This is a genomic window from Streptomyces sp. NPDC001933, from assembly GCF_042890955.1.
Classification (GTDB): domain Bacteria; phylum Actinomycetota; class Actinomycetes; order Streptomycetales; family Streptomycetaceae; genus Streptomyces.
This window is the reverse complement of the sequence record NZ_JBIASS010000001.1, coordinates 419,123-474,676: the sequence shown is the minus strand read 5'-3', so window position 1 is coordinate 474,676 and position 55,554 is coordinate 419,123. Positions and strand designations below refer to the sequence as shown.

Below are 55,554 nucleotides of genomic sequence, written 5' to 3'. Positions count from 1 at the left end.
GCGAGGCGTTCAGGTCCTGCTGGATGGCGGGGTTGGCGATCGCGACGATCGTGCCGTCGAGCGCGACCATCATCACGCCGATGGCCACGGAGAAGAGCGTCAGCCAGGGGTGGCCGCGCAGCCCCTTGGCGGGTGCGGGAGCGGCGGATTCCTGCGGCTCCCGCGACGCCTTGTCGACGGTGGTCTGACTAGTCATGCCGGGGACATTAGTGTCAGTCTCTGACAGTTGACAAACCATTTCACAAGTCGGTAACTGTCACGTAGCTCACAGGTACGCTGAGCTGGACAAAGCAGGAGAAAGAAGGCCAGTTAAGTGACCGATGGGCAGCGGGCCACGCATCCGACCGGGCTGCGCGAACGGAAGAAGCGACGCACCCGGGACGCCCTGCTGCACGCCGCCCTCGACCTCTTCACCACGCAGGGGTACGACGAGACCACCGTCGACGAGATCGTCGAGGCCGTGGAGGTCTCCCAGCGCACCTTCTTCCGCTACTTCGCCAGCAAGGAGGAGGCCGCCTTCGCCATCCAGGAGATGGTGGAGTCGCGCTTCCTGGCGGAGCTGCGCCGGCGCCCAGCCGCCGAGGCCCCGTTCGAGGCGCTGCGCAGCGCGGTCCTGTGCGCCTGGAACAGCATCGGCGAGACGATCGAGGAGATCGTCACGGTAGAGCTCCACATGCGCACGTACCGGATGATCGAGTCGACGCCCTCGCTGCTCGCCGCCCATCTGCGCCGGTGCGCGGTGATGGAGAACCAGATCGCGCTGCTGATCGCCGGGCGCGAGGGGCTCGATGTGGACAAGGACCCGCGGCCGAGGGTCGCCGTGGCCGCGTTCTGCGGGGTGATGCGGGTGACCGGTCAGCTCTGGGGGCGGGGCCGGGACGCCGGCGTGGATTCGCTGCGCGCGCTGACCGAGGCCTACCTGGACCAGCTCGGACCGGCCCTGGCCGGCGACTGGCGGGCGGACACCCGACCGGCGTGACGGCGGGACTCCCGCACGAGTTCTCGGCCCCATGTGCCGCACGACTCACTTCCGTGGCATGACCGACTTCACAACAACCGTGCCCCGACGGCCAGATGTGATCTCCGGAGGCGCTCCGCGCGCCTGAGCGTGCGCGTGACAACCACACAGCGTGAAAAGCGGGCCGCCGAATTCCCCGCAGCGGAGTGATGTGTGTCACCCTCTTCACGGCTGTGGTCGCGCGTCTCCTAATGTGGGCCGAAGTGACTTCCTTCGACTCCTCCCCCACGCTCACCGCATGGCGCGCGCTGCTCGCCGTCGCGGTCGTGTTCGTGATGCTGGCGACCACTGGCTGGACCGCCGTACGTCACCAACGCTCCGACGAGCCACGCACCGTCGCACTCGCCGCCTGGGCGCGGGGTCGGGTAGCGGGTCATGTGCTGCCGGACGCCGACGCGCCGCCGTACCGGCTGGCCCATTTCTTCGCCACGCTCACGGCCGCGCAGCGCACCGCGCTGGCCGACAAGTACCCCTTGGTCGTGGGAAATCTGAACGGCGCCCCGGTGACTCTGCGCTACCGCGCCAATCGGCTGGCCGTGGCGCAGGCGCGGAAGGTCGAGCGGCAGCGCATGCACGATGTGCGGCTCTCCCCCGACGGCCGCGCCGAGGCGGTCCGCCGGATGCACCGCTTCGATTCGATGCTCGCCCGCGGCCGCCACTTCCTCGCCTTCGACCCGTCCGGCAAGGGCCGTGCCGCGGAGGTGTTCGGCAGTCTCGACCGGGCCGAACGGATCTCCGTGGTCGTCCCCGGCGTCGACACCAACCTGCTGACGCTGGAGCGGACCGGGACCAAGGTGAACGCCGCCCCGGTCGGCATGGCGAAGTCGCTGTACGCGGCTGAGCGCGCCGCGCGCCCCAGTATCCGTACCGCCGTCATCGCCTGGGCCGACTACACCACGCCCGCCGGGATCGGCATGGACGCGGCCCTGGGCAACCTCGCCGAGCGCGGGGCGCTGCGGCTGAACGCACTGCTGGGCGCGCTGCCCGGCAACGCCCCGGTCTCGTTGTTCTGCCACAGCTACGGCTCGGTGCTGTGCGGGGTCGCGGCACATGAACTGCCCGCCAGGGTCGGCGACATCGCGGTGGCCGGCAGCCCCGGCATGCGGGTGGAGAACACCGCGCAGCTGCGCACCGGAGCCAGGGTGTGGGCGATGCGCGACCGGGACGACTGGATCGCGGACGTACCGAACCTGGAGCTCGGCGGCCTGGGCCACGGGGCCGACCCGGTCGAACCCGGCTTCGGCGCGCGGATCGTCTCGGCGGGCGACGCGGTCGGGCACAGCGGCTATTTCGAGCCGGGGACCGAGAGCCTCGGCAACTTCGCCGCCATCGGCGTGGGCGCCTACGACTCGGTGAGCTGCGCGGCCGCCGACAACACCTGCCACGAAACAATCACCGGAAGCCGGGCCGTCTGACAGCCGCAAGGCCTGAAGACCCTGGGTGCGCCATCGATCGCGGCCTGCGCCGAGGGGGGACGTGTGGGGCAAGTGCCGCATACGATGAGGCACATGGGTGATGTGCTGGCTGGAATTCATGCCACCTGGGAGTTCGACACCGACTCCGTGCTCATCCGCTTCGAACGGGGGATCCGCACGCCGAAGCTCTTCCAGAGCCTGCGTGAACGCCGCGTCCCGCACGCGGCGCTGTCGTCGGTGACGCTCACCCCGGGCAAGCGGGGCACGGTGGTCCTGCGTGCCGTGCCGAGACACGGTGCCGACCCGCTGGTCGAGGCCGCGGCCGGGCAGCTGAAGGACGGCTGCGATCCGTACCGGCTGGTGCTGCCCGCCGAGCGCGAGACGCTGGCCGAGTACTACGCGGACGAACTGCGCGCCCGGCTGGGCCCCGACGCGGCGGAGCCCGCCGACCGGTTCCTGGTCGCGGCGCCCGAGGCGCCGATGCAGTTCAAGGCGTACGACGGCCGGGCCGGCTTCGACGGGCACCGGGTCTCCTTCCGCTGGTTCTGGACGGGCGCCTCCACGGCGAAGTGGAAGGCCGGCGACCAGACGTTCCCGGTGACGGAGCTGAGCGGGGTCGAGTGGCGCTCCCCGGAGGCGTTCGAGGGTTATCTGCGGCTGGTGCCCAGGGGCCTGGAGAACGCGGTCCCAGGACCGGGCGCGGGCCCCGACCGGAGCGGTGGTCCGGGCCTGGTCGCGGATCCGGGTCCGGGCGCGGCGCACGGCCCGCAGCCGATGGCGCCCCGCCCCACCAGCGCCGATCAGGACCCGGCCGCGGTGGTCTTCGGCCTCGGCTACGGCCCGGTGCACGAGTCGCTGCCGTTCGCCGCGGCCGTGCTGGAATCGGTGCGCAGGAACCATTCAGCTGCCGTCACGCCCGCCTCCGTCCTCGCGGGCGCCGGACGGCGCGACCCCGCGGACATCGCGGAGCGGATACGGCACCTCGGGGAGCTGCACCGGTCCGGCCTGGTGACGGACGACGAGTTCAGCGCCAAGAAGGCCCAACTGCTCGCCGAGCTGTAGAGCGTCGCGGCGTCGCTGCTTTACGGCGTCGCGGCTCTGCGGCGTCGCGGGCTTCCGGCCCGATCGGCCGGTAGTACCCCCGTACGAGAGGCCCGGCGGCGAACCGGAACCCCGGTATGACGCCACCGGGCCGGTCCGCTCCCTACGCTGATGCGGCCATGACCACTCCCCCGCCGTACGTCCCGCCCGAGGCGCCGCCGCGCCCGCCGCCCGCCGCGGACGGCCTGGTGAGCGCCGCCCGCCGCAATCTGCGCGAGATCGCCCACGGGCTCGCCCACCCGTCCCATCCCCCGGTCCCGCCCCTGGCGGGCGCGCGCAAGCGGTGGCGGAGGCTGCTGCCGTACGCGGTCGTCCTCATCCTCGCGGCGATCTTCGTCCCGACCACGCTCACAACGCTCACCAACGAATACGGTGTGGCCGACGGACTGGCGGGTCTGCTGACCGTCGGCCAGACGGCGCCGCTGCTGATGCTGGCGCACCGCCCGTTGCAGGCGTGGTGGATCATCTTCCCCGCCGACATCCTGGGGGCACTGGTCCTGCTCGGGTACCCGGACCCGTCGCAGGGCATCTGGCCGTGGCCCCCGCCCACGCTGATCTGCTACTTCTTCGTGATGCTGGCGGTCGCCCTGCGCGAAACCCGGCAGACCGTGATCTCCGTCTGGGCACTGACCGCCGCGGCGAGCCTGGTCCTGCACGTGAGCGCCACCGACCGCAGCAACGGCACCTCGGCGCTGCTCCCGGCGTTCGGCGCCGTGTTCATGGTGATCGGTGCGGTGATACGGGAACGGGGCGACGTACAGCGCCGGCTCGCCGAGCAGGAGACCATCAGCGAGGCCGAGCGGGCGCAGCGCACGCTGCTGGAGGAGCGCGCCAGGATCGCCCGTGAGCTGCACGACGTGGTCGCGCACCACATGTCCGTGATCACGGTCCAGGCCGACTCCGCGCCCTACCGGATCAGCGGACTGCCCGAGGATGCGCACGAGGAGTTCGCCGCGATCGCGGCGAGCGCCCGGGAGTCGCTGACGGAGATGCGGCGGCTGCTGGCGGTGCTGCGCAGCGACGGCACCCAGGGCGAACGGGCACCGCAGCCGGGGCTCGACCGGGTGCAGCAGCTGGTGGAGGCGACGGTGCGGGCGGGGCTTCCGGCCGAGCTCTCGCTGTCCGCCGGGCTGCCCGACGTACCGCAGGCGGTGGACCTGTCGGCGTACCGGATCGTGCAGGAGGCCCTGGCCAATGTGATCCGCCACGCCCCCGGGGCGCGGACCCGGGTGTCGATCACGTCGGACGGCGCGCATCTGACCGTCCTGGTGGTCAACGACCGTGCGGAGCAGCCCGATTCGCCGCTGGAGACGGCCGGGACCGGGCACGGCCTGGTCGGTATGCGCGAACGCGTACGGTTGACCGGCGGCACGCTGGACACCGGACCGCTGCCCGACGGCGGCTTCCGGGTGGCCGCGCGGCTGCCCCTGGCCCCTGCCACGCCCCCGCCCCCGTCCTCGGAGGACTCTTGACCATTCGCGTGATCATCGTCGACGACCAGGCCATGGTGCGGGCGGGGTTCGCGGCACTGCTCGCGGCGCAGAGCGACATCGACGTGGTCGGTGAGGCGCCGGACGGGCGCCGGGCCATCGAGGTCAGCCGCAGCGTCCACCCGGACGTGGTCCTGATGGATGTCCGGATGCCCGAGATGGACGGCCTGGCGGCGGCCCGCGAGCTGCTGAACCCGCCGGTGGGGGTGGTGCACCGGCCGAAGGTGCTGATGCTCACCACGTTCGACGTGGACGACTACGTGTACGAGGCGCTGCGCGCCGGGGCGTCCGGCTTCCTGCTGAAGGACGCGCCGCCCGCCGATCTGATCTCGGCGGTACGGGTGGTCGCGGCGGGCGAGGCGCTGCTCGCGCCGTCCGTGACGCGCCGCCTGATCGCGGACTTCGCCCGGCAGGGCCCGACCGGGGCCACCCGGAGCGGCCAGTCGCTGCGGCTGAACGGTCTGACTCCGCGCGAGACGGAGGTACTTGAGCTGATCGCACGGGGCCTGTCGAACCAGGAGATCGCGGGGAAGCTGGTGCTGGCCGAGCAGACGGTGAAGACCCACATAGGCCGGGTGCTGGCCAAGCTGGACCTGCGGGACCGGGCGCAGGCGGTGATCTTCGCGTACGAGGCGGGGGTCGTGGTGCCGGGCGAGGGGTGACGGTCCGGCCCCCCACGCCCTACCCCGGTATGACCCCGCACTTGGCTCCCTGGTGTGACGCCCCCGGCCCCGTCCTCTCCCTAACTTCCTCCCCGTCGCGCCGAACGGCGCACGGAAACCGGATCGGCCGGATCAACCGGCTCGACCGGCCCGACCGGAGAGGGAGGACGACGGGATGCGCCGTTACGCGAGGACTCTGGTCGCGGTCGCGCTGGCCACCACCGTGGTGGCGGGAACGGCCGGCTGGGCGTCCGGGAACGCACAGCAGGCCCTCACCGGGCCGCCCCCGGGCACGGCGGCCTGGCGCGCCGATCACGTACTGGGGTGGGAGCTGCCCGATCCCGGACGGAGCACGCCCGCCGAAGTGGCGCGCTTCTTCCGGGTGTTGACCGCCGCGCAGCAACAGGCCCTGGCCGTACGCCATCCGCTCGTCGTCGGCAACCTGGACGGCGCTCCGGTCGAGCTGCGCTACCGGGCCAACACCCTTTCCCTGCAGGCGATTCACGACCCCCGGTACGCACACCTCGGACAGGACCGGGGGCGGCAGATCCTCGCGTTCGACCCGCGCGGACGCGGTCAGGTCGCCGAGGTCTTCGGGGACCTGCGCACCGCACGCCATGTCGCGGTCGTGGTGCCGGGCTCGGACATCGACGCCGGGACCTTCGACCGTACGAACGATGTGTACGGCACTCCGGCAGGCATGGCAAAAGCGCTGTACGCCCGGACCGGGCCCGGCAGCGCCGTCGTCGCCTGGGCCGGGTACACCACCCCCGTGGGCCTCGGAGTCGACGCGGCGACGGGGTCGCTCGCCGAGGCGGGGGCCGGCCGGCTGACCCGGTTCACGGACGGACTCGCGGCCGACGGCGTGCCCGCGCCCGCCGTGTTCTGCCACAGCTACGGCTCCGTCGTGTGCGGACTCGCCGCGTCCCGGCTGCGCGCCAGGGACCTGGTGGTCCTCGGCTCGCCCGGGATGCGCGCGGACGACGTCGCCGACCTGCGCACCGGGGCCCGGGTCTGGGCCGCGAAGGACGCCACGGACTGGATCGACGACGTACCGAACGTCGAGGTGGCGGGGCTCGGCCACGGCCCCGACCCGGCCGCCCCGGAGTTCGGCGCGCGCCGGGTCCCGGCCGACGACGCCCGGGGCCACACCGGCTACTTCGCCCCGGGCACGGACTCGCTCCGCGCCTTCGCCGCGATCACCGAGGAGAAGGCGCGGTGAGCGGAGCGGGCAGCGGCTACTCGCGCGCGGTGGCCGTCGAGCTCATGTCCGGGTAACGGTCCCCCGCCACCTGCCCGGCGATCGGCTCAAGCTGCGCCAGCTCCCCCTCGGTCAGCGTGAGCCGGGTGGCGGCCAGGTTCTCCAGCAGCCGGCTGCTCTTGCGGGTGCCCGGGATCGGCACCACGGTCAGCCCGTGCACCTGGGCCCGCTGCTGAACCCAGGCGAGCGCCACCTGCGCGGCCGAGGCCCCGTGTGCCGTCGCGATCTTGTGGACGGGTTCCAGCAGGGCGGCGTTCTTCTTCGCGTTGTCGCCGGTGAAGCGGGGCTGGTGCTTGCGGAAGTCGCCCTCCGACAGCTCCTTGGCCGCGTCCGTGAACGCCCCGGTCAGGAAGCCCCGCCCGAGCGGCGAGTACGGCACGAGAGTCACCCCGAGTTCGACGGCGGCCGGTACGGCGCTGAGCTCGACGTCCCGGCTGAAGAGCGACCACTCCGACTGGAGGGCGGCGATCGGGTGCACCGCGTGCGCCTCGCGCAGCTCGGCGCCGGTCACCTCGCTCAGCCCGAGCTGCTTGACCTTGCCCTGCTGGACCAGCTCGGCCATCGCGCCGACGGACTCGGCCAGCGGGACGGCCGGGTCGCGGCGGTGCATGTAGTAGAGGTCGATGACCTCGGTGTCCAGCCGTCGCAGGCTGTCCTCGACGGCCTTGCGGATGTAGGCGGGGTCGTTGCGCACGCCCCGGTAGTGCGGGTCGTCGTCCCTGCGCTCTATGGCGAACTTCGTGGCGAGCGTGATCTCGTCCCGGTGCGCCCCGACGAACGGGGCGAGGAAGGTCTCGTTGGCGCCGCTGCCGTAGATGTCCGCAGTGTCGAAGAGGGTGACGCCGGCTGCCAGCGCCGTCTCCAGCGTCTCGCGGGCCGAAGGTTCATCGGTGTCGCCGTAGAACTCGCTCATGCCCATGCAGCCGAGTCCCTGCACGCCGACCTGCGGTCCGCCGTTGCCGAGCTCCACGGTGGTGATCTTGTCGTCAGTCATCAGGCACTGGGCCTCTCCGGCGCCCGCCGGGCGCCCGCATAGAAGTCGATCTTGTAGTCGAGCACGGCGAGGGTGTCCTGGAGCTCCGCGATCCGCGTGATCACGTCGCGGCGGGTCGCCTCCAGCAGCTCCTGCCGTTCCTCGAAGGTGTGCTCGCCCTCGCGCAGCAGCTCCGCGTACCGCACCATGTCGGCGACCGGCATCCCGGTCAGCCGCAGCTTGCCGACGAACGCCAGCCAGTCCAGGTCGCGGTTGCTGAAGCGGCGCTGGCCGGTGTGGGACCGGTCGACGTGCGGCATCAGCCCGATCCGCTCGTACCAGCGCAGGGTGTGCGCGGTGAGCCCGGTGAAGGCGACGACCTCGCTGATGGTGTACCGGTCCTGCCCCTCGGGACGCGGGTGCGGCTGCGGGGCCGTGGCGCAGACGTCCACCTTCACTGAAGTGCTCTCCATCACCGTCATGTCCTCCAAGCTAGAACCTTGGAGTGCACTCGAAGCAAGCGCAATCGGAGACGGAATCGGTGCGCGTCCCGTGTCGGGGCCACGCCAGGAGGGAGGGGTACCGGTATGAACCGTGCCGTCAGCCGCGAACGGCGGTGATCAGTCCGCCGAACTGGAGGGTCGGGGCAGCCCTGCCGTGTTGGCCGACGCTACTGGAAGGCCGGAAGATTGCGCGCGACCCACGCACCGAAGGGTCTGGCCGGACGACGGAGGACGTTCTCCACGTCGGGGCTGATCTCCCGCTCGGCCGGCAGCGGGACGCCGAGGACGTCCAGAGTGCCGCCGATGACCCCCTCGGGCATGAACTGCGCCATGCGGGCATGAGCCTCCGCGCGCGAGAGTTCCACAAAGGCCACCTCCTCACCCAGCGCCTCGGAGGTCGCTGCGACCTGCCCGCTCGGGCTGATGACCTCGGGGCCGGTCAGCTCGTACGTACGGCCCACGTGGCCGTCCTCGCGCAGCGCGACGGAGGCGACCTCGGCAATGTCCGCCGGGTCGATGACGGGCAGTGCCACATCCGCGAACGGGGCGAAGACGGTGCGCCGGGTACGAACCGACTCGGCCCAGGCGAAAGCGTTGGAGGCGAATCCACCCGGGCGCAGGATGGTGAAGTCCACGCCGGACTCGTGCACGACGGACTCGAACTCGCGCAGGCGGGCGTGCGAAAGGGCCTCGGGGCGGGTGGAGTTGATCTGGGAGGACAGCAGAACGACCCGCTTGACCCCGGCGGCCCCAGCCGCGTCCAACAGGGCCTTCGGGCTCTCGCCGTGGCCGTTGAGCTCGCCGCCCAGCAGGATGAAGAACGCTTCGGCGCCGGCGAGGACCGGCCGCATGCTCGCGGCGTTCCCGATGTCGGCCCGGGCGCGCCGGACGCCGGCCGGGAGCCCGGAGGGCTGCGACTGCCGCGAGACGGCCACGACCTCCTCGCCCGCCTCGGCCAGCAGTGGCACCAGCGTCCGTCCGATATTGCCGGTCGCACCTGTCACAACGATCATCACGATCTCCTGAGTCAGCCGATAGCGAGTTAGTTAGTTGACTAACTAAGAAGGACCCTAGCACGAGCCCCCGACGCTGCCCATATAGTTAGTCGGGTGACTGACTCAGTGAAGCCCCGGGCGACACGGGCCAACGACAAGCGCCGACGGCTCACCGCCGCGGCGGCCCAGGTCCTGCACGAGCAGGGTGTCGAGCGCACCACCCTCGCCGACATCGCCCGCGTGGCCGACGTCCCGGTCGGAAACGTCTACTACTACTTCAAGACCAAGGACGAGCTGGTCCACGCCGCCCTGTCCGAGCACAGTGCGCACCTGGACCAGCTCACCAGCCGGCTGGACCGGCTGCCCGACCCCCGTGACCGCCTGAAGGCCCTCATCGAAGCCTGGGTCGGCCAGCGCGACATCGCCGCCCGCTACGGCTGCCCCACCGGCACTCTGGCCGTCGAGGTCGACAAGCGCACGGACGGGACCCTGGACACGGAAGCCGGCGCGGTCATCCGGCAGCTGCTCGACTGGGCCGGGCACCAGTTCCGCGCCCTGGGCCTGCCCGACCCGGACGACCTCGCCGTCACCCTCGTCTCCGGCTACCAGGGCATGTCGCTCCTTGCCAACGCGCTGCGCGACCCGGACATCATGACCCGCCAGGGTGCCCGCCTCCTCCATTGGCTCGATTCCCTGCGGACTCCCGACCAGACCCCCTGACCCGGCGAGCGGCCATGGGCCGGGCTCACGCGTCCGCGCAGGCCGCGCGGCCTGGACGGAAGGGAGTGACCGAGGCAGGGAACGAGGCGTTCGACCCCGCCCGTTACGCTCGTACGCATGCAGAGCCTGGCGATGATCGACAACTGGCCCGTCCCCACCGCGGCGACTGCCGTCGTACGAGCGGACGGCACCGTTCTCGGTACGCACGGCCCGACCGCGCACCGTTTCCCGCTCGCCTCCGTCACCAAGCCGATCGCGGCCTACGCGGCGCTGGTGGCGTACGAGGAGGGTGCGGTCGAGCTGGACGAGCCGGCGGGGCCGGAGGGGTCCACCGTGCGGCACCTGCTCGCGCACACCAGCGGGCTCGCCTTCGACGAGCACCGCACGACGGCCGCGCCCGGCACCCGCCGCCTCTACTCCAACGCGGGCTTCGAGGTGCTCGGCGACCACATCGCCAAGGCCACCGACATCCCGTTCCCGGAGTACGTGCGCCAGGCCGTGCTGGAACCCCTCGGGATGACGGCGACCACGATCGACGGCTCGCCCGCCAAGGACGGTGTCTCGACCGTCGACGACCTCGTGCGGTTCGCGGCGGAGGTGCAGGCACCCCGCCTGCTCGACCCCCGTACGGTGCTGGCCGCGCAGACCGTCGTACACCCCGGCCTGAAGGGCGTGTTGCCGGGCTACGGCCACCAGAACCCCAACGACTGGGGCCTCGGATTCGAGATCCGGGATTCCAAGTCGCCGCACTGGACGGGCAGTTCGTCGTCGCCCGCGACCTTCGGCCACTTCGGGCAGTCGGGCACCTTCCTGTGGATCGACCCGGTCGCGGGCGCGGCGTGCGTCGCGCTCACCGACCGGGCCTTCGGCCCGTGGGCGGCCGAGGTGTGGCCGCCGTTCACGGACGCGGTGCTCGCGGAGCTGCGTTCCGCCCGCTGACGCGGAGCGCCGTCGCCGCCCGGCGTCCCGGCTCGCCCCACCCCCACGACTCGGTCAAGACGATCAGCACGCCCGTCGCCACCCGCGCGGGTGACCCGCGATGCGCAACGGAGCGCACTGAACAACGTCATGGTGCTGGAGATGCTCGCGGGGATCACCAAGGCACCCGTTCCGCAGTTCATCGGAGGCGGCGACCTCTCCGCCTACCTGGAGACGCAGCTGATCGCGCGGCTGGAAGAGCTGCTGGACAAGATGCGGAGCCTGCACGGGGACGACGCGATCACCGGTGACGCCCGGCCTTCGCCGACCAAGGGGGACACCCGGGCAGACCTCCCGCCCCAGGCAGATCTCCCGGCCCAGGCCGATGTCCGGGACGTCCCGGGGGACGCCGGGTAGGGCGTGCAGTGCCGCTCGCGGGCGGCCCCTGCTTGTCCGTGGCGCAGAAGAACTCGCTCATCCCCATGCAGCCGAGCCCCTGAGCACCGGCCGGGGCCGCCACGAGCGTCCTCGGCGGCACCGTCACCCAGCTTGATGCCGGACCGAACCGCCTGGGACCCGAGTTCGGATTGTGCGTGCTCGTGCGCGCTCGGCCGCGTACCCTCTCCGCTCGACGTGACACTCACCCCCTCACCTGTCACGTCGTAAAAGGCACACCCACCCTGGCGGTCATGCGCGACCCGCCGACGGAGCGTGCTCATGCCCCGTGACCCGGCGGCGGATCATCGGTCGGCCGCCTTCGCGGCCAGGCACTCAAACCACACCGTCTTGCCGCGCCCGTCCGGGCGCGGCTCCACGCCCCACTTGTCGGTGACGGCGCCGACCAGCACCAACCCGCGCCCGCCCTCGTCGAGTTCGTCCCCCACGACCACCCTCGGCACGTCCGGGCAGCTGTCCGCGACCTCCACGCGCACGCCGCCGGCCGCGAGCAGGAAGATGAACGTCTGGCAGCGACGGCCGGGTACGTACCGCACGACGTTCGCGATCAGCTCGGTCAACGCCAGCTCGGCCGCGTCGGCAACTTCGAGCAGGCCCCAGCCGGTGAGGTACAGGCGCAGGATGCGGCGCAGATGCCGGGCCGAGTGCTCGCCCATCGCGAAGTCGGCCTGGTAGGTCGGCTCCGCCACATCCTCGGCCCGTGGATCAATTACGTGATTCATGTCACCAGCGTGCAGCGGACTGATTACGCTCGGCTACGTACGGAAACGAACGCCGCGAGGCGTTGAACGCCGGAGGTGCCCCGCCGTGGCCAACATCCAGACGCTCGATCCCAACGCCTCCCCACTGGACTACTACGGCTGGGAGTTACGCCGTCAGCGCGAGGCCAACAACCTCAAGCAGGGCCAGCTCGGCGACATCATCTTCTGCACCGGCTCGCTGATCGGCCAGATCGAGACGACGAAGAAGATCCCCACCCGCGACTTCTCCGAGCGGGTAGACGCGGCGCTCGGCACGGACGGTGTGTTCTCGCGGCTGGTCGGCCTGGTCCTGCGCAGCCAGCTGCCCACCTGGTTCCAGCCGTACGCGGACATGGAGGCCAAGGCCGCGTACATCTCCACGTACCAGGCGCAGTTGGTGTACGGGCTGTTGCAGACGGAGAGCTACGCGCGGGCGCTGCTCGGCGTCGATCACCCGGAGAAGGTCGACGAAATGGCGGCGGCCCGCCTGGATCGCCAGAGGATTCTGCGGGGCGAGAATCCGCCTGCGCTATGGGTCGTCCTGAGCGAGGCGGCGCTGCTCCAGGAGGTCGGCGGACGCGACGTCATGCGCGCCCAACTGGCACGGCTGTTGGGCTTCCGCGACGACCCCTGGGTCCAGATCCAGGTGCTTCCGTTCTCCGTCGGCCAGCACACGGGAATGATGGGCTCGTTCACCCTGCTCAGGTTCGAGGACGACCCCGACCTGTTCTACGTGGAGAGCTACGACCAAGGGCACATGACCGCCAATCCCCAGGTGATCAAGGAACGTTCGGTCGGCTACGCTCGATTGCAAGCCACAGCCCTCTCCCCCGAGGACTCGGCGACATTGATCGCTCGTGTGATGGAGGAACGCTATGGGGACCAGTCAGAATCTGACCGGAGCACAGTGGCGTAAGTCGTCGTACAGCGGCACCAGCGGTGGCGAATGTGTCGAGTGCACTGTCACCGGCGGCGCGGCCTGGCGCAAGTCCAGTTACAGCGGCAGCACCGGAGGCGAGTGCGTCGAGGTGGTCGACGGCCTCCCCTGCGCCGTCCCCGTGCGCGACAGCAAGAACCCTGACGGCCCCGTCCTGATCGTCGGGGCCGACGCCTGGCGGGCGTTCGTGGGCGGGCTCGTCTGACGGCACCGCCAAGACCCGTACGGCAAAGGGGGCCGGGACGACCCGAGGTCGTCCCGGCCCCTTCGTCTTCGTCAGACGAGCGGCTCGATCATGTGGGTCCGGTGCTGGGACCGCGTGGCGGCGTCGCCCGACCAGGCCGTCCGGTTCGGGTCGAGACCCACACCGTTGGCGAGGCCGAGACGGGCGATCTCCGCGTTGTGCTCGATGCAGGCCTGCCGCAACGGATCGATGAAATCGCTCTGCAGATCCGCCTGCGCGACCGCCGCTCCGGCGCTGACCTTCGCCTCGATGAAGTCGTAGACCCGCTCCAGCTGTTCGGAGCGGGGCGTGATGGCGCCGTCCTCGGTGAAGTTGAGGTCCGGTCCGCTGCTGCCCGGGTCGTCGTTCCTGACCGCCGGTTCGGGGCCGAGCGCGAAGTTGGCCGGAACGTTCTTCAACGCCTTGGACACCGCGTTGAGTTGGGCGCTGTTGCTCGTGAAAGCTGTCGGGGCGACCGGAGCCAGGGCCGTCACGACGTCGGTGAGCTGGGTCGCGGTGAGGAGCCCGGCGAATTTTTCGAGCAGCGACTTGGGCACGATGTGGTGCAGGGTGTGCACGAGCGCGTTGCCCCGGTTGGCCGCCTTCTCCGTGGCCAGGGCGTTCTTCGTCGGGTTGTTCTTCCAGTCACCGGCGCGCTGGACCGGCGTCGGGCCCGCGCCGTTGCCGGTGCCGGAGGCGGCGCCCTGCCGGAGCAGCTGGACGACGGCGGCGTTGCCGAGGCTGCTCTGAAGGGCCAGCGGCAGGTGCTCGGGGAGTTCCTCCGTCTCCGGCCGCCTCACCGGCGTACGCGCGCGAGCGGAGCCATGCGTGCGGTCGAAGTCGCGTGCGCGCATCAGAAACCTTCCGGAGGGGTGCACGGTGTACCACTCCATGCCTACGTCGAAGGCCCCGATGCGGGCCAGGTACACGGGGGCAGAATCGGTCGGCCCGCCGGACAGAGAGGCATGGCCGACCCGGCACCCGCTACTCTCCTCGGCCATGGCCGACACAGTCCGCGCTACCGCAGCCGACGTCCCCGCCCTCGCCGCCGTGCTCGCCAGCGCCTACGCCGAGGACCCCCTCTGGAGCTGGCTCATGCCGAGCGACCGTGACCGGCGGCTGCGGCTGCTGTTCACCGCGCATCTGGCCCAGCAGGTCCCGGCCGGCCGGGTATGGACCGATCCGGAACGCACCGTCGTGGCAGTGTGGGCGGAGCCCGGGAAGTGGAAGCTGCCGGTGACGTACCTGCTGCGCAACGCGGGGCCACTCGTACGCGCGACGAGGACCCAACTCCCGCGCACCACCGGGCGGTTGTTCACCATGGAGCACCGCCATCCGGCCGGTCCCGAGCACTGGTACGTCGAGCACATCGGCACCCACGCCGACGCGCGCGGCACGGGGCGTGGGGCGCGGGTGCTCGGCGGGCTGCTGGAGCGGGCGGACGCGGACGGGCGGCCGGTCTTCCTGGAGTCCAGCAACCGCCGCAACCTCACCTTCTACCAGCGGCACGGCTTCACCGTGCACGAGGAGATGACGTTCCGGGCCGGGCCGCCGATGTGGTCGATGTGGCGCCGGGACACCGGCCGCTAGGCACCTTCGCCGCAGTGTCCGTCGCCGCCGCCCCCTCGCCGTTCAGTGGCCGCTACGTCTGTGGAGCGTTCAGGAGGGCGATGCCCACGCTCGTCGGACTGTGCGGTGCCCTGTTCCGGTTGCGCATCGTGTGGATGAGACCCGCCTCCCGCAGGCTCGTGGCGTGTTCGCTCGCGCCGGCGGGGGCGATGCCCAGGAGGGCGGCGAGTTGTCTGGTGGTGCAGAACCGAACCAGGGGGAATTCGCTCGGTACGCATACGAGTTGGGATGAATCTCGCTCGGGCACCACCTGCGCGGGTGCGGGACGCCCCCGCAGTCGGGGCGGGGAAACCCCCCGATTCCGGTACCCGGGGGCGGGCATGGCGGCACTCACATGGAGTTCGATGGCCCAGGAACCACTGCTGCCGACGGCCGGTGGGACGGGCGCTGCTAGGTTCGTCCGCCATGCGATCACGTGAGTACGACCTCGACTTCCGCGACCGGGCCACCCGGATACGGGCCTGGGGCATCGGTCTGCTGTCCCTCGCCGGGCTGCTGTGGGTCTGGTGCGCCGTGCTGCTGCTGACGCCGTACGAGGTGGACCAGGAGCCCGACGACAAGTACCCGGCGGAGTGCCAGTCGCGGCTGTTCACCGAGTACGGCACGGCCAACCAGGGCTTGCAGCGCGGGGACTACTGCGCGGACGAGCGCGACTGGCCCGAGGCGGTGGCCGCGCTCGGGCTGTCCCTGCCGGTGTCCGTCGTCGGCGTGGCGCTCTTCACCAGCGGCAGCGTGAGCCGCCGGATGAGCGCCCACTCCGAGGCGATGCGCGAGCTGGACAGGCTCACCGGCACCCCGAAGGCGTAGCCCGTACCCCTGCCCGCCCTCAGCCGCCGAGCTCCCAGAGCAGCACCTCGGCCGCCCCCTCCGCCACCAGCTCCAGCCCTTCCTCGCCGGTGATCCGCACCGAGTCGCCCGGCTCCAGCTCCTCGTCGCCGAGCCGTACGCCCCCGGCCACCACATGGACGTACACCCGCGCCGCGTCCGGTACCACCACCCGCTCCCCCGCGCCCGGCCGGCGCACATGGAGCAGCGCACCGGCCGCCGGGAGGGCGTACGGGGTGGAGTCGGCGATGCCGGGGACGATCGTGTACGAGGGTTCGCCGCCCGGTTCCAGCGGGGCCAGCCACATCTGGATGAACGTCAGCGGGGCGTCGCCGTCGTTGCGTTCGACGTGACGCACGCCGGACGCGGCGCTGAGGTGCTGGAGGTCACCGGGCCGTACGACCGTGGCGTGGCCGGTGGAGTCGCGGTGGGTCAGCTCGCCCTCGACGACCCAGGTGACGATCTCCGTGTGGCTGTGGGGGTGTTCCTCGAAACCCGCACCGCTCTCCAGCCGCTCCGAGTTGCACGCCAGGATCGCGCCGAAGCGCAGATTGTCCGGGTCGTAGAAGCTGCCGAAGGAGAAGGCATGCCGGGACAGGATGCCGGCGTCCTGGTCCCCGCCCTGGAAGCGGTCCTCGGCGCGGTGTACGGAAATCACCCGCCCACGGTAGCCGGGCCGGCGCGCGGCCCGGTCCCCCGACCGCTACCCGCCGGTACGACACCGCGGTCGCCCCGGCCCTCCGTGCACGTCGCCCGATAAGGCAATCTTGTCTCCGTGCCCCGACCCGATCCTGAGCAGCCCGCTGCGAACGACGCCCACCTGCATGCCGCGACCCTGAAACGGCTGGAGCAGTCCTCCGGCCGGCTCGCCGCGAACGCGATCGCCCGCATGGACGAGTCGCTGCCGTGGTACCGGGCGATGCCACCGGAGAACCGGTCCTGGATCGGACTGGTGGCCCAGGCCGGTATCGCGGCGTTCACCGAGTGGTTCCGGCACCCGGACACCCCGCAGGCCATCTCCACCGATGTGTTCGGCACCGCTCCGCGCGAGCTGACCCGGGCGATCACCCTGCGGCAGACCGTCGAGATGGTGCGGACGACGATCGAGGTGATGGAGGCCGCGATCGAGGAGGTCGCCGCGCCCGGCGACGAGTCGGTGCTGCGCGAGGCGCTGCTCGTCTACGCCCGGGAGATCGCCTTCGCGACCGCCCAGGTGTACGCGCAGGCCGCCGAGGCGCGCGGCGCCTGGGACGCCCGGCTGGAATCGCTCGTCGTCAACGCGGTGCTGTCCGGCGAGGCCGACGAGGGCGCCGTGTCGCGCGCGGCGGCGCTCGGCTGGAACTCCCCCGAGCACGTCTGCGTGGTGCTCGGCACCGCCCCGGACGGCGACAGCGAACTGACGGTGGAGGCGATCAGGCGGGCCGCCCGGCACGCCAAGCTCCAGGTCCTGACCGGGGTGCTCGGCAACCGCCTGGTGGTCATCGCGGGCGGCAGCGACAGCCCGATCCATGTCGCGAAGGCGCTGATCGGACCGTACGCGGCCGGTCCCGTCGTCGCCGGCCCGGTGGTGCCGGACCTGCTGGCGGCCACCCGGTCCGCGCAGGCCGCGGCCGCCGGGCTCAAGGCGTGCGGCGCCTGGCAGGACGCGCCCAGGCCGGTTCTCGCCGACGATCTGCTGCCGGAACGCGCGATGGCGGGCGACCCCGCCGCACGGGACCAATTGGTGGAGGAGATCTACAGACCGCTGGAAGAAGCGGGCTCCGCGCTGCTGGAGACGCTGAGTGTCTATCTGGAACAGGCGAGCAGCCTGGAAGGCGCGGCCAGAATGCTCTTCGTCCACCCGAACACCGTGCGCTACCGGCTCCGACGTGTGACAGACGTCACCGGATGGTCACCGTCCGATGTCCGCTCGGCATTCACTCTGCGGATCGCCCTGATTCTGGGGCGCTTGGCCGCGAGAGATCCTCAGTCCTAGACTTTTGTCGGACATCAACAATTCCCCATACGGTTCTTCGTCCCTGTCCCCACGGGTCTTCGGGACCGTTCACAAGAGAGAGTGTGAGGGTGCTCGTACTCGTCGCTCCCGGCCAAGGCGCTCAGACGCCCGGCTTCCTGACTCCCTGGCTCGACCTCCCCGGTGCCACCGACCGCATCGCGAAGTGGTCGGACGCCATCGGGCTCGACCTCGTCCACTACGGCACCAAGGCCGACGCGGACGACATCCGTGACACCTCGGTGGCGCAGCCGCTGCTGGTGGCCGCCGGTCTGCTCTCCGCTGCCGCGCTCAATGTGTCGCCGGACGTCGTTGCAGGTCACAGCGTTGGCGAGGTCACCGCTGCGGCCTACGCCGGAGTCATCGACGACGAGGCCGCGCTGCGTCTCGTACGTACCCGCGGGCTCGCCATGGCCGAGGCCGCCGCGGTCACCGAGACCGGCATGGCGGCGCTGCTGGGCGGCGACCCCGACGTGTCGGTCGCGCACCTGGAGAAGCTCGGGCTGACCCCGGCGAACGTCAACGGCGCCGGCCAGATCGTCGCCGCGGGCACCGCCGCGCAGATCGCCGCGCTGACCGAGGACATGCCCGAGGGCGTGCGCCGCGTGGTGACCCTCAAGGTCGCAGGAGCTTTCCACACGCACCACATGGCCCCCGCCGTCGACCGGCTGCGCGAGGCCGCCGCGGAGCTGAGGCCCGCCGACCCGGCCGTGACATATGTCTCGAACGCCGACGGGAAGGCCGTCGCCACCGGCGACGAGGTCATTTCCCGGCTGGTCGGCCAGGTGGCCAACCCGGTCCGCTGGGACCTGTGCATGGAGACCTTCAAGGAGCTGGGCGTCACGGCTCTCATCGAGGCATGCCCCGGCGGAACCCTCACGGGCCTTGCCAAGCGCGCACTGCCCGGTGTGAAGACGCTCGCGCTCAAGACCCCCGACGACCTCGACGCGGCACGCGAGCTCATCTCCGAGCACGCGGGCGTCTAAGGAGCCCGAGCATGTCGAAGATCAAGCCCAGCAAGGGCGCCCCGTACGCACGGATCATGGGGGTCGGCGGCTACCGCCCGACCCGCGTGGTGCCCAACGAGGTGATCCTCGAGACGATCGACTCGTCCGACGAGTGGATCCGTTCGCGCTCCGGCATCGCCACCCGCCACTGGGCCTCCGAGGAGGAGACCGTGGCCGCGATGTCCGTGGAGGCGTCCGGCAAGGCCATCGCCGACGCCGGGATCACGCCCGAGCAGATCGGCGCCGTGATCGTCTCCACCGTCTCGCACTTCAAGCAGACCCCGGCCATCGCGACCGAGATCGCCCACCTGGTCGGCGCGGGCAGGCCCGCCGCCTTCGACATCTCGGCCGGCTGCGCGGGCTTCGGCTACGGACTGACCCTCGCCAAGGGCATGGTCGTCGAGGGCTCCGCGGAGTACGTGCTGGTCATCGGCGTGGAACGGCTCAGCGACCTCACCGACAAGGAGGACCGCGCGACGGCCTTCCTGTTCGGTGACGGCGCCGGCGCGGTCATCGTCGGCCCGTCCAAGGTGCCGGCCATAGGACCGACCGTCTGGGGCTCCGAGGGCGACAAGTCCGAGACCATCAAGCAGACGGTGGCGTGGGACGAGTTCCACGCCGAGCGCCCGGAGAAGTTCCCGGCCATCACCCAGGAGGGCCAGGCGGTGTTCCGCTGGGCCGTCTTCGAGATGGCGAAGGTCGCCCAGCAGGCGCTGGACGCGGCCGGGATCTCCCCGGAAGACCTGGACGTCTTCATTCCGCACCAGGCCAACATGCGGATCATCGACTCGATGGTGAAGACCCTGAAGCTGCCGGAGAACGTCACCGTCGCCCGCGACGTGGAGACCACCGGCAATACCTCCGCCGCCTCGATTCCGCTCGCTATGGAGCGGCTCCTGGCGACCGGAAAGGCGAAGAGCGGCGACACCGCGCTCGTCATCGGCTTCGGGGCGGGTCTCGTCTACGCCGCGACGGTCGTTACCCTCCCCTAGGCACACCAGGCCTTTTCGGCCCGCAAGCCCCAACCTGCAGATAAACATCGAAGGAGCGCCAACATGGCCGCCACTCAGGAAGAGATCGTCAAGGGTCTCGCCGAGATCGTCAACGAGATCGCCGGTATCCCGGTCGAGGACGTCCAGCTGGACAAGTCCTTCACCGACGACCTGGACGTCGACTCGCTGTCCATGGTCGAGGTCGTCGTCGCCGCCGAGGAGCGCTTCGACGTCAAGATCCCCGACGAGGACGTCAAGAACCTCAAGACCGTCGGCGACGCTGCCGAGTACATCCTCAAGCACCAGGGCTGATCCGGCCCGGCTCTGTGTCGCCACCCGGCGGTGGCGCCGCTGATTCACGACCCTCTACACGTGGAGAAGATTTTCCAGTGAACTCGACCAATCGCACCGTGGTCGTCACCGGTATCGGCGCAACCACTCCGCTGGGTGGCGACTCGGCGTCGACCTGGGAAGGTCTGATGGCCGGTCGTTCCGGCGTCAAGCCTCTCGAGGGCGAACGTTTCGCCGAACTGCCCGTCCGGATCGCCGCCCTCGCGGCCGTCGATCCGGGCGACGTCCTGCCCCGCCCGCTCGCCCGCAAGCTGGACCGCTCGGCGCAGTTCGCGCTGATCGCGGCCCGTGAGGCCTGGGCGGACGCCGGTTTCACCGGCAAGGCCGGCGAGGACGAGAAGATCCAGCCCGAGCGGCTCGGCTCGGTCATCGCCTCCGGCATCGGTGGCGTGATCACCCTGCTCGACCAGTACGACGTGCTGAAGGAGAAGGGCGTACGCCGCGTCTCCCCGCACACCGTGCCCATGCTCATGCCCAACGGCCCGGCGGCCAACGTCGGTCTCGAGGTCAACGCCCAGGCCGGTGTCCACACCCCGGTCTCCGCCTGTGCCTCGGGCGCCGAGGCGATCGGGTACGCCGTCGAGATGATCCGCGCCGGCCGTGCCGATGTGGTCCTCGCCGGTGGCACCGAGGCGGCGATCCACCCGCTGCCGATCGCCGCGTTCGCCAACATGATGGCGATGTCCAAGAACAACGACGAGCCCCAGAAGGCATCGCGTCCGTACGACACCGGCCGTGACGGCTTCGTGCTCGGCGAGGGCGCCGGGGTCGTCGTCCTGGAGTCCGCGGAGCACGCCGCGAAGCGTGGCGCCAAGGTCTACTGTGAGGTGCTGGGTCAGGGTCTGTCCGCGGACGCCCACCACATCGCGCAGCCCGAGCCCACCGGGCGCGGCATCGCCGCCGCGATGCAGAACCTGCTGGACCAGACGGACCTCAAGCCGTCCGAGGTCGTGCACCTCAACGCGCACGCCACGTCGACGCCGCAGGGCGACGTCGCGGAGCTGAAGGCGCTGCGCAAGGTCCTGGGCGACGACCTCGACCATGTCGCGATCTCCGCGACGAAGTCGATGACCGGTCACCTCCTCGGCGGCGCCGGCGGCATCGAGACCGTCGCGACGGTCCTGGCGCTGCACCACCGGATGGCTCCGCCGACGATCAACGTGGAGCACCTCGACGAGGCGGTGGAGGCGGACATCGTGCGCGACGAGCCGCGTCCGCTGCCGGAGGGTTCGATCGCCGCGATCAACAACTCGTTCGGGTTCGGCGGGCACAACGTGGTCCTGGCGTTCCGCAGCGTCTGACCTGCGGTCCGCAGCCCCGGTACGACGATGCCGCCTTCCCCGTGGGGGAGGCGGCATCGTGCGTCGCGCGGGGCGCTCCCGGGGCTCCGCCCCGGACCCCGCTCCTCGATCGCCGGAGGGGCTGATTCCTGCTCCCGCTCGCGGGAAGGGCCACGGGCAGGAGGGCAGGCGCGCCGCAGGCGGCGTCACACCACCTGGTGGAGCCACCGCACCGGCGCGCCCTCGCCCGCGTGGCGGAAGGACTCCAGTTCGTCGTCCCAGGGCTTGCCGAGCAGTTTGGCGATCTCGGCCTCCAGCTCGCTCTCGCCCCGCGCGGACCGTGCCAGCGCGGCCCTCAGCCGGTCCTCGGGGACCAGGATGTCGCCGTGCATGCCGGTGACGGCGTGGAAGATGCCGAGGCCGGGCGTGGAGCTGTAGCGCTCGCCCTCGGACGTGGGGCTCGGCTCCGCCGTCACCTCGAAGCGCAGCAGGTCCCAGCCCCGCAGCGAGGAGGCGAGCTTGGACGCCGTACCGGCGCGGGCCTGCCAGGAGAACTCGGAGCGCCAGGTGCCGGGCGCGGCGGGCTGCCGGATCCAGTCGAGCTGGACCCGCACACCGAGGACGCCGCCCACCGCCCATTCGACATGGGGACAGAGCGCGCGCGGTGCGGAGTGAACGTACAGAACTCCACGTGTCGTCACCGGGACCTCCAGTGTGGGACGAGGTTCGCCTTCCCCAGCTGCATCGCGACCGTACCGTCTCTTCTCGGCCGGATCCCGAGGTTGTCATCAGTAAACAGCATCGGGGTGAAACTCCTGAAAAGGGACAGTATGTGACGTGATGTGATTTCCTGAAAGCCACCCGAGTGGAGCCAGGTGGGGGAAAGCGCCGCTGGTTCGACGAGGAAAAGCTACCGCGCTGCGGGGGCCCAGGTGTGACGTACGGTCGGTCCCGGGCCCATCATCCGTTCAGCTTTCACTCGCTGGAGCGGCCGGGCCTTCCGACCGTTGCCACCAGGGGTTGCCGGGGGCATAACCGAGGGGACCAAGGGATGCAGGATCGTTCCGCCCGCCGCCGTTCGCGTACCTCGGCCGCCGTCCTTGCGGCGGTCTCGGTCCTCGGCACGGCCGTTCTGACGGGCTGTGACTCCGGCCCGCCGGGGACGACGAAGGGGGCGGCCGCGCAGCCTTCTCCCAGGCCGGGTCCGGTCTGGGACCGCGAGCCGGGTTCGGTGGCCGCGGTCGGCGACTCCATCACCCGCGGTTTCGACGCCTGTTCGGTGCTGGCGGACTGCCCGGAGGTCTCCTGGGCGACCGGCACCGACAGCGGGGTGCGCAGCCTCGCCGTGCGGCTGCTGGGCGCGTCGGGGGCCGCCTCGCGCAGCTGGAACCACGCCGAGACGGGGGCCCGGATCGCACAGCTGCCGGAGCAGATGGCGTCGGCCGCGAAGGAGAAGCCGGATCTGGTGACGGTGATGATCGGCGCCAACGACGCCTGCCGGGACTCGGCCCGGTACATGACGCCGGTGGCTGATTTCCGTGCCTCGTTCGAGGCGTCGATGCGTCAACTGCGTGCCGGGGCACCCAAGGCGCAGGTGTACGTGTCGAGCGTGCCGGATCTCAAGCGGCTCTGGGAGACGGGGCGCGGCAACCCGCTGGGCAAGCAGATCTGGAAGCTGGGGATCTGCCAGTCGATGCTGGGCGACGCGGACGACATGCGCGCGCCCGCGATGGCCCGGCGCGCCTCGGTGCAGGAGCGGGTCGTGGCGTACAACAAGGTGCTCCATGAGGTCTGTGCGAAGGACCTGCGCTGCCGGTACGACGGCGGGGCGGTCTTCGACTACCCGTTCACCGGCAAGCAGCTCAGCCAGTGGGACTGGTTCCATCCGGGGCGCGACGGGCAGGCGCGGCTGGCGGAGATCGCCTACCGCAATGTCACCGCGGACCGGCCCCCCGCGTAGGCTTCGTGATCATGGTCACTGGTCCGGGCACGGCGATGCGTACGGAAGAGTTCGGCACCCTCGCGGACGGCACCCGGGTGCACCGCTGGACGCTGGAGCGGGACGGCACGCGGGTGCGGGTGCTGACGTACGGCGGCGTCGTGCAGTCGGTCGAGGTGCCGGACCGGGACGGGGCGCGGGCGGGGATCGCGCTCGGGCTGCCGGATCTCGCCGGGTACCAGGAGTTCACCGGCCCGTACTTCGGCGCGCTGGTCGGGCGGTACGCGAACCGGATCGGCGGGGCCCGTTTCGAGCTGGACGGGCACACGCACCGGCTGACGGCCAACGAGGGCCGCAACCAGGTGCACGGCGGGGCGGTGGGCTTCGACAAGCGCGTGTGGCGGGCGCGGGAGGTGGCGGACGGTGTCGAGCTGTCGCTGGTCTCCGAGGACGACGAGGAGGGCTTCCCGGGCCGTCTGTCGGTGTCGGCCGCCTACACCCTGGACGAGGGCGGGACGCTGCGGATCACGTACCGGGCGACGACCGACGCCCCGACGGTGCTGAACCCGACGAACCACACGTACTGGAACCTCGCGGGCGCCGGCAGCGGCAGCGCGCTCGGGCAGACGCTGCGGATCGCGGCCGGGCGAATCACCCCGGCGGACGAAGAATCGCTGCCCACGGGCGAGTTCCTGCCGGTGGACGGGACCCGGTTCGACTTCCGTGAGCCGCGCCCGGTCGGCGCGGGCTACGACCACAACTTCGTGCTGGACGCGGCGGGAACGGGTCCGGCGGCCGAGCTGTACGACGCGGCCTCGGGCCGCGTGCTGAGCGTGACAACGACGGAGCCGGGGCTCCAGCTGTACACGGCGGACCACTTCGACGGGCGGCCGTTCGGGCCGTGCGCCGGGATCGCGCTGGAGACCCAGCACTTCCCCGACTCCCCGAACCGGCCCGAGTTCCCGAGCACGGTGCTGCGGCCGGGCGAGGAGTTCGTCTCGACGACCGTGTACGGGTTCTCGGTGCGCTGACGGGGCGTGGCAGGGGCGGGGCGCCGCCGCTGGAATTCGCCGGCAGGGGGCGGGACCGGCGCCCCGCTCCCCTGCCGGCCGGCCGTTATTCCTTGATGTCCAGGGTGGCCGTCCGGCGTACGTCGCCGAGCGAATGGGCCGCCTGCACCTCGTACGTGCCGGGGACGAGGACCCAGCCGTACGCTTGCTCGTCCCAGATCTCGTAGGCGCGCCGGTCCAGCGCGATCACCGCCTCGGCGCTCTCGCCGGGCGCCGCCTCGACCCTTGCGAAGCCGGCCAGCCGGCGGGCCGGGCGGTCGGCGGTGTCGTCCTGGGGCGCGAGGTAGATCTGGACCGTCTCGGCGCCGGGCCGGGTGCCGGTGTTGCGGACGCGGACGGTGGCACGGTCCGGTCCGGTCTCCAGGCTCTCGTACTCCCAGGTGGTGTAGCCGAGTCCGTGGCCGAAGGGGTAGGCGGGCGCGGTGCCGGCCTTCTCCCAGGCCCGGTAGCCGACGAAGACGCCCTCGTCGTAGTGGAGTTCGCCGTCGGTGGGGGCGGTGTTCGAGACCGGGACGTCGGCGAGCGCGGCCGGCCAGGTGGTGGGGAGGCGCCCGCCCGGTTCGTCCGCGCCGAGCAGGACGTCGGCGAGCGCGTGGCCGGCCTCCTGGCCGGGGAACCAGCCGAGCAGCACCGCGGCGACCTCGTCGCGCCACGGAAGCTCCACCGGGGAGCCGGAGTTGACGATCACGACGGTGTCCGGGTTGGCGGCGGCGACGGCCCTGACCAGGTCGTCCTGGTTGCCGGGGAGCTTCAGGTCGGTGCGGTCGAAGCCCTCGGACTCGACGCGTTCGGTGGTGCCGACGACCACGATCGCGGTGTCGGCGGCGCGGGCCGCCTCGACGGCCTCCGCGATCAGCTCCTGCGGGTCGCGGCGCGGGCCGAGGTGGCAGAGCGAGAACGAGACGCCGAGGACCGGCTGGTCGTCGCCCAGGGTCTCGGGGACCTGCCGCAGCGAGACCTCGACGGGTTCGCCCGCGGTGAGGGCGATCCGGCCGCGCTCCAGCGGGTTGCCGAAGAACGCCTCGCCGGGGTCGGCGGACCCGGTGACCCGGTGGATCTCGTCGTACAGGGTCTCGCCCGCGACGGTGAGGGTCAGCGCGCCGGTGCCCCGGGTGCCGAAGACGTGCTCACCGCTGTCGCGCGGGACGAAGGTGCCGGTGATCTCGACGGTGTGCAGCGTGGCGCGGGTGACGCCCTCGGGGAGGTCGTCACCGATCCACTGGACGGTGCCGCCGCGCAGCGGTGCGGTGCCGATGACGGTGCCGGCCTCGTCGTAGCAGACGGCCCTGAACTCGAAGCCCTTCTCGGCGGGGGTGAGTTCGGTGTTCGGGTCGGCGCCGACGCGGTAGTCGACGACGCCCTCGGGGAGGGCGGCGATCAGGCCGTCGAGCGGGGAGACGATGTGCTGCGGGAAGACCTGGGCGGAGCCGCCGCCGAGGACCCGGGCGTCCCGGGCGAGGGCGCCGCTGACCGCGACCTTGCGGACGGCCGCCGGGTCGATCGGGAGGGCGGCGCGTTCGTTGCGTACGAGGACGAAGGAGCGGCGGGCGATCTCGCGGGCCAGCGCCTCGCCGTCGACGGCCTCGGGGCGGGCGGCCTCGGCGACGACGGGCGGGGCGCCGTCCAGGATGCCGACGCGGGCGGCCAGCCGCAGCACATTGCGTACGGCGCCGTCGACGACGGACTCCTCGACCTCACCGGCCCGCACGGCGTCGGCGAGCGCCTTGCCGTACACCGTCTTCGGGCCGGGCATCGCGACGTCGAGGCCGCCGCCCACGGCGGCGACGGTGGAGCGGGCGGCCAGCCAGTCGGAGACGATGTAGCCGTCGAAGCCCCATTCGCCGCGCAGCACCGCGTTCTGCAGGTAGCGGTGTTCGGTCATGGTGGAGCCGTTGACCCGGTTGTAGGCGGCCATGATGCCCCAGGGGTGGGCGTTCTTGACGATCCGCTCGAACGGGGCGAGATAGATCTCGCGCAGGGTGCGCGGGGCGACGATGTTGTCGACGGTGAAGCGGTCCGTCTCGGCGTCGTTGGCGACGAAGTGCTTGACCGTCGTGCCGACCCCGCCGTCCTGCACCCCGAGCACATAGCCGGTGCCGATCTCGCCGGTGAGGTACGGGTCCTCGCTGTACGTCTCGAAGTGGCGCCCGCCGAGCGGGGACCGGTGGAGGTTCACGGTCGGGGCGAGGAGGACCTGCACCCCCTTGCGGTGGGCCTCCTGGGCCAGCAGCCGGCCGGCCCGGCGGGCCAGCGCCGGGTCCCAGGTCGCGGCCAGCGCGGTGGGCGAGGGCAGCGCGACGGACGGGTCGTCGGCGCTCCAGGCCACGCCCCGGACCCCGATCGGCCCGTCGGACATCACCAGGGAGCCCAGCCCGACGGCCGGGAGCGCGGGCAGCGACCACATGTCCTGGCCGGCCAGCAGCCGCGCCTTGTCGTCGAGCCCCAGCGCGGCGAGCGCCGCGTCGACCACGGCCTCGCGGGCCGCATCGGGGTTGGTGGGTGTGGACGCGTCTGCCACGGCCGTTCCTCCTCGTCGGATTCTGGACTGAATGCCTCCATACTGACCCCATCACAGGTAGAGCAGTAGGTTTCGTTATCTTTCTGTGATTTTCGGGGATGACGTACGGTCCCCAGTGCGGGACCGATGAAGCGCCGAAAGGGGCCGGGGAGATGGTGCGGGCCAGAAGTACCGAGCGCCGGGCGGAGATCGTCCGGGCCACGCTCGAAGTGATCGCCGAGCGCGGCTACCGCGGCGCCTCGCTGAGCGCCGTCGCCGAGCGGGTCGGCCTCAGCCAGCAGGGGCTGCTGCACTACTTCCCGACCAAGGAGGCGCTGCTCGTCGCCGTGCTGGAGGAGCGCGACCAGTGGGACACCGGGGGCGGCACCAGGAGCGACGGCGTCTGGCGGATCGAGCTGCTGGCCTCGCTGGTGGAGTACAACGCGATGCGGCCCGGCATCGTCCAGACGTTCTCGGCGCTGCTCGGCGAGAGCGTGACGGAGGGGCATCCCGCGCGGGAGTTCTTCACCCGCCGCTACACCCAGGTCCGGTCGAGCATGGCGGCGATACTGCGCGCGGAGTACGGCGACCGGCTGCCGGGCGGGCTGACCCCGGAGCGCGCGGCGCCGCTGCTCGTGGCGGTCCTGGACGGGCTCCAGTACCAGTGGCTGCTGGACCCGGATTCGGTGGACATGCCCGCGGCGTTCGGGGACTTCCTGGCGCTGTTGCGGCCGGCCGGGTCCGGTGCGCCGGAGACCCCCCGGCCGTGAGCCGGCCCGAGGGCTCCGGGACCTCTCGCCCATGAGCCGGACCGGAGGCTCCGGGAACCCTCAACCATGAGCCGGACCAAGGGATTTGAAGAACCGGCAATCATGACATGACCTGCGGCGACGCAGGGCGGAACTTGATCAATGAGCGCCCCCTGCGGGTGATTTCGGGACGGTCTACGCGCGTCCGGGCGCAGGGCACCCCCCGGCGCGCCCCAGGGTTGCCGCATGACTTCCAAGCCCGCCGGATCGTCCTCCGGCCTGCCCTCCCGACGCACCCTGATCACGAGCGCCACCGCCGGTGCCGCCGCGTTGGCCGTCACCGCCGCTTCCGGCACCGCGAGCGCCACCGCGCCCGGCGCCGCCGAAACCGCCGCCGCTTCCGGCACCGCGCTCGCCCCCGCGGCCACCGGCTCGGACTGGGACGCCTGCCTGAACATCGCCCGCGCCATCCTCGTACGCGACGAACACGACCGGCCGCTGGTCCCCCTCTACCGCGACATCCTGCTCTCCAAGGGCCTGCCGCGCAGCCGCAAGACCCCGAAGAAGGTGCTGATCGTCGGCGCCGGGCCGGCCGGGCTCACCGCCGCCCATCTGCTCCGCAGCGCCGGGCACACCGTCACCGTCATCGAGGCCAACGGCAACCGCGTCGGCGGCCGGATCAAGACCTTCCGCAAGGGCGGTCACGAGAACGCGAAGGCGCCGTTCGCGGACCCGAAGCAGTACGCCGAGGCCGGCGCGATGCGGATCCCCGACAGCCATCCGCTGGTCACCGGCCTCATGGACAGCTTCGGTCTGAAGCGCCGCCGCTTCTACCTGGTGGACGTCGACGCCGAGGGCCGGCCCGTCAACCACACCTGGATCCACGTCAACGGCGTCCGGATGCGCAAGGCCGACTACGCGGCGAAGCCCCGGGCGATCAACCGCTCGTTCGGGGTGCCCGCCCAGTTCGAGAACAAGACCGCCGCGTCGATCGTGCGGGACGCCTTCAAGCCCGTGCGGGAGGAGTTCGAGGGCAAGGAGGGCCGGGAGCTCGTCGAGGGCTGGGCCCGGGTGATCCAGAAGTACGGGCACTGGTCGATGTTCCGCTTCCTGACCGAGGCGGCCAAGCTCGACGAGCGCACCATCGACCTCATCGGCACGGTCGAGAACCTCACGTCCCGGCTCCATCTCGCCTTTGTGCACAGCTTCATCGGGGCCTCCCTGATCAGCCCGGACACCGCGTTCTACGAGCTGCCGGACGGCACGGCCACCCTGGCCGACGCGATGTACAAGCGGGTCAAGGACCTGGTGCGGCTGGACCGCCGGGCCACCAGGATCAGTTACGGCCCCGACGGCGTCGAGGTGGAGACCATCTCCGAGGGCCGCGACGGCAAGCCGCTGGTGCGCCAGAAGTTCACCGGCGACCGGGCGATCATCACCGTGCCGTTCTCCGGGCTGCGCCACATCCCCGTCACGCCCCTGCTCTCGTACGGCAAGCGGCGCGCGATCACCGAGATCCACTACGACGCGGCGACCAAGGTGCTGCTCGAATTCAGCCGCCGCTGGTGGGAGTTCGAGGAGAAGGAGTGGAAGACCGAGCTGGAGAAGATCAAGCCCGGCCTGTACGACGCCTACCGGCTGGGCAAGGCACCGGCCGACGGTTCACTGCTGGGCGCCCACCCCTCCGTACCGCCCGGCCATCTCCCGCCCAACCAGCGGGTGCACTACGCCGCGTACCGGGCCACCGCCCGCAACCAGCCCGAGGCGGCGCACGTCATCGGCGGTGGATCGGTCACCGACAACCCCAACCGCTTCATGTTCCAGCCCTCCCACCCGGTCGAGGGCAGCGCGGGCGGGGTCGTCCTCGCCTCGTACAGCTGGGCCGACGACGCACTGAAGTGGGACTCGCTGGACGACGACGAGCGCTATCCGCACGCCCTGGGCGGGGTGCAGGACGTGTACGGGCAGCGCGTCGAGGTGTTCTACACGGGCGTCGGCGCCACCCAGTCGTGGATGCGTGACCCGTACGCGTACGGCGAGGCGTCGGTGCTGCTGCCCGGCCAGCACACCGAACTCTTCGCCGATGTGCGGTCGGTCGAGGGGCCGCTGCACTTCGCCGGCTGCCACACCTCGATCAAGCCGGCCTGGATCGAGGGGGCGCTGGAGTCCGCGGTCAGGTCGGCGCTGGAGGTGCACACCGGCTGACCCGGGTCCGGGGGGCGTCGCTCAGCGGGCCAGGCCCAGGGTGACGCCCAGTCCGACGAGCACCGACCCGATGCCCCGGTTGAGGGCCTTCTGCCACTTCAGCATCGAGGTGCGCAGGCGCGAGTTCGAGAAGAACAGCGCGACCAGGGCGAACCAGCCGAAGTGGGCGGCGGACATGAACAACCCGTAGCCGGCCTGCTGCCACACGCTGGTTCCGGGCCCGACGACCTGGGTGAAGGTCGACACGACGAAGAGCGTGGTCTTGGGGTTCAGCGCGTTGGTGAGGAAGCCGGTGCGCAGGGCCCCGAACCGCGTCAGCTGCGGCTTGGACTCCAGGTCGACGTCGAGATCGCCGCGGGCGAAGAAGGTGCGCAGCCCGATGTAGACGAGATAGGCGGCGCCGACCAGCTTGATCGCGGTGAACAGGGCGGTGGACGAGGCGATCAGCAGCCCGACGCCGAGCATCGTGTACGTGACGTGGACGAGTACGCCCGCGGCGACCCCGGCGGCGGCCATGAGCCCCGTCGTGCGGCCGTAGAGATAGCTGTTGCGGATGACCATCGCGAAGTCCGCGCCCGGACTGATGACGGCCAGGACGGTGATGACTGCGACGGCGATGAGCTCGGTCATGGGCGGATGATCTCCTCGGTCCTCAGTCCTTGTCGAGGGTGTACGGGGCGGGGGCGTCGTCCCGGACCCCGTCCTCGTCCCCGTCCCCGTCGTCGTACTCGTCCGTCGGCACCAGGTCGCGCGCCAGCAGAGTCGCTCCGGCGACGGCACCCGGCATCAGGAGCACGGCGACGAACGGGACCAGGAAGGCGAGCCCCAGCGGCACGCCGAAGCCGAGGGTCAGCATGCGGCGGCCGCGCAGCAGGGCGAGCCGGTCCTTCAGCGCCATGCCGCGGCGCTGGAGCGCGACGGCGGTGAGTTCCTCGGCGAGGAAGTAGCCGGTGACGCAGAAGCCGATCACGGGGACGACGGTCTGGCCGATCACCGGGATGAACCCGAGGCCGAAGAGCAGCAGCGAGTAGAGCCCCACCCGCGCCAGGATGCGGACGCTGTCGCGGGCGGAGATCCACAGCTCCCGCCAGAGCGGCAGCCCGGACTCGGGGACCGCGCCGCCCTCGGTGCGGTCGACCTGCTCGGAGAGCGATTCGTAGAAGGGCTGGCCGACCAGCAGGGTCACGGCGGTGAAGGTGATCACGGCGAGGAAGAGTCCGAGGCCGAAGACCAGCACGGTCAGGGTGTTGCGGAGCAGGCCGAGCCAGGGCGAGGACCAGTCGTCGGCGAACGGGGTCGCCCAGTCCACCAGGTCGTCAGCGCCGTAGCCGAGGCCGACCAGGGCGCCCGCGTACAGGACGAGCGTGACGAGTCCGGGCAGCAGTCCGAAGCCGAACCAGCGTCCGTGCCGGCCGACCCAGCGCTGTCCCTTTACCAAGTAGCCGAAGCCCGCCCCTAGATCACGCATGGCGTCAGCGTACTGGTGGCGAAGGGGCGCCGTCGGGCGGGTGGTTGTCGCGGACACGCCCGAGGGCCGCACTCCCCCCGGGAGTGCGGCCCTCGGCTGTTGCGGGTGGGCGGGCGGTCAGGCGACCGACAGCTCGACCTTGATGTTTCCGCGAGTGGCGTTCGAGTACGGGCACACCTGGTGGGCCTTCTCGACGAGCGACTGCGCGGTGGCCTTGTCGACGTTCGGGATGGTGGCGCTGATCGCCACCTCCAGGCCGAAGCCGCCCTCGGCCGTCTTGCCGATGGAGACCTCGGCGGTCACCGTGGAGCCGGTGATGTCCGCCTTCTCCTGGCGGGCCACCACGCCCAGCGCGCCCTGGAAGCAGGCGCTGTAGCCGGCCGCGAAGAGCTGCTCCGGGTTGGTGCCCGCGCCGCTTCCGCCCAAGGCCTTCGGCGGGTTGACGACGACGTCGAGGTTGCCGTCGTCCGACGAGACGCGGCCGTCACGGCCGTTCTCGGCGGTGGCGACGGCGGTGTACGCAACGGTTATGTCCTGAATGGTCATGCTGGGTGTTCCTCCTGCTGTGCGCCGCGACTCGCGCCCACGATCGCGACGGCCTGTGATTGAGCCTAACCGGTCCGCCGGAACGGCTGTCAGGCGAGGGATACGATCATCTTCCCGGTGTTCTCTCCGCGCAGCAGACCGAGGAAGGCGTCGAAGCCGTTCTCGATGCCCTCGACGAAGGTCTCGCGGTACTTCAGCTCGCCCGAGGCCAGCCAGCCGGCGACGTCCTGGACGAACTGCGGCTGGAGGTCGGCGTGGTCGGCGACGAGCATGCCCTGGATGCGCAGCCGCTTGCCGATGACGAGGGCGAGGTTGCGCGGGCCGGGGGTCGGCTCGGTCGCGTTGTACTGGGCGATCATTCCGCAGACGGTGACGCGGCCGTGCAGGTTGAGCGAGGAGATCGCCGCTTCGAGGTGCTCGCCGCCGACGTTGTCGAAGTAGACGTCGATGCCGTCCGGGGCGGCCTCGCGCAGCTGGTCGGCGACCGGGCCGTTCTTGTAGTTGAAGGCGGCGTCGAAGCCGTACTCCTCGACGAGGAGCTTGACCTTCTCGTCGGAGCCGGCCGAGCCGATGACCCGCGAGGCGCCCTTGATCCTCGCCATCTGGCCGACCTGGCTGCCGACCGCACCGGCCGCGCCGGAGACGAAGACGGCGTCGCCCTCCTTGAAGGAGGCGACGTCGAAGAGGCCCGCGTAGGCGGTGAGCCCGGTCATGCCGAGCACGCCGAGGTAGGCGGAGAGCGGGGCGAGCGAGGCGTCGACCTTCACGGCGTGCTTGGCCGGGACGTCGGCGTACTCGCGCCAGCCGAGACCGTGCAGGACGTGGTCGCCGACCGCGAAGCCGTCGGCGTTCGAGGCGATGACCTCACCGACCGCTCCGCCGTCCATGGGGTGGTCGAGCTTGAAGGGCGGGGTGTACGACTTCACGTCGTTCATCCTGCCCCTCATGTACGGGTCGACCGAGAAGTGCAGATTGCGGACGAGGACACGGCCCTCGCCGGGAGCGGCGACCGGGACCTCACGCAGCGCGAAATCCTCGGCCTTCGGCCAGCCGTGGGGGCGGGCGACGAGGTGCCATTCACGGCCGGACGTGGGAAGTGCTGCTGACATGGGCTCGGGTTCTCCTCAATGTCCTACGAGGTGGGGGAAACTCCGGCCGGGCGGTGGGGGCCGCACCAGGGGGAGCGAAATACTTCAGGTGGTGAAACAACCATGCTCCTGAATATTTCATGTTGTCAAGCAACCGGCTATCCTGGGTGTCATGGCCACCTCCCGCACAGATCCTCTGACTCTCGAAGTCGTCGAGCTCATCGGTACCGTCGTGGCGCGCTACTACGAGGAGTACGACGAGGCGGCGGCAGCCCACTCGCTCACCGGCGCCCAGGCCCGGGTGCTGGGGCTGCTCTCGCTGGAGCCGATGCCCATGCGCAGGATCGCCCAGAAGCTGAAGTGCGAGCCGTCGAACGTGACCGGCATCGTCGACCGGCTGGAGACCCGCGGCCTGGTGGAGCGCAGGCCCGATCCGGCCGACCGGCGGGTGAAGCTGGCCGCTCCCACGGAGCTGGGCGCCCGGACCGCGCGGCAGCTGCGCGATTCGCTCACCTTCGCCCGGGAGCCGCTGGCCGAGCTGTCGGACGAGGACCGGACGATGCTGCGGGACCTGCTGCGCCGGATGCTGGGCGAGCCGGGGCCGTCCGGTGGTCAGGGCGGTCAGGGTCCCGGCGTGGAACCGTTGAAGCCGTGATCGCGAGTGTGGAACCGTTGAGGCCATGACCGCGCCCTTCGGCCCCCGTGAGTTCCAGCTCGTCCTGCTGCGCCGGATGGCCGACCACCAGCCCGGCCTCGTCGAGGACGCCCGGCACGAGCTGGGCGCCTCGACCGCCGAGATGCGGGAGGCCAACCGCCGCTGGCAGGCCATGGTGCGGGCGCCCGGCGGGCGGGGCGCGCTGCGCCGCTACCGTTCGGTGCTCGGCGAACCCGTGTCGTCCGTCCGCCGCACCGTCGGCGACCTGGAGTGCGACGCGCTGCGCTGGCGGACGGTGCTGTGGCCGGACCTGTGGTTCGAGGTGATGGTCGCGCCGGGCGGCGCGGTGTGGAACGAGTGGCTGGTGCGGGCGCCGGGGGCGCCGGGCCCCGAGCTGCGCACGGCCGAGGACCTCCGCCCCTGGTCGGGCACGGTCGACGAGGTGGCGCGGGCCTTCGCGCCGGCCCGTCCGATGGAGGGCGGCGCGCCGGCCCGGTGGGCGCTCGCGATCACCGATCCGGGCACGGGCGAGCCGTACGTCGCCGAGTTCACCTGGGGACTCCTCCAGCGGCTGCTGCCGGGCTGATTCCCGCGTACCGCGCTTCTTCCGCGTGCCGCGCCCCTTCTGCCGGCCCGTCAGCCGGGGACGGTCCCGCAGGCCCCTCCTACGGCGCATCCCAACGCGCGCCATGCCTCCGAACGGCGCACGATTGCGGGACAGAACCGGCTGCCGCCGGTGCCACCTTCCGCGTTCCCGGGAGACCTGCCGTGACCGTCAGTCTTGAGCAGTTGCGCCGCTGCCATGTCGCCGTCGACCTCGGGGCCGCCCGGACCCGGGTGTACGTCAAGGGCCTCGGGCTCGTCGTCGACGAGCCGAGCGTCGCCGCGGTGAACACCCGTACCGGGTCGCTCATCGCTGTTGGCGCGCTCGCCGAACAGATGACGGGCCGCACCCCCGACTACATCAGGGTGACCCGGCCGGTCACCGGCGGGACCGTCATCGACATCGAGATGGCCCAGCGCATGCTCCGCCATCTGCTCGGCGAGAAGCTCCGCCGGCAGCTGCGCCGCAAGCCCCGGCTGCGGGCCGCCGCCTGCACCCCGCACGACAGCGATCCGCTCGCCCAGCGGGCCGCCGTCGAGACGATGGTCGGGATCGGCGCCCGGCGGGTCGAGCTGGTCGACACCCTGATCGCGGCGGCCGTCGGCTGCGGACTGCCGGTCGAGCAGCCGACCGCCACCATGATCATGGTGTGCGGGGCGGCGACCACCCAGATCGCGGTGCTCTCGCTCGGTTCGATCGTGAGCGCCGTACGCATCCCGGTGGGCGGCGACGCCATCGATCACACGGTGATCCAGTATCTGCGTCAGCACCACGAGCTGATGCTGCCGAGCCAGTCCGTGCGCCCCCTGCAGCTGGCGCTCAGCGGCAGCGGCCTGACCTCGAAGGGGCCCGCCACGACCGAGATCCACGGCCGTGACGTGGCGACCGGACTGGCCCGCTCGGTGCACGTGGACACCGCCGCGGTACGGCAGGCCATCCACGCCCCGCTCACCGCGGTGCTGGACGGGCTGGGCACGATCCTGCGCGACTGCCCGCCCGATCTGGTGGCCGACCTCGTGGACTGCGGAATCATGATGGTCGGCGGGAGCGCGCTGCTGCCCGGCCTCGACCAGATGCTGCGGGACGCGACGGGAATGCCGGTCCACATCGCGGAGCGGCCGGACGTCTGCGCGGTGCTGGGGCTCGGTGCGATGCTGGACGGGAAGATCGAGCCGCTGGTCCTCGACCCGATCGCCTGCTGAACACACCCCGGGGGTGCGGCGCATGACCGACGAGACGACGGACGCGGGACCGTCCGGGGCGGCCCCGGCCGCGGCCCCCGCCCCGGAGAAACCGCCGCTGTCGATGCTTCTGGAAGCCGTGCTGAGCATCGGCTCCGATCTCGAACTGCGGGTCATGCTCCAGCAGATCGTGGACACCGCCACGACGCTGACCGGGGCCCGGTACGGCGCGCTCGGCGTGCTCGACCCGGAGCGCGGCACCATCGGCGAGCTGTACACCACGGGGCTCGACGACGCCGAGCGGCAGCGGATCGGCCGGTTCCCGGACGGGCACCCGGGAATGCTCGGCGCACCGGCCGACGGGCCGGACCCGCTGCGCCGCGACGATCTGACCGCCGACCCGCGGACCGGCGGGATGCCGCCCGGCCATCCGGCGATGCGGTCCTTCCTCGGGACACCGATCCGGGTCCAGGACCAGGTCTTCGGCAACCTCTGCCTCACCGAGAAGCACAGCGGCCGCTTCACCGACTCGGACGCGGCGGTGCTGAGGGCGCTGGCCGCCCAGGCAGGCGGCGCGATCGCCAACGCCCGGCTGTACGCGGCGGCCCGGCAGCGGGAGCGCTGGATCGAGGGAGCGGCCGCCGTCACCACCGCGCTGCTGACCGGCGGGAGCGCGGCCGACGCGCTGATGACCGTCGCCGAAGGGGCCAGGAAGCTCGCCGACGCCTGCGCCGGGGTCATCCTCCAGCCCGACGAGGAGGGCGGGATGGAGATCGTCACCGCCGCCACGCTCGACGACCCGGCCGGGATCGTCGGTACGGCCATCGCGCCCGGCTCGGCGGTGCTGGTCCAACTGCTCGGCGGGGAACCGGTGTTCATCGAGGACTCGGCGACCGATCCGCGGATGACGACGCATGTGCGGTCGCGGTTCGGCCCCAGCATGATGCTGCCGCTGCAGAGCGGCGGGCGGCTGATCGGCACCCTCGCCCTGCCCCGGCGGCGCGGCGACCGCCCGTACACGGCCGTGGACCGGCTGCTGGCCACGCAGTTCGCCTCGCAGGCCGCGCTGGCGCTGGTCCTGGCGAACGCCCGGCACGACCGGGAGCAGCTCGCGGTGTACGAGGACCGGGACCGGATCGCCCGCGATCTGCACGACCTCGTGGTCCAGCGGCTGTTCGCGACCGAGATGATGCTGGAGTCGACCCGCCGCAGGGCCGCCGCCCCGGACACCGACGAGCTGCTCGGCAGGGCCGTCGACGAGCTGGACTCCACCATTCAGGAGGTACGAACGGCGATCTTCGCCCTCCAGCAGCCGCCCGCCGAGGCCCCCGCCACCTTCCGCGGCCGGGTGCTGCGGGAGACCGCGGGCGCCGCCGCCGTGCTCGGCTTCCCGCCGTCGGTGCAGTTCACCGGGGCGGTCGACGCGCTGGTCCGGGATCCCGTGGACCGGCAGCTGCTCGCCGCGCTGCGGAGCGCGCTCGCGACCGCGCACCGGCGGGCCGGGGTGTCGGCGATCGAGGTGGCGGTGGACGCGACGGCCGAGCTGGCGGACGGGCGGGCCGCGGTCCGGCTGACGGTCACCGACGACGGCTGCGCCGAGGACGGCTCGGAGTCGAAGGCCGTCACCTGGCAGGCGCCGCTCTGAGCGCGACCCGGGTGTTGGAGTGGGCGACCCCGGCCTCCCGCTTCAGCCTGCGCAGCAGCCCGTCCAGGGCGGCGGTGTCGGCGACGGTGGCCCGTACGAGATAGTCGTGGCCGCCGGTCACATGGACCACCTCGGTGATGCCGGGCAGGGCGAGCACCGCCCGCTCGAACACCTCGTTGGTCGTGTCCATCCGCAGCGTCACGTCGATGAAGACCACGAGGCCGGTCCGGGTGTCCGCGGCCGGGTCGATGATCACTGTGAAGCCGCGGATGACACCGTCGCGGCGCAGCCTGCGCACCCGGTCGGCCGCCGCATTGGCGCTGAGCCCGACCCGTACGCCCAGATCGCGGTACGAGATCCGGGCGTCCTCCTGGAGGATGCCGAGGATTTCTCTGTCCAGCCGGTCCATACTGCGATTGTCGCAGCTTTGTCCGGTTCGTGACTGTGCGAGTCACGTCCGAAGGTACCCCGTCCCCGTACCCGGCCCCCGGGCCGCGGGTGACCCGCATGGCGCATTCCGGCAGGCCCGGGGCGGGTGCCCGCCCTTGACTGAGGGGGTGGATACAGCCGTCAAGCAGTCCCCCGCAACGGTCGACGCGCCGTCCGCGGCTGCCTATCGCAATCTCGTGATGGCCACGATCGGCTTCGGGCTCACCTTCTGGGCCTGGAACCTGATCGCGCCGCTGTCCGGGGACTACAAGGAACGGCTGGGGCTGACCTCGTTCGAGCAGTCGCTGCTGGTGGCGGTGCCGGTACTGGTCGGTTCGCTGGGCCGGATCCCGGCGGGCGCGCTCACCGACAAGTACGGTGCACGGCTGATGTTCCCGCTGGTCTCGGCGCTCACCATCGTGCCCGTACTGCTGCTGATCCCGGCGCGGGACTCCTACGGCGCGATGCTCGCCGTGGGCTTTCTGCTGGGCCTGGGCGGCACCACGTTCGCGATCGGCATCCCGCTGGTCAACTCGTGGTTCCCGCCGGCCAAGCGGGGCCTGGCGCTCGGGATCTTCGGCATGGGGATGGGCGGTGTCGCGCTGTCCGGGTACTTCACCCCCAGGATCGCCGGGCACGGCGAGAACCTGCCGTACCTGGTCGTCGCGGCGGCCCTCGTGGTGTACGCGGCGCTGGCCGCGGTGCTGGTCAGCGACCGGCCGGGCCGCCCGGTGCCGACCGACTCGCTCGGCCACCGGCTGGCCGACGCCGGACGGCTGCGGGTCACCTGGGAGCTGTCCGCGCTGTACGCGATCGGCTTCGGCGGAATCGTCGCGTTCGGCGTCTATCTCCCCACGTACCTGAAGACCTGGTACGACCTGTCGCCCACCGACGCCGGCACGAAGGCAGCCGGGTTCGCCCTGGTCACGGTCGTCTTCCGGCCGATCGGCGGCTGGCTCTCGGACCGCGTGCACCCGGCCGTGGTCACGGCGGCGGCGCTGGGCCTGGCCGCCCTGATGGCGATCGTCCAGGCCTTCGACCCGCGGCTGGCCCCGGGCGGCACGATCGCGCTGCTCTGCATGGCGGCGGGCCTGGGCACCGCGAGCGGCAGCGTCTTCGCCCTGGTCTCGCAGGTGACACCGCAGGCGAAGGTGGGCAGCGTGACCGGGATCGTCGGCGCGATGGGCGGCCTGGGCGGTTTCGTCCCACCGCTGGTGATGGGCGCGATCTACAGCGCGAAGGGCTCGTACTCGATCGGCTTCATGCTGCTGTCCGACCTGGCCCTGGCGGGGTGCGTGTACGCGTATGGCCGCATGCGGGGACTCCAGCGGGACTAGGGTCTTTCGTTTGGCGCAGCCCATAAGGTGCGGTGGGTGACTCCTCTTCTCTCTGTGCCGGATGACGGTTCGACCCGGGAAGCCACCCGGTTCGGCGAACACACCATGACCTACGAGCGGTTGGCCGCTGCCTCCGCCGCGCTCGCCGCGCGCATCGCCGGTGCCGGGCGGGTCGCGGTCTGGGCCACCCCCACCCCCGAGACGGTGGTCGCCGTCGTGGCCGCGCTGCACGCCGGGGTGCCGGCGGTTCCGCTCAACCCGAAGACGGGGACGCGCGAACTCGCCCACATCGTGGCGGACAGCGAACCGGCCATGGTGCTGGCCGGGGCGGGCGACACGCTCCCGCCGGTGCTGGAGGCGCTGGACCGCATCGACGTCGACACGGCCGCCGGGGGCGCCCTCGCCACGCTCCCCGAGCCCTCCCCCGAGTCCCCCGCGCTGGTCGTCTACACCTCCGGCACCACCGGCCCGCCCAAGGGCGCGATCCTGCCCCGGCGGGCGATCGCCGCCTCGCTCGACGCGCTGGAGGACGCCTGGCAGTGGACCGGCGACGACGTGCTCGTGCACGCCCTTCCGCTGTTCCATGTGCACGGCCTGATCCTGGGCGTGCTCGGGCCGCTGCGCCGGGGCGGATCGGTGCGCCACCTGGGCAGGTTCTCCACCGAGGGGGTGGCCCGGGAGCTGTCGTCCGGCGGCACCATGCTCTTCGGCGTGCCGACGATGTACCACCGGCTGGCCGAGGCCCTCGACGGCCCCGGCGCGGAGGGTCTGGCAAAGGCGCTGGCCGGCGCCCGGCTGCTGGTGTCCGGGTCGGCCGCGCTGCCGGTGCACGACCACGAGCGGATCGCGGCGGCCACCGGCCGCCGGGTCATCGAGCGGTACGGCATGACGGAGACCCTGATGAACACCGGCGTCCGCGCCGACGGCGAGCCGCGCCCCGGAACGGTCGGCGCACCCCTGCTCGGCGTGGAGCTCCGCCTGGTCGAGGAGGACGGCACCGTCCTGTCCGGGGACGGCGGCCCCGACACCATCGGCGAGATCCAGGTGCGCGGCCCGAACCTCTTCACCGGCTATCTGAACCGCCCCGACGCCACGGCCGCCGCACTCACCGAGGACGGCTGGTTCCGCACCGGGGACATGGCCACCCGGGACGCCGACGGCTACGTACGGATCGTCGGGCGCAAGGCCACCGACCTGATCAAGAGCGGCGGTTACAAGATCGGCGCCGGGGAGATCGAGAACGCGCTGCTGGACCACCCCGGTGTCCGCGAGGCCGCCGTCACCGGTGAACCGGACCCGGACCTGGGCGAGCGGATCGTCGCCTGGGTGGTGCCTGCCGACCCGGCCGCGCCACCGTCCGAGCGGGAGCTCGCGGACCATGTGGCCGCCCAGCTGTCCCCGCACAAGCGCCCGCGCACGGTCCGCTACCTGGACGCGCTGCCCCGCAACGACCTCGGCAAGATCATGAAGCGGTCGCTCCATGGCTGACCGGATGGGCGCGCGGGCCGCGATCGCGGCCCTCACCACGGAGTTCGAGGAGCTCACCTCCGGCACCGGTGCTCCGCACAGCGCCGGGGACGGGCCGCTCTCCTGGGCCGGGTACGCGGAATCCCGGGCCCGTGCCGCCGCCCGGACCGGCGAGCAGGAGTCCGTCGTGCACGGCCTCGCCTCGCTCGGCGGCCGGCACTGCGTCCTGGTCTCGTTCGAGTTCGGCTTCCTGGGCGGTTCGCTGGGGCAGCGCACCGGGGACCGGCTGGTGGCCGCGTACGAGGCCGCCCGGAGGCGGGGACTGCCGCTGGTCTCGCTGATCGCGACGGGCGGCAGCCGGATGCAGGAGGGCATGGTCGCCCTGACCCAGCTCCAGCGGGTGGCCCGTGCCTCGGCACGGCTGCGGGCGGCGGGCCCCGCCCAGCTCGCGGTCCTGCGCGACCCGACGACGGGCGGCGGCTGGGCCACGCTGGGGGCGGGCGCCGATGTGATCCTCGCGCTGCCGGGCGCCCAGGTCGGGTTCGCCGGTTCCCGGGTACGGCCGCCGGACGCGGACCCCCACGCGTACACCGCCGAGGGCCAGCTGGCCGCGGGCCAGATCGACGCGGTCGTCCCGCCGGACGAGCTCCCGCAGACGGTGGCCCACTGGCTGCGGGCGCTGCACGCCCCGGACTCCCCCGCAGCGCCCGCCCCGGTGCCGGACGCCCTGTCCGCCACCGGCCTCCCGGTGACCGGCTGGGACGCGGTACGGCAGGCCCGCTCGGCCGCCAGGCCGCGCGCCGAGGCGTATCTGGACGCGTACTTCGACCACCGCCTCCCGCTCGTCGGCGACCGGTGCGGCGGTACGGACCCGGGGCTGCTCTGCGGCTTCGGGCGGCGCGAGGGCCGTTCGATCGCGTACGTGGCCCAGTGCGGCACCGCGACCCTCCCGGCCGGTTACCGCACGGCGGCACGGGCGATACGGCTGGCCGGCCGGCTCGGCGTCCCGGTGCTCACCCTGATCGACACCCCGGGCGCAGCCAACGACGCGGCGGCGGAGCGGGCGGGCGCGGGCGCCGCCATCGCCGACGCCTTCACGGCGATGGCCGAGGCCACGGTCCCCGTCACCACGCTGGTGATCGGAGAGGGCGGTTCGGGCGGCGCGCTGGCGCTCGCGGCACCGGAGAACACCCATGTCACCCGGGACAGCTACTTCTCGGTCATCGCCCCGGAACTGGCCGCGGCGATCCTGAAGCGCGCCCCGGACGAGGTGCGTGCCACGGCCGACCAGCTGCGGCTGCGCCCCCAGGACCTGGTGGAGCTGGGCTTCGCCCGCTCGGTGGTGGGGCCGCCCCGGGAATGAGGCGGGGGCGGGTCAGGGCTGCGGGTTGTGCGCGTCGTACCGGAGGGCGTGGACTGGTCAGGGCTGCGGGTTCTGCGCGTCGTACCGGGCGAACCCGCGCCACCGCAGCCCCAGCAGGGTCACCGCGACGACACAGGCGATCCCGCCCCCGGTCACCGCCAGGCCGGGCGAGGCGAGGTCGGCGACCGATCCCGCCACGAAGTCGCCGAGCCTCGGTCCGCCCGCCACGACGACGATGAACACGCCTTGGAGCCGTCCTCGCATCTCGTCCGGCACGGCCGCCTGGAGCATGGTGTTGCGGAAGACCATCGAGATGGTGTCCGCGCACCCGGCGAGCGCCAGGAAGACCAGCCCGAGCCAGAGCTGCCGGGTCAGACCGAAGACCGCGATGGCGGTGCCCCAGCAGGCGACGGCGACCAGCACGGCGAGACCGTGGCGCCGGACGCGCCCCAGCCAGCCGGAGAACACCCCGCCGAGCAGTGCCCCGAGCGCCGGGGCGGCGACCAGCAGTCCGGTGGTCTTCGCGTCACCGCCGTACCAGAGGACGGCGACGACGGGGAAGAGCGCCCGGGGGTGGGCCAGCACCATGGCGCACAGATCGGTGAAGAAGGTCATCCGGAGATTGGGCCTGGTCCCGAGGAAGCGCAGCCCGTCCGCGACGGACGCCCGCTTGTCCCCCGCGCCCTCCTCCCGCTCCGGCAGCATGGCGGGCAGCCGCCACATCGCGTAGAGCGAGGCGGTGAAGGTGACGGCGTCGACGGTGTACGCGGCCCGGTAGCCCCACCAGCCGACGACGAGCCCGCCGAGCATCGGCCCGACCAGCATGCCGGTGGTGCTGGTCATCGAGGTGAGGGCGTTGGCGGCGGGCAGCTGCTCGGCCGGCAGCAGCCGGGCGATCATCGAGCTGCGGGCCGGTGAGTTGACCGCGAAGCAGGCCGCCTGGAGGCAGACGACCGCGTACAGCAGGCCCACCTGCTCCACGCCCGCGACGGCGATGACGACCAGGGCGACCGAGAGCAGGAACGACCCGGCGGAGCTGGCCAGGCCGAGCTTTCGCCGGTCGATGGTGTCGGCGACGGCACCGCCGTACAGCCCGAAGACGACCAGCGGCAGGAACGAGCAGAACCCGATCAGCCCGACCGAGAAGGCGGACCCGGTGATGTCGTAGACCTGGAGCGACACGGCGAGCGACGTCATCCCCTGCCCGATCCAGGAGACCGTGTTCCCGAACCAGAGCCGCCGGTAGTCGGGGGAGGTCCGCAGCGGCGTCAGATCGGCGAGTATTCGGGTGCGGGGAGCGGGTCCTTCGGTCGTTTCGGTCACAGCGGATGGTAACCACCGGCAGTTCTCCGGCGGTCCGGTCGCCGTCGGGAACCGGCCGCCCCGGCAGCGCCGTAACGGCTCCGTGGCGCCGCCCGGCTATCTCCAGTGGATCCCTGACGGCCGGGCGGACTTGTAGACGGTTCCGTTGTGCGGCCGGGAGCGGCGCTCGAAGAGCGTGGCGTACAGGCCGCTCCGGCCGAGAAGTTGGGTGTGCGTGCCGGATTCCACCAGGCGCCCCTCGTCCAGTACGAGGATGCGGTCGGCGTCCGCGGCCAGGGCCAGGTCATGGGTGATCACGATGGTGGTGCGGCCGCGGGCCAGCCGCCGCAGGGGCTCCAGGATGCGTTCCGCGGCCAGCCGGTCGAGGCCGGTGGTGGGCTCGTCGAGGAGGAGCACGGGGGCGTCGCGCAGCATGGCGCGGGCGATGGCGATGCGCTGCAACTGGCCGCCGGAGAGCCGGGAGGTGCCGGTGGATATGACGGTGTCATATCCATCCGGCAGAACCTCGATGAACGCGTGGGCGTCGGCCGCCCGCGCGGCCCGCTCGACATCCTCGTGGCTCGCGTCGGGGCGTCCGCAGCCGATGTTCTCCTCGATGGTGTCGTGCAGGACGAGCGTGTCCTGCGGCAGCAGCGTGATGTTCCGGCGGAGATAGGTCAGCGGCATCCGGTCCACGGAGACGCCGTCCAGCAGGACGCTGCCGGCGCCCGGGTCGTAGAACCTGAGCAGCAGCGCGGCCAGCGTCGACTTGCCCGCGCCGCTGGGGCCGGTGATGACCAGCAGTTCCCCGGGACTCGCGGTGAACGAGAGGTCCCTGAGCACCGTCTCGTCGCTGCCGGGGTAGTGGAAGAAGACCTGACGCGCCTCCACCTCGCCGAGCGCCCGGCTGCGCTCCGGCACCGGCACCGAGTCGCCCGGGTCGGTGACGGAGGGCTCGGCGTCGAGGATTTCCAGCAGTCGTTCGGCACCCGCGGTCGCGGCGGTGGCCGTCAGACCGAGCTGGCCCAGCGAACGGATCGGCGGGTAGAGGTAGCCGATGAAGGCGGCGAAGGCCAGCAGTTCTCCGAGGGTCATCCGGCCGGCCGAGATCTCCCACGCCCCCAGCCCGATGATGGTGAGGACGCACAGCGTTTCGAGGACTTCGATGAACTGCTCGTAGAACTCCGTGAGGCGGACGGCCTTCACCGCTGTCCTCAACCGGAGCCGCGCCTTGCTGCTGAGCCGGTCCTCCTCGTCCTGCTGCCTGTTGTACGCCTGGGTCATGACGACGTTGACCAGGGTCTCCTCGACCACGGCGGTGATGGCACCGTCCGCCGCCCGGCCGCGCCGGGACACCGCGCGCAGGGGCTTGGCGAACCCGCGGGTGACGAGCAGCAGGATCGGAACCATGACGAAGGTGGCGAGGGCCAGGTCCCAGCGCAGCAGCAGGGCCGCACCGGCGTAGAAGACGGTGCCGAACAGCGCCGACGACGCCCCGACGATGCCGGAGACCACGAGCGCCTCGATGGCCTCCACGTCGCCCGTCAGCCGCTCCACCAGGTCGCCGCGGCGATTGCGCTGGAAGAAGTGCGGCGGGAGCTTCTGGATATGGCCGAAGACGCGGGCCCGCAGCCGCAGCACGAAGCGTTCGGCGGTCCAGACCGCGAGCGAACTGCCCAGGTACCCCACCACGGCACCGGCCACCGCCACGGCGAGCCACTGAGCGGCAGGTTTCCAGAAGGCGCTGACATTGCCGGTCTGCAGTGCGGTGTCGGTGAGTTTGGCGAACAGCAGGACGGTGATGGTCTCGGCGAGGGCGGCCAGGACCGCACACAGGAAGATGATGACGAGCCAGCGCCGATCGCCTCTGGTCAGAGGCCAGAAGCGCCGGAAGGACGCCATGATGCTGACGGGGTCGGTGCGGATCGGAACATCCGTCACCGGGTCCTCGGGCGGCTCCTCGTCACGGGCGGAACGCTGGAGCGGGCTGTGAAAGCGCATGGGCATCACATCGCAGAGGTGCTCGGGCCTATGGGCCGTAGCCATGGAAACAGGTCCCCACACGACGAGGCGGACCCGCGCGCTGCGCGAGCCTGCCTCGAGTTGGTGTCAGGGATCGGGAGTGAAGAGTGTCAGCAACCCCAGCCTCCACCACGGCCGTAGCCGTAGTAGCCGCCGAACCCGCGTCCGCCGTAACCACGGCCGCCGTAACCACGGCCGCCGTAACCACGGCCGCCGTACCCGCCACGACCGCCGTATCCGCCACGGCCACCGTATCCGCCGCGACCGCCGTCCCTGTGGTCGAAGATGCTACGAACCTTCATCTTCGCCTCCTCTGGAGGAGTTCACTGTGCCGCTCCTTGCTCCTGCAGCGGCACTTTCGACACTACGTCCGACCCCTGCGACCAACAAGTCGTAGAAGCCGTAATCAAGGATTAAAAGTGACGAAATACCCTAATCCTTCGGAGCGTTGCCACAGGTGACTCTCCGGGCATGAAGCACAGGCGGGGACGCGCAGGCAGGGGCGAACAGCCCCCGTCGAGGGCCCCGACACCTAAGGGCCGTCCCGTACGTACACGCAGGCCACAACGCTCCTGCCGGAACATCGACGGCGGAGCGGGCAGGACTCGGCACCATCGGATCACCTCCGCATCACAGTGGGCTTCAGAAGCCAGGACGGACCCCTGCACACCACACACAGTTACGCTCCGTAACCATGTGTGGTGTGCAGGCCGGTCCGGCGCCCGGTCCGGCCGACAGGGCGGGGCCGGACCCCGTGGACACGGGCCCCGCCCGAACGGGGATGGGCGATTCGCCGGGAAGGCTCCCTGTGCGGCACGCCGATGCCGCGGTGACAGCGATCCGACCGAATCGCGAACGAACGGCTCAGCTGCCACCGAAGCTCCGCCGGAACAAGCCGAGTTGCGGGGACAATTGCGCCAACTGAGCCTCGACGGAGCTGCAGCGCCTTCCCGGGACGCCGAAGACCCCGTAGTCGGCGAATCGTTTGATCACGCGGGTATCGTGGCGCGCGATTCGGCTGTCTATCAGTACACGGGGTGTGGATCATGTCGTTCGAAGAGGAATGGGGCGCGCTGAAGGCCTCCGCCGCGATGAGGCTGAACACGGCCGGTGGGAACGGCGGTTCCGGGCCCGCGAAGGGGTCGGCCGACTACGTGGTCTCGGACGATGAGCTGGGGGACATAGGCCACGCGGCATTCGACCTGTTCAACGGCCTCGAGGCGACCGGCAAGCACGCGAAGGCGGCGAGCGAGACCGCCGGTACGGGCCTCAAGGGCGACGGGTTCGACACCGGTGCGGCGTTCACCGAAGTGATCGGGACCTGGGAGACGCAGGTGAAGACCCTCCTTCAGGCGTGCGCCCATATCTCCAACCACCTCGACTACACGAAGGCCTCGAAAAAGGCCGACGACGAGTGGGTCGAGACGCAGTTGCGCATCGTCGGTCCCGTCGCCCCGGGAGCGGACGCGGCCGTTCCCGCCTCGCAGATCAGCAAGTACTTCCAGTAAGGAGCAGCCACCATGCCCACCTTCGAGCAGCTCCTCAATGCCAGGCTCGGCCCGCTCGACACCGCGGTGACCCAGTGGACCGAGATGATCGGCAAGCTGACCTCGCCCCTCCAGACCAACGCGTCGGCCATGAAGACCAAGGCCGACAAGTCCAGCTGGAAGGGTGAGAACGCCACCGTCACCAAGGAGTTCGTCACCAAGACCGCCAAGGAATTCGGTGACGCCATCACCGAGGCCGAGTCCGTACGTGACCTCCTCAAGGACGCCCACACTCTTTTCAAGTCGGCCCAGGACGACCTCAAGCGGACGTACGAGAACCCTCCGCCGGGTATCACCATCTACCCCGACGGCGTCCTCAGCCATCGTGTACATCCCGACCGCCGGTCCAAGGACAGCACCGAACCCATAGCCACCGAGGCACAGTTCGAGGCGCTGCGCGGCAAGATCGACGGCATCCTGAAACGCGCGAACGAAGCCGATGAGCTCTGCGCCTGGGGTCTGCGGGCACTGATCCGAAACCACCCCAACGACTTCGGCAGCACCGACCTCGGTGGTGTCGCCGACGCCAAGAAGATGCGCGCCGAGGAGAAGCAGCAGGCGGAGAACGGCCGCGAGGCCGCCAAGCTCTACGCCCGTTGGGAGCACCTCGACGACAAGGAGCGCGAGCGGCTCCTCACGCTCGCCGAGAACGGCAAGGACTCGCCCGCCTTCTCCGAGCAGCTGATGAAGAACCTCAGCTACCGGGGCCGCGACCAGCAGGACGCCGTGCTGCTGCTCGCCAACTCCCTGGAGACGGGCGGCCTCGACGGCCAGCTCTCCAGCACCGACGCCCGCCTCTACAAGGCACTGTCCGGCTCCCTTGCAACCGCCACCGGACCCGACTCCTCGATCGGTACCCCCGGTGGTGTCACCTCGGCCTGGACCGACAAGCTCATCGCCACGGCCCGCGACGGCAACGGCCTCCCCGCACGCCACCCCGGGGCCATCGGGGGCGGCGCCGCGACCCTGAAGGACCTCACGGACCTGATGGCCGCCGACGCCGGCGACAAGGCGTACGACCCGAAGGACGAGAAGGCCTCCCCGTACGACAAGGACAAGGGCGACCCGGTCTACAGCGAGGCCTTCCTGACCGAGGTCGGCGACTCCATTCGCGACTGGGAGACGAACAACGACGACGCCTACGACGGCGTCATGAAGAACTGGCAGGGCACGCAGGAGGACCCGATGAAGGGCCTGCTGAACGCCATGAGCCGCAACCCGTCCGCCTCCACCCACTACTTCGACCCGAACACCACGGACAACCTCAAGTACTTCCTGGAGGACCGGGACTGGCCGGGCGGCGACGTCCAGGACAAGATGCCCGACGACCTGCAGCAGACCTCGGCCCGCACCGAGTTCGGCGCCGCTCTGGAGGCCGCGGCCACCGGCCGCGAGCCGGGCAGCCCGCTGCACGGCGCCGGCGCCCACCACGACGGTGCGGAGACCGCGATCTTCGAGCGGATCGTCAAGGAGTACAGCGGCGAGGACGCGCCGAAGAACCAGAGCTCCGTGCCTCTGCCCATGCGCACGAGCATGGGCAACATGATCGGGGACTACGCCTCGGACGTGCACCAGATCCTCGGCAAGAACATGGACGGGCCCACCGACTACAACAGCCTTGAGATCGAGCGGGGCGACCTCCTGCGCATCATGCGCGGCGTCGCCGAGGACCCCAAGGCGTTCGGTGTCATGCACCACTCGCAGAGCGTGGTGATCGCCGAGGGGATGAACGAATACCCGGCGGACTCGTACCGCAAGGAGGACGAGGGGCTGCGCGCCTGGGTCAAGCAGTCCGCGTCGGTGCTCGGGCACCTCGACGGCGTGCGCGGCGACGTCATCTACGACCTCGGCCAGGCGGAGAAGGACACCAACGGCTGGAACAAGATGATGAACTACCACGTCATCGGCGCACCCCTGACGGCCATCCCCGTCGTCGGCGACGTGGTCCAGCGCTCGGTCGACGTGGGCACGGCCGCGTACATGAACGATCTCAACGCCAAGGTCGACGCGGACACCCGCAAGAACATGGTCGACCACTTCGAGAACGGCGAGAAGCAGATGGACGCCATGATGCGCGAGACGGCGATGAAGAAGGGCCTCACGAAGGAGGAGCTGGACGCGACCCCGGGCGAGTACGAGGACCATCTCCAGACGACTGCCGAGAACTGGTACCAGTACGGCATCGAGGACGCCCAGAAGAAGATGGGGCAGCCGTAGTCGTGAACAAGAAGTACCTGGTCCTGCCGGCCGTGCTCGTCGTCGCGGGAGCGGTCGTCGCGACGCTCGAACTCTGGCCGACGGAACTCAAGAAGCTGCGCGAGCAGAACTTGTGCCTGGGCATGCTGACGGAGCAGACCGCGGGCCTGCTCCAGGACGGCAAGGGAGGGGCCGTCCAGGTCGACGAGTTCATCCCGAAGAGCTCGGGATCCAAGACCGAGCCGGCGGACCCGGTCTTCTCCACCACCTGCTTCGTCAATCGGGAGACCGCCGGGGACAAGAGCAGCAAGCGGCTCCAGTACGCCCTGGACGTGAGGTCCGCCAATGCGCTGAACGACCCCCCGAAGGACGCCAGCCGCATCGGTGACGGCCTCACGGGCTGGGTGGGCCGGCGGCAGAGCGAGGTGCAGCTGCCGGACGGGTGCGCGAAGAAGATGAGGCGGCCCGACGCGCAGTACATCAGCGTCACCCTCAAGGTCTCACCGGTCGCAATCGTCGGACGGGACTGGAACTACGAGTCGCTGATGAAGGACTCGCGCACCGTGATCCTCGAAGCCGTGGAGAGCCTGACCGAGCAGTACGGCTGCGCCGCCTGACCGACGTCGGCTCGCCGGCCGCCGCTTCCCGCTGATCGGGTTCGTGAAACCCGATCAGCGGGGCCCCGGCGGGTACGAGGACCACCTCCGGGCCACCGCTCAGCAGTGGTACCAGAACGGCATGGGGGCGCCGACAAGTGAACGGGACAGTAACCGATGGACAAGAAGTGGCTGCCGCTGACCCTCGTGCTCGGCGTCACCGGAGCGGCCGTCGTGACGGCGAGCCTCTGGCCTGACGGCAACGAGAAGCCGCCGCTGCCGCAGACCCTGTGTCATGGCGCGCTCAGCCGGCAGACGGCGGAGCTGATCGACGACGGCAAGAGGGGCGAGGTCAGCGCGGAGGAGTGGGAAAGCCCGGGCAGGGGTGACCTCAAGGTGTTCAAGGGGTGCGGCGTCATGCGCGCCGACCCCGACAGCGACTACCGCCGAGGCCTCTTCAACCTGATCATCGCGGACGCCCGGCACGACTCCGGCCCCAGGAAGGACTCCGTCCCTCTCGGCCCCGGCTTCAAGGGCTGGGCACTCCCCGACCAGGCCGAGGCCACTCTGCCCGCCGGCTGTGCCGCCCGAATGGGCTCGCCCGCCCCGTACATGACCGTCAGGCTCATCGCTCCCTCGCAGGAGGAGAAGAAGGGCCTCGTCGACCGGGACACCGCGATCCGCAACAGCGCGACCGTGGTGCGGGAAGCCGCCACCAATCTCGTCAAGCGGTACGGCTGCGCCGCCTGACCGTCCAGCCCGCCCGCTGCCACGCCTCGCCGCGGCGGGTGGGCTGGGCGCGCGACGACTTACGCTCGCAGCACCTCTGTGCGGCGTCCGCTGCACGCGAAGCACCCTCACAAAAGTGCGTTCCCCCAGGTCAGAACGATTCTTCCCAAGGTTGTTCGGTGGGGCGGGTGGGACTCGAACCCACGGCCGACGGATTATGAGTCCGCTGCTCTAACCGGCTGAGCTACCGCCCCTTTTCGGCGTGGCGCGTACAAGTGTGCGCGCCGTCTGCCGCAGCATAGCCGGTCATACGATCTCTCGCTCCGGATGGTCGGCTTCGCGTGACCATGAAGACCGCACCGTCGGCCGTCCGGTTCCGGATGGAGCGAAGTACATGCGAAAGAGTCGCATGCGCCCCACACGCACCACGGTGGTGACCGTCGCCGGGCATACGAAAAAGGACCCCTCGGGGTCCTCTTCCGTTCCGCTCCCCCGACTGGACTCGAACCAGTAACCCTCCGGTTAACAGCCGAATGCTCTGCCAATTGAGCTACAGGGGATCGCGCTCCCCCGACTGGACTCGAACCAGTAACCTGCCGGTTAACAGCCGGCTGCTCTGCCAATTGAGCTACAGGGGATTGCTGCGTGTGCACCGAACCCTACCTACCTGGCTGCTGCCGGGCGGCGCTCGTTCGCTGCGACACATACATTAGCGCAAGCAGGGGGGTGCTTTGCCAATCGGTATCCCCCGGGGTGATCTCAGGTGCCCGCGGGTAGGCGGGCAGCACACGTCGCACTGAAGCTTCGCAGTGAGCAAGGAAGGGTGGCAGCCATGCGGTACCGGCTCACGTTCATCGCCGGACTGGCCCTCGGATACGTGATCGGGACACGGGCCGGACGCGAGCGCTACGAGCAGATGAAGAAGTCCGCACGCCAGTTCGCCCAGAACCCGGCCGTGCGCAATACCGCCGAGTCCGCGGCGCAGAGCGGCCGCGATCTGGCCGGCAAGGCGTACCACGCGGTGAGCGAGAAGGTCGGTGAGAAGGTCCCTGCCTCGGTGACCGACCGGGTGCGCTCGCTGCGGGACCGCGGCCGCAACGGCGAGGACGACTGGGGCACCAGCAACACCTAGGCCCTGGGGGCCAGGGGTCCGCGCAACCGGTACGGAAAAGGTCCGGCGGTGCGGCAGAATCTTGGGCATGGGGATAGTCGCCGGCTTGGACAGCTCTTCCGCCTTCACGCACATCGTCGTCTGCGATACGGACACGGGCGCAGTGCTGCGCCGGGGGTTCGCCGCACACCCCGTCGAGGCGAAGGCCACCGAGGTCGACCCGCAGGCCTGGCTGCTCTCGCTCGGCGAGGCCGCAGGCGGCGGGCTGCTCGAAGGGGTGCAGGCCATCGGCGTCTCCGCCCAGCAGCACGGCCTGGTGCCCCTGGACCACCAGGGCAATCTCGTACGCCCGGCGCTGCTCGGAAACGACAAGCGGGCGCAGGCCGCCGCCGCCGATCTGGTCGACGGGCTCGGCGGGCGGCAGGCCTGGGCCGAGGCGGTCGGGGCGGTGCCGCAGGCCGCGCAGCCGGTGGCGAAGCTGCGCTGGATGGCGCGGACCGAGCCGGAGGCGGCCCAGCGGGTGTCCGCGGTGCTCCAGCCGCACGACTGGCTGGTCTGGCAGCTGCTGGGGCGTCCGGCCCGGCGGACCACCGACCGGGGTGCCGCGTCCGGCACCGGCTACTGGTCCGCGGACACCGGTTCCTACCGGCCCGACCTGGTGGAGCTCGCGCTCGGGCACCAGGCGGCGCTGCCCGAGGTGCTCGGTCCCGCCGATGCGGCCGGGACGACGCCCGAGGGGCTGCTGATCTCCGCGGGGACCGGCGAGACGATGGCGGCGGCGTTCGGGCTCGGGGTCGGGGTCGGCGACGCGGTGGTCTCGCTGGGTGCGTCGGGCTCGGTCATGGCGGTGCACCACGAGGCGCTGTCCGATCCGGCCGGGATGATCACTTCTTTCGCGGACGCGACCGGGAAGCACCTGCCGGTGGTGCACACCTCCAACGCGGTGCGGGCACTGCGCGGGACCTCCGAGATGCTCGGCGTGGAGGGTCTCGACGAGCTCTCCGCGCTGGCGCTGAAGTCCACGCCGGGCGCGTCCGGGCTGGTGCTGCTGCCGTACCTGGAGGGCGAGCGGACGCCGCGGCTGCCGCACGCCGCGGGGACGCTCTGCGGGCTGCGGCGCGAGTCGATGAAGCCGGAACATCTGGCGCGGGCGGCGTTCGAGGGGATGCTGTGCTCGCTGGCCGACGCGCTCGACGTGCTGCGCGGCCGGGGCGTCGAGGTGCGGCGGGTGTTCCTGCTGGGGGCGGCGGCCGAACTGCCCGCCGTACAGGGGCTGGCGCCCGCGCTCTTCGGTACGCAGGTGGTCGTGCCGCAGCCCGCCGAGTACGCGGCGCTGGGCGCGGCCCGGCAGGCGGCCTGGGCGCTGGGGGTCTCGCAGGGGACGGCCGATCCGCTCACTCCCCCGGCCTGGCAGGGCGCCGCGGCGCAGGTGCTGGAGCCGGGCGAGGAACTGGCGGTCGGGCAGGCGGTGCGCCAGCAGTACGTGGCGACGCGGGACCAGATCCACCCGGGGGCGTTCGACTCCGCGAGCTGAGTCCGTACGTCTGCGCGACGGGCCGAGTACTCCGAGCGAGGTGAACCCCCTCCACTTGTGTACTCGGTCCGTTTTTTGACCTGGTCTTGAGTAAAACTGCTCGCGGTCACGGCCGTCGGTGCCGGAAAATGGGTCGACCCCTGCCTTCTGCCGACTCCGAGAGACACGCGTGCTCATAAAACTCCTGCGGGCCTATCTCGGTCCGTACAGAAAACCCATCCTGCTGCTGGTCCTCCTCCAACTGCTGCAGACCTGCGCCAGCCTCTACCTGCCCACGCTGAACGCCGACATCATCGACAACGGTGTCGTGCAGGGCGACACGGGCTACATCCTCGAATTCGGCGGCATCATGATCGCCGTCAGCATCGCCCAGGTGGTCTGCAACATGGGGGCCGTCTACTACGGCGCCCGTACCGCGTCCGCGCTCGGCCGCGACATCCGGGCGTCGGTCTTCGACCGGGTGCAGTCGTTCTCGGCCCGTGAGGTGGGGCGCTTCGGGGCGCCCTCGCTGATCACCCGTACGACCAATGACGTCCAGCAGGTCCAGATGCTGGTGCTGATGACGTTCACGCTGATGGTGTCGGCCCCGATCATGTGCGTCGGCGGCATCATCATGGCGCTCGGCCAGGACGTCCCGCTGTCCGCGGTGCTGCTCGCGGTGGTGCCGGTGCTCGGCATCGCGGTGAGCCTGATCGTGCGGCGGATGCGCCCGCTGTTCCGCACGATGCAGGAGCGGCTCGACACGGTGAACCGGGTGCTGCGCGAGCAGATCACCGGCAACCGCGTCATCCGCGCCTTCGTACGGGACGGCTACGAGGAGGAGCGGTTCCGCGGCTCCAACACCGAGCTGACGGATGTGGCGCTGTCCACGGGCCGGCTGATGGCGCTGATGTTCCCCACCGTGATGACGGTCGTGAACGTCTCGTCGATCGCGGTGATCTGGTTCGGTGCCCAGCGCATCGACAGCGGCGGCATGGAGATCGGCGCGCTGACCGCGTTCCTCGCCTATCTGATGCAGATCGTCATGTCGGTGATGATGGCCACCTTCATGTTCATGATGGTGCCGCGCGCCGAGGTCTGTGCCGAGCGCATCCAGGAGGTCCTGGAGACCGAGTCCAGCGTGGTCCCGCCCGTGAAGCCGGTCCGCAAGCTCCTCGCCCGCGGTCATCTGGAGGTGCGCGGCGCGGACTTCCGCTACCCGGGCGCCGAGGAGCCGGTGCTGCGGTCGGTGGATCTGGTGGCCCGCCCCGGCGAGACCACCGCGATCATCGGGTCGACGGGCAGCGGGAAGTCGACCCTGCTCGGTCTCGTACCGCGGCTGTTCGACGTGACGGACGGCCAGGTGCTGGTAGACGGCACGGATGTGCGGACGCTGGAGTCGGCGCTGCTGGCGAAGACCGTGGGTCTCGTTCCGCAGAAGCCGTATCTGTTCTCCGGGACGGTCGCGACGAACCTGCGGTACGGAAACCCGGACGCGACCGACGAGGAGCTGTGGCACGCGCTGGAGGTCGCGCAGGCAAAGGAGTTCGTCACGGCGCTGGAGCACGGTCTGGACGCGCCGATCTCGCAGGGCGGCACCAATGTGTCGGGCGGGCAGCGGCAGCGTCTGGCCATTGCCAGGACGCTGGTGCAGCGCCCGGAGATCTATCTCTTCGACGACTCGTTCTCGGCGCTCGACTACGCCACCGACGCCGCGCTGCGCGGGGCCCTCACCCAGGAGACGGCCGATGCGACCGTGGTGATCGTGGCGCAGCGGGTGTCCACCATCCGCGACGCGGACCGGATCCTGGTGCTGGACGAGGGCCGGGTGGTCGGCTCCGGCACCCATCACGAGCTGATGGACGGCAATGAAACGTACCGGGAGATCGTGCTCTCCCAGCTGACGGAAGCGGAGGCCGCGTAATGGCCGGGCCTGGCGGACGCATGATGGCGGGCGGGGCGCCGACCGACCGGTCCATGGACTTCAAGGGGTCCTCGAAGCGGCTGCTGAAGCGCTTCGCGGCGGAGAAGACCTCGCTCTACGTGATGCTGGTGGCCTGTGCGCTGAGCGTGGGCCTGTCGGTGGTCGGGCCGAAGATCCTCGGCCGAGCGACCGACCTGGTCTTCGCCGGGGTCGTCGGCCGGAAGATGCCGGAGGGGGCGACCAAGGAGCAGGCCATCGAGGGCCTGCGCGGGAGCAACAGCGGCCTGGCCGACATGCTCTCCAGGGTGGACTTCGTTCCCGGTCACGGTATCGACTTCGGCGCGGTGGGCGACGTACTGCTGGTGGCGCTGGCGGTCTATGTCGGCGCCGGTCTGCTGATGCTGGTGGCGACCCGGCTGTCGATCAGCATCATCAACCGGATCGTGTTCCAGCTGCGCGAGGACATCCAGACGAAGCTGTCGCGGCTGCCGCTGTCCTACTTCGACCGGGCCAAGCGCGGCGAGGTGCTCAGCCGGGCGACGAACGACATCGACAACATCTCGCAGACGATGCAGCAGACGATGGGCCAGCTCATCAACTCCCTGCTCACCATCGTCGGCGTGCTGATCATGATGTTCTGGGTCTCGCCGCTGCTGGCGCTGGTCGCGCTGGTGACGGTGCCGCTCTCGGCGTTCGTGGCGACGAAGGTCGGCAAGCGCTCGCAGCCGCAGTTCGTGCAGCAGTGGAAGGTGACGGGCAAGCTCAACGCCCACATCGAGGAGATGTACACCGGGCACACCCTGGTGAAGGTCTTCGGCCGGCAGGAGGAGTCCGCGCGGGACTTCGCCGAGCAGAACGAAGCGCTGTACGAGGCCGGTTTCA

54 protein-coding genes and 3 tRNA genes (2 of these 57 only partly in view) are annotated in these 55,554 nt (G+C 71.1%); 37 read left to right on the top strand and 20 right to left on the bottom strand.

Going from position 1 to position 55,554, the window contains the following annotated elements; translation table 11 throughout:
• Positions 1 to 196 carry the start of an MFS transporter gene (locus ACFYY7_RS02060; protein ID WP_388655809.1) on the bottom strand. The gene continues 1,415 nt to the left of window position 1, outside the view, so 196 of the gene's 1,611 nt are visible here — the first part of the coding sequence; it begins with the start codon at positions 194 to 196; its stop codon lies off the left edge, out of view.
• Between the two features lie 117 nt (positions 197 to 313).
• Here ACFYY7_RS02060 and ACFYY7_RS02055 point away from each other — a divergent pair, with 117 nt between their 5' ends.
• From ACFYY7_RS02055 to ACFYY7_RS02030, 6 genes are all read left to right on the top strand, one after another.
• On the top strand, positions 314 to 979 hold the full coding sequence (locus ACFYY7_RS02055) for a TetR family transcriptional regulator (protein WP_388655808.1): 666 nt from the start codon (positions 314 to 316) through the stop codon (positions 977 to 979).
• Between the two features lie 242 nt (positions 980 to 1,221).
• Complete coding sequence (locus ACFYY7_RS02050; RefSeq protein WP_388655806.1) at positions 1,222 to 2,433, top strand: alpha/beta hydrolase; 1,212 nt, start codon at positions 1,222 to 1,224, stop codon at positions 2,431 to 2,433.
• A 93-nt stretch (positions 2,434 to 2,526) separates the two neighbouring features.
• Positions 2,527 to 3,495 carry a DUF4429 domain-containing protein gene (locus tag ACFYY7_RS02045; RefSeq protein WP_388655804.1) on the top strand — a complete coding sequence of 323 codons (969 nt, stop codon included), beginning with the start codon at positions 2,527 to 2,529 and terminating at the stop codon, positions 3,493 to 3,495.
• Positions 3,496 to 3,653: 158 nt separating this feature from the next.
• A complete protein-coding gene (locus ACFYY7_RS02040; protein ID WP_388655802.1) occupies positions 3,654 to 5,006 on the top strand; it encodes a sensor histidine kinase in 1,353 nt (450 codons plus the stop codon).
• Positions 5,003 to 5,686 carry a response regulator gene (locus tag ACFYY7_RS02035; protein ID WP_388655800.1) on the top strand — a complete coding sequence of 228 codons (684 nt, stop codon included), beginning with the start codon at positions 5,003 to 5,005 and terminating at the stop codon, positions 5,684 to 5,686. Before ACFYY7_RS02040 ends, ACFYY7_RS02035 begins: the two co-directional genes overlap by 4 nt.
• 175 nt (positions 5,687 to 5,861) lie before the next feature.
• The gene (locus ACFYY7_RS02030; RefSeq protein WP_388655798.1) at positions 5,862 to 6,908 is read left to right on the top strand and encodes an alpha/beta hydrolase; all 1,047 of its coding nucleotides are present in this window, start codon (positions 5,862 to 5,864) and stop codon (positions 6,906 to 6,908) included.
• 16 nt (positions 6,909 to 6,924) lie between these two features.
• On the opposite strand, the gene ACFYY7_RS02025 is transcribed toward ACFYY7_RS02030, so the two are convergent.
• The 3 genes from ACFYY7_RS02025 to ACFYY7_RS02015 all read right to left on the bottom strand — a co-directional run bounded on the left by ACFYY7_RS02025 (position 6,925) and on the right by ACFYY7_RS02015 (position 9,436).
• On the bottom strand, positions 6,925 to 7,941 hold the full coding sequence (locus ACFYY7_RS02025; RefSeq protein WP_388655796.1) for an aldo/keto reductase: 1,017 nt from the start codon (positions 7,939 to 7,941) through the stop codon (positions 6,925 to 6,927).
• A complete protein-coding gene (locus ACFYY7_RS02020) occupies positions 7,941 to 8,402 on the bottom strand; it encodes a MerR family transcriptional regulator (protein WP_266733842.1) in 462 nt (153 codons plus the stop codon). Before ACFYY7_RS02020 ends, ACFYY7_RS02025 begins: the two co-directional genes overlap by 1 nt.
• Positions 8,403 to 8,590: 188 nt before the next feature.
• Positions 8,591 to 9,436, bottom strand: a complete 846-nt coding sequence (locus ACFYY7_RS02015; protein ID WP_388655794.1) for an SDR family oxidoreductase — start codon at positions 9,434 to 9,436, stop codon at positions 8,591 to 8,593.
• 96 nt (positions 9,437 to 9,532) lie between these two features.
• Between ACFYY7_RS02015 and ACFYY7_RS02010 the strand changes: the two genes are divergently transcribed.
• The 3 genes from ACFYY7_RS02010 to ACFYY7_RS02000 all read left to right on the top strand — a co-directional run bounded on the left by ACFYY7_RS02010 (position 9,533) and on the right by ACFYY7_RS02000 (position 11,473).
• Positions 9,533 to 10,138 carry a TetR/AcrR family transcriptional regulator gene (locus ACFYY7_RS02010; RefSeq protein ID WP_388655792.1) on the top strand — a complete coding sequence of 202 codons (606 nt, stop codon included), beginning with the start codon at positions 9,533 to 9,535 and terminating at the stop codon, positions 10,136 to 10,138.
• Positions 10,139 to 10,255: 117 nt separating this feature from the next.
• On the top strand, positions 10,256 to 11,077 hold the full coding sequence (locus ACFYY7_RS02005; RefSeq protein WP_388655790.1) for a serine hydrolase domain-containing protein: 822 nt from the start codon (positions 10,256 to 10,258) through the stop codon (positions 11,075 to 11,077).
• A 90-nt stretch (positions 11,078 to 11,167) separates the two neighbouring features.
• Positions 11,168 to 11,473, top strand: coding sequence for a hypothetical protein (locus ACFYY7_RS02000; protein WP_388655789.1), 306 nt, complete (start codon positions 11,168 to 11,170; stop codon positions 11,471 to 11,473).
• A gap of 323 nt (positions 11,474 to 11,796) precedes the next feature.
• On the opposite strand, the gene ACFYY7_RS01995 is transcribed toward ACFYY7_RS02000, so the two are convergent.
• Positions 11,797 to 12,234, bottom strand: a complete 438-nt coding sequence (locus ACFYY7_RS01995) for an ATP-binding protein (protein WP_388655787.1) — start codon at positions 12,232 to 12,234, stop codon at positions 11,797 to 11,799.
• 85 nt (positions 12,235 to 12,319) lie between these two features.
• Here ACFYY7_RS01995 and ACFYY7_RS01990 point away from each other — a divergent pair, with 85 nt between their 5' ends.
• Together ACFYY7_RS01990 and ACFYY7_RS01985 are read left to right on the top strand one after the other, a co-directional pair.
• Positions 12,320 to 13,168, top strand: coding sequence for a helix-turn-helix transcriptional regulator (locus ACFYY7_RS01990; protein WP_388655785.1), 849 nt, complete (start codon positions 12,320 to 12,322; stop codon positions 13,166 to 13,168).
• On the top strand, positions 13,128 to 13,394 hold the full coding sequence (locus ACFYY7_RS01985; RefSeq protein WP_388655783.1) for a DUF397 domain-containing protein: 267 nt from the start codon (positions 13,128 to 13,130) through the stop codon (positions 13,392 to 13,394). Before ACFYY7_RS01990 ends, ACFYY7_RS01985 begins: the two co-directional genes overlap by 41 nt.
• A 71-nt stretch (positions 13,395 to 13,465) precedes the next feature.
• On the opposite strand, the gene ACFYY7_RS01980 is transcribed toward ACFYY7_RS01985, so the two are convergent.
• Positions 13,466 to 14,413: a hypothetical protein gene (locus ACFYY7_RS01980; protein ID WP_388655781.1), complete on the bottom strand. Its 948-nt coding sequence runs from the start codon at positions 14,411 to 14,413 to the stop codon at positions 13,466 to 13,468.
• Between ACFYY7_RS01980 and ACFYY7_RS01975 the strand changes: the two genes are divergently transcribed.
• Together ACFYY7_RS01975 and ACFYY7_RS01970 are read left to right on the top strand one after the other, a co-directional pair.
• On the top strand, positions 14,412 to 15,002 hold the full coding sequence (locus tag ACFYY7_RS01975; protein WP_388655779.1) for a GNAT family N-acetyltransferase: 591 nt from the start codon (positions 14,412 to 14,414) through the stop codon (positions 15,000 to 15,002). The two genes, ACFYY7_RS01980 and ACFYY7_RS01975, sit on opposite strands and share 2 nt — an antisense overlap.
• Before the next feature lie 444 nt (positions 15,003 to 15,446).
• Positions 15,447 to 15,848, top strand: coding sequence for a hypothetical protein (locus ACFYY7_RS01970; RefSeq protein ID WP_388655777.1), 402 nt, complete (start codon positions 15,447 to 15,449; stop codon positions 15,846 to 15,848).
• Positions 15,849 to 15,867: 19 nt separating this feature from the next.
• Here the strand turns inward: ACFYY7_RS01970 and ACFYY7_RS01965 are convergent, their stop codons facing one another.
• Positions 15,868 to 16,524 (bottom strand): pirin family protein, encoded by a 657-nt coding sequence (locus ACFYY7_RS01965; RefSeq protein WP_388655775.1) that lies wholly within the window; start codon positions 16,522 to 16,524, stop codon positions 15,868 to 15,870.
• A 117-nt stretch (positions 16,525 to 16,641) separates the two neighbouring features.
• Between ACFYY7_RS01965 and ACFYY7_RS01960 the strand changes: the two genes are divergently transcribed.
• The 5 genes from ACFYY7_RS01960 (at position 16,642) to fabF (ending at position 21,510) form a co-directional block, all read left to right on the top strand.
• Entirely contained in the window at positions 16,642 to 17,841 is a 1,200-nt protein-coding gene (locus ACFYY7_RS01960; RefSeq protein ID WP_351251378.1) for a helix-turn-helix domain-containing protein, read from the top strand.
• Positions 17,842 to 17,930: 89 nt separating this feature from the next.
• Positions 17,931 to 18,845, top strand: a complete 915-nt coding sequence (locus tag ACFYY7_RS01955; protein ID WP_388655773.1) for an ACP S-malonyltransferase — start codon at positions 17,931 to 17,933, stop codon at positions 18,843 to 18,845.
• 11 nt (positions 18,846 to 18,856) lie between these two features.
• Complete coding sequence (locus tag ACFYY7_RS01950; protein ID WP_388655771.1) at positions 18,857 to 19,858, top strand: ketoacyl-ACP synthase III; 1,002 nt, start codon at positions 18,857 to 18,859, stop codon at positions 19,856 to 19,858.
• 63 nt (positions 19,859 to 19,921) lie between these two features.
• The gene (locus ACFYY7_RS01945) at positions 19,922 to 20,170 is read left to right on the top strand and encodes an acyl carrier protein (protein ID WP_266733232.1); all 249 of its coding nucleotides are present in this window, start codon (positions 19,922 to 19,924) and stop codon (positions 20,168 to 20,170) included.
• A gap of 77 nt (positions 20,171 to 20,247) precedes the next feature.
• Positions 20,248 to 21,510, top strand: a complete 1,263-nt coding sequence (gene fabF, locus ACFYY7_RS01940) for a beta-ketoacyl-ACP synthase II (protein ID WP_376315662.1) — start codon at positions 20,248 to 20,250, stop codon at positions 21,508 to 21,510.
• Between the two features lie 185 nt (positions 21,511 to 21,695).
• On the opposite strand, the gene ACFYY7_RS01935 is transcribed toward fabF, so the two are convergent.
• On the bottom strand, positions 21,696 to 22,190 hold the full coding sequence (locus tag ACFYY7_RS01935; protein WP_266733228.1) for a DUF3145 domain-containing protein: 495 nt from the start codon (positions 22,188 to 22,190) through the stop codon (positions 21,696 to 21,698).
• 350 nt (positions 22,191 to 22,540) lie between these two features.
• Here ACFYY7_RS01935 and ACFYY7_RS01930 point away from each other — a divergent pair, with 350 nt between their 5' ends.
• The gene (locus tag ACFYY7_RS01930) at positions 22,541 to 23,449 is read left to right on the top strand and encodes an SGNH/GDSL hydrolase family protein (protein ID WP_388655768.1); all 909 of its coding nucleotides are present in this window, start codon (positions 22,541 to 22,543) and stop codon (positions 23,447 to 23,449) included.
• 11 nt (positions 23,450 to 23,460) lie between these two features.
• Positions 23,461 to 24,459, top strand: coding sequence for an aldose epimerase family protein (locus ACFYY7_RS01925; RefSeq protein ID WP_388655767.1), 999 nt, complete (start codon positions 23,461 to 23,463; stop codon positions 24,457 to 24,459).
• Between the two features lie 85 nt (positions 24,460 to 24,544).
• Here ACFYY7_RS01925 and ACFYY7_RS01920 read toward each other — a convergent pair whose 3' ends face one another.
• Positions 24,545 to 27,016 carry a glycoside hydrolase family 3 protein gene (locus ACFYY7_RS01920; protein ID WP_388655766.1) on the bottom strand — a complete coding sequence of 824 codons (2,472 nt, stop codon included), beginning with the start codon at positions 27,014 to 27,016 and terminating at the stop codon, positions 24,545 to 24,547.
• A gap of 152 nt (positions 27,017 to 27,168) precedes the next feature.
• Here ACFYY7_RS01920 and ACFYY7_RS01915 point away from each other — a divergent pair, with 152 nt between their 5' ends.
• On the top strand, positions 27,169 to 27,765 hold the full coding sequence (locus ACFYY7_RS01915) for a TetR/AcrR family transcriptional regulator (RefSeq protein WP_388655765.1): 597 nt from the start codon (positions 27,169 to 27,171) through the stop codon (positions 27,763 to 27,765).
• A 225-nt stretch (positions 27,766 to 27,990) separates the two neighbouring features.
• On the top strand, positions 27,991 to 29,949 hold the full coding sequence (locus ACFYY7_RS01910) for a flavin monoamine oxidase family protein (RefSeq protein ID WP_388655764.1): 1,959 nt from the start codon (positions 27,991 to 27,993) through the stop codon (positions 29,947 to 29,949).
• A gap of 21 nt (positions 29,950 to 29,970) precedes the next feature.
• Here ACFYY7_RS01910 and ACFYY7_RS01905 read toward each other — a convergent pair whose 3' ends face one another.
• The 4 genes from ACFYY7_RS01905 to ACFYY7_RS01890 form a co-directional block, all read right to left on the bottom strand.
• Entirely contained in the window at positions 29,971 to 30,579 is a 609-nt protein-coding gene (locus ACFYY7_RS01905; RefSeq protein ID WP_114244376.1) for a LysE family translocator, read from the bottom strand.
• Positions 30,580 to 30,601: 22 nt separating this feature from the next.
• Entirely contained in the window at positions 30,602 to 31,417 is an 816-nt protein-coding gene (locus ACFYY7_RS01900; RefSeq protein ID WP_388655763.1) for an EI24 domain-containing protein, read from the bottom strand.
• 117 nt (positions 31,418 to 31,534) lie between these two features.
• Positions 31,535 to 31,963: an organic hydroperoxide resistance protein gene (locus tag ACFYY7_RS01895; RefSeq protein WP_388655761.1), complete on the bottom strand. Its 429-nt coding sequence runs from the start codon at positions 31,961 to 31,963 to the stop codon at positions 31,535 to 31,537.
• A gap of 89 nt (positions 31,964 to 32,052) precedes the next feature.
• Positions 32,053 to 33,072, bottom strand: a complete 1,020-nt coding sequence (locus ACFYY7_RS01890; protein WP_376627866.1) for an NADP-dependent oxidoreductase — start codon at positions 33,070 to 33,072, stop codon at positions 32,053 to 32,055.
• 151 nt (positions 33,073 to 33,223) lie between these two features.
• Between ACFYY7_RS01890 and ACFYY7_RS01885 the strand changes: the two genes are divergently transcribed.
• The 4 genes from ACFYY7_RS01885 (at position 33,224) to ACFYY7_RS01870 (ending at position 37,136) form a co-directional block, all read left to right on the top strand.
• Positions 33,224 to 33,706, top strand: coding sequence for a MarR family winged helix-turn-helix transcriptional regulator (locus tag ACFYY7_RS01885; protein ID WP_388655759.1), 483 nt, complete (start codon positions 33,224 to 33,226; stop codon positions 33,704 to 33,706).
• A 25-nt stretch (positions 33,707 to 33,731) separates the two neighbouring features.
• Positions 33,732 to 34,292, top strand: coding sequence for a hypothetical protein (locus ACFYY7_RS01880; RefSeq protein ID WP_351251354.1), 561 nt, complete (start codon positions 33,732 to 33,734; stop codon positions 34,290 to 34,292).
• A gap of 182 nt (positions 34,293 to 34,474) precedes the next feature.
• Positions 34,475 to 35,512, top strand: a complete 1,038-nt coding sequence (locus ACFYY7_RS01875) for a rod shape-determining protein (RefSeq protein WP_388655757.1) — start codon at positions 34,475 to 34,477, stop codon at positions 35,510 to 35,512.
• Positions 35,513 to 35,534: 22 nt separating this feature from the next.
• The gene (locus ACFYY7_RS01870; RefSeq protein WP_388655755.1) at positions 35,535 to 37,136 is read left to right on the top strand and encodes a GAF domain-containing protein; all 1,602 of its coding nucleotides are present in this window, start codon (positions 35,535 to 35,537) and stop codon (positions 37,134 to 37,136) included.
• Here ACFYY7_RS01870 and ACFYY7_RS01865 read toward each other — a convergent pair.
• Positions 37,114 to 37,545, bottom strand: coding sequence for an Lrp/AsnC family transcriptional regulator (locus tag ACFYY7_RS01865; RefSeq protein WP_266733210.1), 432 nt, complete (start codon positions 37,543 to 37,545; stop codon positions 37,114 to 37,116). The two genes, ACFYY7_RS01870 and ACFYY7_RS01865, sit on opposite strands and share 23 nt — an antisense overlap.
• A 148-nt stretch (positions 37,546 to 37,693) precedes the next feature.
• On the opposite strand from ACFYY7_RS01865, the gene ACFYY7_RS01860 reads away from it, so the two are divergent.
• The 3 genes from ACFYY7_RS01860 to ACFYY7_RS01850 are packed head-to-tail and all read left to right on the top strand — an operon-like array spanning position 37,694 to position 41,732.
• A complete protein-coding gene (locus ACFYY7_RS01860) occupies positions 37,694 to 38,902 on the top strand; it encodes a nitrate/nitrite transporter (RefSeq protein WP_388655753.1) in 1,209 nt (402 codons plus the stop codon).
• Between the two features lie 27 nt (positions 38,903 to 38,929).
• A complete protein-coding gene (locus ACFYY7_RS01855; protein ID WP_388655751.1) occupies positions 38,930 to 40,390 on the top strand; it encodes an acyl-CoA synthetase in 1,461 nt (486 codons plus the stop codon).
• Entirely contained in the window at positions 40,383 to 41,732 is a 1,350-nt protein-coding gene (locus ACFYY7_RS01850; protein WP_388655749.1) for a carboxyl transferase domain-containing protein, read from the top strand. The genes ACFYY7_RS01855 and ACFYY7_RS01850 overlap by 8 nt, the downstream gene beginning before the upstream one ends.
• A gap of 57 nt (positions 41,733 to 41,789) precedes the next feature.
• On the opposite strand, the gene ACFYY7_RS01845 is transcribed toward ACFYY7_RS01850, so the two are convergent.
• The 3 genes from ACFYY7_RS01845 to ACFYY7_RS01835 form a co-directional block, all read right to left on the bottom strand.
• On the bottom strand, positions 41,790 to 43,055 hold the full coding sequence (locus ACFYY7_RS01845) for an MFS transporter (protein ID WP_388655747.1): 1,266 nt from the start codon (positions 43,053 to 43,055) through the stop codon (positions 41,790 to 41,792).
• Between the two features lie 96 nt (positions 43,056 to 43,151).
• Positions 43,152 to 45,035 (bottom strand): ABC transporter ATP-binding protein, encoded by a 1,884-nt coding sequence (locus tag ACFYY7_RS01840; protein ID WP_388655746.1) that lies wholly within the window; start codon positions 45,033 to 45,035, stop codon positions 43,152 to 43,154.
• Positions 45,036 to 45,166: 131 nt separating this feature from the next.
• On the bottom strand, positions 45,167 to 45,358 hold the full coding sequence (locus ACFYY7_RS01835; RefSeq protein WP_388655744.1) for a hypothetical protein: 192 nt from the start codon (positions 45,356 to 45,358) through the stop codon (positions 45,167 to 45,169).
• A gap of 744 nt (positions 45,359 to 46,102) precedes the next feature.
• Between ACFYY7_RS01835 and ACFYY7_RS01830 the strand changes: the two genes are divergently transcribed.
• The 4 genes from ACFYY7_RS01830 to ACFYY7_RS01815 all read left to right on the top strand — a co-directional run bounded on the left by ACFYY7_RS01830 (position 46,103) and on the right by ACFYY7_RS01815 (position 50,145).
• Entirely contained in the window at positions 46,103 to 46,564 is a 462-nt protein-coding gene (locus ACFYY7_RS01830; RefSeq protein ID WP_388655742.1) for a hypothetical protein, read from the top strand.
• Between the two features lie 12 nt (positions 46,565 to 46,576).
• Entirely contained in the window at positions 46,577 to 48,820 is a 2,244-nt protein-coding gene (locus ACFYY7_RS01825; protein ID WP_388655740.1) for a DUF6571 family protein, read from the top strand.
• 2 nt (positions 48,821 to 48,822) lie between these two features.
• Positions 48,823 to 49,416, top strand: coding sequence for a hypothetical protein (locus ACFYY7_RS01820; RefSeq protein WP_388655738.1), 594 nt, complete (start codon positions 48,823 to 48,825; stop codon positions 49,414 to 49,416).
• Between the two features lie 156 nt (positions 49,417 to 49,572).
• Positions 49,573 to 50,145 (top strand): hypothetical protein, encoded by a 573-nt coding sequence (locus ACFYY7_RS01815; RefSeq protein WP_388655737.1) that lies wholly within the window; start codon positions 49,573 to 49,575, stop codon positions 50,143 to 50,145.
• 159 nt (positions 50,146 to 50,304) lie between these two features.
• On the opposite strand, the gene ACFYY7_RS01810 is transcribed toward ACFYY7_RS01815, so the two are convergent.
• The 3 genes from ACFYY7_RS01810 to ACFYY7_RS01800 form a co-directional block, all read right to left on the bottom strand.
• Positions 50,305 to 50,378 (bottom strand) — tRNA-Ile (locus tag ACFYY7_RS01810).
• Positions 50,379 to 50,611: 233 nt separating this feature from the next.
• Positions 50,612 to 50,684: transfer RNA gene (locus tag ACFYY7_RS01805), tRNA-Asn, on the bottom strand.
• 5 nt (positions 50,685 to 50,689) lie between these two features.
• A tRNA-Asn gene (locus ACFYY7_RS01800) sits at positions 50,690 to 50,762 on the bottom strand.
• 194 nt (positions 50,763 to 50,956) lie between these two features.
• On the opposite strand from ACFYY7_RS01800, the gene ACFYY7_RS01795 reads away from it, so the two are divergent.
• The 4 genes from ACFYY7_RS01795 to ACFYY7_RS01780 form a co-directional block, all read left to right on the top strand.
• On the top strand, positions 50,957 to 51,256 hold the full coding sequence (locus ACFYY7_RS01795; RefSeq protein ID WP_266733193.1) for a YtxH domain-containing protein: 300 nt from the start codon (positions 50,957 to 50,959) through the stop codon (positions 51,254 to 51,256).
• A gap of 67 nt (positions 51,257 to 51,323) precedes the next feature.
• A complete protein-coding gene (locus ACFYY7_RS01790; RefSeq protein WP_388655736.1) occupies positions 51,324 to 52,769 on the top strand; it encodes an FGGY family carbohydrate kinase in 1,446 nt (481 codons plus the stop codon).
• 169 nt (positions 52,770 to 52,938) lie between these two features.
• Entirely contained in the window at positions 52,939 to 54,672 is a 1,734-nt protein-coding gene (locus ACFYY7_RS01785; RefSeq protein ID WP_388655734.1) for an ABC transporter ATP-binding protein, read from the top strand.
• On the top strand, positions 54,672 to 55,554 hold the start of the coding sequence (locus ACFYY7_RS01780) for an ABC transporter ATP-binding protein (RefSeq protein WP_388655732.1). It continues 1,049 nt past the right edge of the window; only the first 883 of its 1,932 coding nucleotides appear in the window; it begins with the start codon at positions 54,672 to 54,674; the stop codon falls past the right edge of the window. The genes ACFYY7_RS01785 and ACFYY7_RS01780 overlap by 1 nt, the downstream gene beginning before the upstream one ends.

Excerpts from the sequence above, each read along its gene's own strand:
- ACFYY7_RS02045 (WP_388655804.1), top strand. The coding sequence starts at position 2,527 with ATGGGTGATGTGCTGGCTGGAATTCATGCCACCTGGGAGTTCGACACC.
- ACFYY7_RS02040 (WP_388655802.1), top strand. The coding sequence starts at position 3,654 with ATGACCACTCCCCCGCCGTACGTCCCGCCCGAGGCGCCGCCGCGCCCG.
- ACFYY7_RS02030 (WP_388655798.1), top strand. The coding sequence starts at position 5,862 with ATGCGCCGTTACGCGAGGACTCTGGTCGCGGTCGCGCTGGCCACCACC.
- ACFYY7_RS02025 (WP_388655796.1), bottom strand. The coding sequence starts at position 7,941 with ATGACTGACGACAAGATCACCACCGTGGAGCTCGGCAACGGCGGACCG.
- ACFYY7_RS02020 (WP_266733842.1), bottom strand. The coding sequence starts at position 8,402 with ATGACGGTGATGGAGAGCACTTCAGTGAAGGTGGACGTCTGCGCCACG.
- ACFYY7_RS02015 (WP_388655794.1), bottom strand. The coding sequence starts at position 9,436 with ATGATCGTTGTGACAGGTGCGACCGGCAATATCGGACGGACGCTGGTG.
- ACFYY7_RS02005 (WP_388655790.1), top strand. The coding sequence starts at position 10,256 with ATGCAGAGCCTGGCGATGATCGACAACTGGCCCGTCCCCACCGCGGCG.
- ACFYY7_RS01995 (WP_388655787.1), bottom strand. The coding sequence starts at position 12,234 with ATGAATCACGTAATTGATCCACGGGCCGAGGATGTGGCGGAGCCGACC.
- ACFYY7_RS01985 (WP_388655783.1), top strand. The coding sequence starts at position 13,128 with ATGGGGACCAGTCAGAATCTGACCGGAGCACAGTGGCGTAAGTCGTCG.
- ACFYY7_RS01975 (WP_388655779.1), top strand. The coding sequence starts at position 14,412 with ATGGCCGACACAGTCCGCGCTACCGCAGCCGACGTCCCCGCCCTCGCC.
- ACFYY7_RS01980 (WP_388655781.1), bottom strand. The coding sequence starts at position 14,413 with ATGGCCGAGGAGAGTAGCGGGTGCCGGGTCGGCCATGCCTCTCTGTCC.
- ACFYY7_RS01970 (WP_388655777.1), top strand. The coding sequence starts at position 15,447 with ATGCGATCACGTGAGTACGACCTCGACTTCCGCGACCGGGCCACCCGG.
- ACFYY7_RS01950 (WP_388655771.1), top strand. The coding sequence starts at position 18,857 with ATGTCGAAGATCAAGCCCAGCAAGGGCGCCCCGTACGCACGGATCATG.
- ACFYY7_RS01945 (WP_266733232.1), top strand. The coding sequence starts at position 19,922 with ATGGCCGCCACTCAGGAAGAGATCGTCAAGGGTCTCGCCGAGATCGTC.
- ACFYY7_RS01930 (WP_388655768.1), top strand. The coding sequence starts at position 22,541 with ATGCAGGATCGTTCCGCCCGCCGCCGTTCGCGTACCTCGGCCGCCGTC.
- ACFYY7_RS01925 (WP_388655767.1), top strand. The coding sequence starts at position 23,461 with ATGGTCACTGGTCCGGGCACGGCGATGCGTACGGAAGAGTTCGGCACC.
- ACFYY7_RS01915 (WP_388655765.1), top strand. The coding sequence starts at position 27,169 with ATGGTGCGGGCCAGAAGTACCGAGCGCCGGGCGGAGATCGTCCGGGCC.
- ACFYY7_RS01910 (WP_388655764.1), top strand. The coding sequence starts at position 27,991 with ATGACTTCCAAGCCCGCCGGATCGTCCTCCGGCCTGCCCTCCCGACGC.
- ACFYY7_RS01905 (WP_114244376.1), bottom strand. The coding sequence starts at position 30,579 with ATGACCGAGCTCATCGCCGTCGCAGTCATCACCGTCCTGGCCGTCATC.
- ACFYY7_RS01900 (WP_388655763.1), bottom strand. The coding sequence starts at position 31,417 with ATGCGTGATCTAGGGGCGGGCTTCGGCTACTTGGTAAAGGGACAGCGC.
- ACFYY7_RS01895 (WP_388655761.1), bottom strand. The coding sequence starts at position 31,963 with ATGACCATTCAGGACATAACCGTTGCGTACACCGCCGTCGCCACCGCC.
- ACFYY7_RS01890 (WP_376627866.1), bottom strand. The coding sequence starts at position 33,072 with ATGTCAGCAGCACTTCCCACGTCCGGCCGTGAATGGCACCTCGTCGCC.
- ACFYY7_RS01885 (WP_388655759.1), top strand. The coding sequence starts at position 33,224 with ATGGCCACCTCCCGCACAGATCCTCTGACTCTCGAAGTCGTCGAGCTC.
- ACFYY7_RS01880 (WP_351251354.1), top strand. The coding sequence starts at position 33,732 with ATGACCGCGCCCTTCGGCCCCCGTGAGTTCCAGCTCGTCCTGCTGCGC.
- ACFYY7_RS01870 (WP_388655755.1), top strand. The coding sequence starts at position 35,535 with ATGACCGACGAGACGACGGACGCGGGACCGTCCGGGGCGGCCCCGGCC.
- ACFYY7_RS01865 (WP_266733210.1), bottom strand. The coding sequence starts at position 37,545 with ATGGACCGGCTGGACAGAGAAATCCTCGGCATCCTCCAGGAGGACGCC.
- ACFYY7_RS01850 (WP_388655749.1), top strand. The coding sequence starts at position 40,383 with ATGGCTGACCGGATGGGCGCGCGGGCCGCGATCGCGGCCCTCACCACG.
- ACFYY7_RS01840 (WP_388655746.1), bottom strand. The coding sequence starts at position 45,035 with ATGCGCTTTCACAGCCCGCTCCAGCGTTCCGCCCGTGACGAGGAGCCG.
- ACFYY7_RS01835 (WP_388655744.1), bottom strand. The coding sequence starts at position 45,358 with ATGAAGGTTCGTAGCATCTTCGACCACAGGGACGGCGGTCGCGGCGGA.
- ACFYY7_RS01830 (WP_388655742.1), top strand. The coding sequence starts at position 46,103 with ATGTCGTTCGAAGAGGAATGGGGCGCGCTGAAGGCCTCCGCCGCGATG.
- ACFYY7_RS01825 (WP_388655740.1), top strand. The coding sequence starts at position 46,577 with ATGCCCACCTTCGAGCAGCTCCTCAATGCCAGGCTCGGCCCGCTCGAC.
- ACFYY7_RS01815 (WP_388655737.1), top strand. The coding sequence starts at position 49,573 with ATGGACAAGAAGTGGCTGCCGCTGACCCTCGTGCTCGGCGTCACCGGA.
- ACFYY7_RS01795 (WP_266733193.1), top strand. The coding sequence starts at position 50,957 with ATGCGGTACCGGCTCACGTTCATCGCCGGACTGGCCCTCGGATACGTG.
- ACFYY7_RS01790 (WP_388655736.1), top strand. The coding sequence starts at position 51,324 with ATGGGGATAGTCGCCGGCTTGGACAGCTCTTCCGCCTTCACGCACATC.